Annotated in this window: 56 protein-coding genes, 1 other RNA gene and 1 pseudogene (1 of these 58 cut by a window edge); 40 read left to right on the forward strand and 18 right to left on the reverse strand. The window is 64.1% G+C overall.

Translation table 11 applies throughout. The features are described 5' to 3' along the window. From GB927_RS30355 to GB927_RS30370, 4 genes are all read left to right on the forward strand, one after another. Nucleotides 1-370: the 3' end of an inositol monophosphatase family protein gene (locus GB927_RS30355; RefSeq protein WP_256120962.1), read on the forward strand. It extends 431 nt beyond the left edge of the window; only the last 370 of its 801 coding nucleotides appear in the window; its start codon lies beyond the left edge, outside the window; its stop codon occupies nt 368-370. Between the two features lie 110 nt (nt 371-480). Next, nucleotides 481-1,560 (forward strand): MotA/TolQ/ExbB proton channel family protein, encoded by a 1,080-nt coding sequence (locus GB927_RS30360; RefSeq protein ID WP_256120963.1) that lies wholly within the window; start codon nt 481-483, stop codon nt 1,558-1,560. Next, the gene (locus tag GB927_RS30365; RefSeq protein ID WP_256120964.1) at nt 1,561-2,592 is read left to right on the forward strand and encodes a peptidoglycan -binding protein; all 1,032 of its coding nucleotides are present in this window, start codon (nt 1,561-1,563) and stop codon (nt 2,590-2,592) included. A 209-nt stretch (nt 2,593-2,801) separates the two neighbouring features. Next, entirely contained in the window at nt 2,802-4,445 is a 1,644-nt protein-coding gene (locus GB927_RS30370; RefSeq protein WP_256120965.1) for an FAD-binding dehydrogenase, read from the forward strand. 19 nt (nt 4,446-4,464) lie between these two features. On the opposite strand, the gene GB927_RS30375 is transcribed toward GB927_RS30370, so the two are convergent. Continuing rightward, the gene (locus GB927_RS30375; RefSeq protein ID WP_305112926.1) at nt 4,465-5,424 is read right to left on the reverse strand and encodes a Bug family tripartite tricarboxylate transporter substrate binding protein; all 960 of its coding nucleotides are present in this window, start codon (nt 5,422-5,424) and stop codon (nt 4,465-4,467) included. Between the two features lie 128 nt (nt 5,425-5,552). Continuing rightward, nucleotides 5,553-7,376, reverse strand: a complete 1,824-nt coding sequence (locus GB927_RS30380; RefSeq protein ID WP_256120967.1) for an ABC transporter transmembrane domain-containing protein — start codon at nt 7,374-7,376, stop codon at nt 5,553-5,555. 190 nt (nt 7,377-7,566) lie between these two features. Between GB927_RS30380 and rpmE the strand changes: the two genes are divergently transcribed. Next, a complete protein-coding gene (rpmE, locus tag GB927_RS30385) occupies nt 7,567-7,788 on the forward strand; it encodes a 50S ribosomal protein L31 (RefSeq protein ID WP_256120968.1) in 222 nt (73 codons plus the stop codon). An 88-nt stretch (nt 7,789-7,876) separates the two neighbouring features. On the opposite strand, the pseudogene GB927_RS34525 reads toward rpmE, so the two are convergent. The 4 genes and pseudogenes from GB927_RS34525 to GB927_RS30400 all read right to left on the reverse strand — a co-directional run. Further along, a pseudogene (locus GB927_RS34525) lies at nt 7,877-8,003 on the reverse strand (endonuclease domain-containing protein); the annotation flags it as partial. 58 nt (nt 8,004-8,061) lie between these two features. Next, entirely contained in the window at nt 8,062-8,580 is a 519-nt protein-coding gene (gene rcdA / locus GB927_RS30390) for a protease adaptor protein RcdA (protein ID WP_256120969.1), read from the reverse strand. Nucleotides 8,581-8,963: 383 nt separating this feature from the next. After that, nucleotides 8,964-9,152 carry a DUF1192 domain-containing protein gene (locus GB927_RS30395; RefSeq protein ID WP_256120970.1) on the reverse strand — a complete coding sequence of 63 codons (189 nt, stop codon included), beginning with the start codon at nt 9,150-9,152 and terminating at the stop codon, nt 8,964-8,966. Next, nucleotides 9,149-10,426 carry an MFS transporter gene (locus GB927_RS30400; protein ID WP_256120971.1) on the reverse strand — a complete coding sequence of 426 codons (1,278 nt, stop codon included), beginning with the start codon at nt 10,424-10,426 and terminating at the stop codon, nt 9,149-9,151. The genes GB927_RS30395 and GB927_RS30400 overlap by 4 nt, the downstream gene beginning before the upstream one ends. Before the next feature lie 152 nt (nt 10,427-10,578). Between GB927_RS30400 and GB927_RS30405 the strand changes: the two genes are divergently transcribed. Beyond that, the gene (locus GB927_RS30405; RefSeq protein ID WP_256120972.1) at nt 10,579-10,734 is read left to right on the forward strand and encodes a hypothetical protein; all 156 of its coding nucleotides are present in this window, start codon (nt 10,579-10,581) and stop codon (nt 10,732-10,734) included. A gap of 236 nt (nt 10,735-10,970) precedes the next feature. Here GB927_RS30405 and GB927_RS30410 read toward each other — a convergent pair whose 3' ends face one another. The 4 genes from GB927_RS30410 to tkt all read right to left on the reverse strand — a co-directional run bounded on the left by GB927_RS30410 (nt 10,971) and on the right by tkt (nt 15,833). Continuing rightward, complete coding sequence (locus GB927_RS30410) at nt 10,971-12,170, reverse strand: phosphoglycerate kinase (protein ID WP_256120973.1); 1,200 nt, start codon at nt 12,168-12,170, stop codon at nt 10,971-10,973. 16 nt (nt 12,171-12,186) lie between these two features. Further along, a complete protein-coding gene (locus tag GB927_RS30415; protein ID WP_256120974.1) occupies nt 12,187-12,753 on the reverse strand; it encodes a putative glycolipid-binding domain-containing protein in 567 nt (188 codons plus the stop codon). Between the two features lie 11 nt (nt 12,754-12,764). Beyond that, nucleotides 12,765-13,766 carry a type I glyceraldehyde-3-phosphate dehydrogenase gene (gap, locus tag GB927_RS30420; RefSeq protein ID WP_256120975.1) on the reverse strand — a complete coding sequence of 334 codons (1,002 nt, stop codon included), beginning with the start codon at nt 13,764-13,766 and terminating at the stop codon, nt 12,765-12,767. An 84-nt stretch (nt 13,767-13,850) separates the two neighbouring features. Continuing rightward, complete coding sequence (gene tkt / locus GB927_RS30425) at nt 13,851-15,833, reverse strand: transketolase (RefSeq protein WP_256120976.1); 1,983 nt, start codon at nt 15,831-15,833, stop codon at nt 13,851-13,853. 329 nt (nt 15,834-16,162) lie between these two features. Here tkt and GB927_RS30430 point away from each other — a divergent pair, with 329 nt between their 5' ends. The 4 genes from GB927_RS30430 (at nt 16,163) to GB927_RS30445 (ending at nt 17,528) form a co-directional block, all read left to right on the forward strand. Further along, a complete protein-coding gene (locus tag GB927_RS30430) occupies nt 16,163-16,435 on the forward strand; it encodes a DUF4164 domain-containing protein (protein ID WP_256120977.1) in 273 nt (90 codons plus the stop codon). A gap of 35 nt (nt 16,436-16,470) precedes the next feature. After that, complete coding sequence (locus GB927_RS30435) at nt 16,471-16,842, forward strand: cell division protein ZapA (protein WP_256120978.1); 372 nt, start codon at nt 16,471-16,473, stop codon at nt 16,840-16,842. Between the two features lie 50 nt (nt 16,843-16,892). Next, a non-coding RNA gene (ssrS, locus tag GB927_RS30440) (6S RNA) lies at nt 16,893-17,051 on the forward strand. Between the two features lie 246 nt (nt 17,052-17,297). Continuing rightward, a complete protein-coding gene (locus tag GB927_RS30445) occupies nt 17,298-17,528 on the forward strand; it encodes a hypothetical protein (RefSeq protein WP_256120979.1) in 231 nt (76 codons plus the stop codon). 123 nt (nt 17,529-17,651) lie between these two features. Here the strand turns inward: GB927_RS30445 and tal are convergent, their stop codons facing one another. Further along, nucleotides 17,652-18,614, reverse strand: coding sequence for a transaldolase (tal, locus tag GB927_RS30450; RefSeq protein ID WP_256120980.1), 963 nt, complete (start codon nt 18,612-18,614; stop codon nt 17,652-17,654). A gap of 290 nt (nt 18,615-18,904) precedes the next feature. Here tal and GB927_RS30455 point away from each other — a divergent pair, with 290 nt between their 5' ends. Next, nucleotides 18,905-19,891, forward strand: a complete 987-nt coding sequence (locus GB927_RS30455; RefSeq protein ID WP_256120981.1) for a sugar-binding transcriptional regulator — start codon at nt 18,905-18,907, stop codon at nt 19,889-19,891. On the opposite strand, the gene GB927_RS30460 is transcribed toward GB927_RS30455, so the two are convergent. After that, on the reverse strand, nt 19,888-20,112 hold the full coding sequence (locus GB927_RS30460) for a helix-turn-helix transcriptional regulator (protein ID WP_256120982.1): 225 nt from the start codon (nt 20,110-20,112) through the stop codon (nt 19,888-19,890). The genes GB927_RS30455 and GB927_RS30460 overlap by 4 nt on opposite strands. A 207-nt stretch (nt 20,113-20,319) precedes the next feature. On the opposite strand from GB927_RS30460, the gene GB927_RS30465 reads away from it, so the two are divergent. Both GB927_RS30465 and GB927_RS30470 read left to right on the forward strand, forming a co-directional pair. After that, nucleotides 20,320-20,904, forward strand: a complete 585-nt coding sequence (locus GB927_RS30465; protein ID WP_256121021.1) for a 5-formyltetrahydrofolate cyclo-ligase — start codon at nt 20,320-20,322, stop codon at nt 20,902-20,904. Between the two features lie 10 nt (nt 20,905-20,914). Continuing rightward, nucleotides 20,915-21,739 (forward strand): TIGR00282 family metallophosphoesterase, encoded by an 825-nt coding sequence (locus GB927_RS30470; RefSeq protein ID WP_256120983.1) that lies wholly within the window; start codon nt 20,915-20,917, stop codon nt 21,737-21,739. A gap of 60 nt (nt 21,740-21,799) precedes the next feature. Here GB927_RS30470 and GB927_RS30475 read toward each other — a convergent pair whose 3' ends face one another. Further along, a complete protein-coding gene (locus GB927_RS30475; protein WP_256120984.1) occupies nt 21,800-22,336 on the reverse strand; it encodes a pyridoxamine 5'-phosphate oxidase family protein in 537 nt (178 codons plus the stop codon). Between the two features lie 176 nt (nt 22,337-22,512). Here GB927_RS30475 and GB927_RS30480 point away from each other — a divergent pair, with 176 nt between their 5' ends. The 3 genes from GB927_RS30480 (at nt 22,513) to GB927_RS30490 (ending at nt 24,774) form a co-directional block, all read left to right on the forward strand. Continuing rightward, the gene (locus GB927_RS30480) at nt 22,513-23,352 is read left to right on the forward strand and encodes an MBL fold metallo-hydrolase (RefSeq protein ID WP_256121022.1); all 840 of its coding nucleotides are present in this window, start codon (nt 22,513-22,515) and stop codon (nt 23,350-23,352) included. Between the two features lie 14 nt (nt 23,353-23,366). Then, the gene (locus GB927_RS30485) at nt 23,367-23,861 is read left to right on the forward strand and encodes a hypothetical protein (protein WP_256120985.1); all 495 of its coding nucleotides are present in this window, start codon (nt 23,367-23,369) and stop codon (nt 23,859-23,861) included. 166 nt (nt 23,862-24,027) lie between these two features. Further along, nucleotides 24,028-24,774 carry a YebC/PmpR family DNA-binding transcriptional regulator gene (locus GB927_RS30490; protein WP_256120986.1) on the forward strand — a complete coding sequence of 249 codons (747 nt, stop codon included), beginning with the start codon at nt 24,028-24,030 and terminating at the stop codon, nt 24,772-24,774. 58 nt (nt 24,775-24,832) lie between these two features. Here GB927_RS30490 and GB927_RS30495 read toward each other — a convergent pair whose 3' ends face one another. Beyond that, nucleotides 24,833-25,834, reverse strand: a complete 1,002-nt coding sequence (locus GB927_RS30495; RefSeq protein ID WP_256120987.1) for an LLM class flavin-dependent oxidoreductase — start codon at nt 25,832-25,834, stop codon at nt 24,833-24,835. Nucleotides 25,835-26,005: 171 nt separating this feature from the next. Here GB927_RS30495 and ruvC point away from each other — a divergent pair, with 171 nt between their 5' ends. From ruvC to serA, 20 genes are all read left to right on the forward strand, one after another. Beyond that, entirely contained in the window at nt 26,006-26,518 is a 513-nt protein-coding gene (gene ruvC / locus GB927_RS30500) for a crossover junction endodeoxyribonuclease RuvC (RefSeq protein WP_256120988.1), read from the forward strand. Between the two features lie 55 nt (nt 26,519-26,573). Then, complete coding sequence (locus tag GB927_RS30505) at nt 26,574-26,837, forward strand: AbrB/MazE/SpoVT family DNA-binding domain-containing protein (protein ID WP_256120989.1); 264 nt, start codon at nt 26,574-26,576, stop codon at nt 26,835-26,837. Further along, nucleotides 26,818-27,234, forward strand: a complete 417-nt coding sequence (locus tag GB927_RS30510) for a type II toxin-antitoxin system VapC family toxin (RefSeq protein WP_256120990.1) — start codon at nt 26,818-26,820, stop codon at nt 27,232-27,234. The genes GB927_RS30505 and GB927_RS30510 overlap by 20 nt, the downstream gene beginning before the upstream one ends. 12 nt (nt 27,235-27,246) lie before the next feature. Further along, nucleotides 27,247-27,864 (forward strand): Holliday junction branch migration protein RuvA, encoded by a 618-nt coding sequence (ruvA, locus tag GB927_RS30515; protein ID WP_256120991.1) that lies wholly within the window; start codon nt 27,247-27,249, stop codon nt 27,862-27,864. Nucleotides 27,865-27,904: 40 nt separating this feature from the next. Continuing rightward, nucleotides 27,905-28,945, forward strand: coding sequence for a Holliday junction branch migration DNA helicase RuvB (gene ruvB / locus GB927_RS30520; protein ID WP_256120992.1), 1,041 nt, complete (start codon nt 27,905-27,907; stop codon nt 28,943-28,945). A gap of 1 nt (nt 28,946) precedes the next feature. Next, nucleotides 28,947-29,849, forward strand: coding sequence for a metallophosphoesterase (locus GB927_RS30525; RefSeq protein WP_256120993.1), 903 nt, complete (start codon nt 28,947-28,949; stop codon nt 29,847-29,849). 46 nt (nt 29,850-29,895) lie between these two features. Beyond that, nucleotides 29,896-30,366, forward strand: coding sequence for a tol-pal system-associated acyl-CoA thioesterase (ybgC, locus tag GB927_RS30530; RefSeq protein ID WP_256120994.1), 471 nt, complete (start codon nt 29,896-29,898; stop codon nt 30,364-30,366). A gap of 316 nt (nt 30,367-30,682) precedes the next feature. After that, a complete protein-coding gene (gene tolQ / locus GB927_RS30535) occupies nt 30,683-31,399 on the forward strand; it encodes a protein TolQ (protein ID WP_256120995.1) in 717 nt (238 codons plus the stop codon). A 26-nt stretch (nt 31,400-31,425) separates the two neighbouring features. After that, entirely contained in the window at nt 31,426-31,878 is a 453-nt protein-coding gene (gene tolR, locus GB927_RS30540; RefSeq protein WP_256120996.1) for a protein TolR, read from the forward strand. 9 nt (nt 31,879-31,887) lie between these two features. Then, nucleotides 31,888-33,000: a cell envelope integrity protein TolA gene (tolA, locus tag GB927_RS30545; RefSeq protein ID WP_256121023.1), complete on the forward strand. Its 1,113-nt coding sequence runs from the start codon at nt 31,888-31,890 to the stop codon at nt 32,998-33,000. A gap of 22 nt (nt 33,001-33,022) precedes the next feature. Continuing rightward, nucleotides 33,023-34,327 carry a Tol-Pal system beta propeller repeat protein TolB gene (tolB, locus tag GB927_RS30550; RefSeq protein ID WP_256120997.1) on the forward strand — a complete coding sequence of 435 codons (1,305 nt, stop codon included), beginning with the start codon at nt 33,023-33,025 and terminating at the stop codon, nt 34,325-34,327. A 239-nt stretch (nt 34,328-34,566) separates the two neighbouring features. Then, nucleotides 34,567-35,103 carry a peptidoglycan-associated lipoprotein Pal gene (pal, locus tag GB927_RS30555; RefSeq protein ID WP_256120998.1) on the forward strand — a complete coding sequence of 179 codons (537 nt, stop codon included), beginning with the start codon at nt 34,567-34,569 and terminating at the stop codon, nt 35,101-35,103. A 153-nt stretch (nt 35,104-35,256) separates the two neighbouring features. Next, complete coding sequence (ybgF, locus tag GB927_RS30560) at nt 35,257-36,255, forward strand: tol-pal system protein YbgF (RefSeq protein ID WP_256120999.1); 999 nt, start codon at nt 35,257-35,259, stop codon at nt 36,253-36,255. Between the two features lie 20 nt (nt 36,256-36,275). Then, a complete protein-coding gene (tilS, locus tag GB927_RS30565) occupies nt 36,276-37,550 on the forward strand; it encodes a tRNA lysidine(34) synthetase TilS (RefSeq protein ID WP_256121000.1) in 1,275 nt (424 codons plus the stop codon). A 190-nt stretch (nt 37,551-37,740) separates the two neighbouring features. Continuing rightward, nucleotides 37,741-39,663: an ATP-dependent zinc metalloprotease FtsH gene (ftsH, locus tag GB927_RS30570; RefSeq protein ID WP_256121001.1), complete on the forward strand. Its 1,923-nt coding sequence runs from the start codon at nt 37,741-37,743 to the stop codon at nt 39,661-39,663. Nucleotides 39,664-39,948: 285 nt separating this feature from the next. Next, nucleotides 39,949-41,301 carry a phosphoglucosamine mutase gene (gene glmM / locus GB927_RS30575; RefSeq protein WP_256121002.1) on the forward strand — a complete coding sequence of 451 codons (1,353 nt, stop codon included), beginning with the start codon at nt 39,949-39,951 and terminating at the stop codon, nt 41,299-41,301. 255 nt (nt 41,302-41,556) lie between these two features. Next, nucleotides 41,557-42,390 (forward strand): outer membrane protein, encoded by an 834-nt coding sequence (locus GB927_RS30580; protein WP_256121003.1) that lies wholly within the window; start codon nt 41,557-41,559, stop codon nt 42,388-42,390. Between the two features lie 200 nt (nt 42,391-42,590). Beyond that, the gene (locus GB927_RS30585; RefSeq protein ID WP_256121004.1) at nt 42,591-43,424 is read left to right on the forward strand and encodes an outer membrane protein; all 834 of its coding nucleotides are present in this window, start codon (nt 42,591-42,593) and stop codon (nt 43,422-43,424) included. Between the two features lie 178 nt (nt 43,425-43,602). Further along, the gene (locus GB927_RS30590; protein WP_256121005.1) at nt 43,603-44,784 is read left to right on the forward strand and encodes a phosphoserine transaminase; all 1,182 of its coding nucleotides are present in this window, start codon (nt 43,603-43,605) and stop codon (nt 44,782-44,784) included. 80 nt (nt 44,785-44,864) lie between these two features. Beyond that, nucleotides 44,865-46,460, forward strand: coding sequence for a phosphoglycerate dehydrogenase (serA, locus tag GB927_RS30595; RefSeq protein WP_256121006.1), 1,596 nt, complete (start codon nt 44,865-44,867; stop codon nt 46,458-46,460). A gap of 36 nt (nt 46,461-46,496) precedes the next feature. Here the strand turns inward: serA and GB927_RS30600 are convergent, their stop codons facing one another. Next, the gene (locus GB927_RS30600; protein WP_256121007.1) at nt 46,497-47,399 is read right to left on the reverse strand and encodes a DMT family transporter; all 903 of its coding nucleotides are present in this window, start codon (nt 47,397-47,399) and stop codon (nt 46,497-46,499) included. Nucleotides 47,400-47,601: 202 nt separating this feature from the next. On the opposite strand from GB927_RS30600, the gene GB927_RS30605 reads away from it, so the two are divergent. Then, on the forward strand, nt 47,602-48,897 hold the full coding sequence (locus GB927_RS30605; protein ID WP_256121008.1) for an adenylosuccinate synthase: 1,296 nt from the start codon (nt 47,602-47,604) through the stop codon (nt 48,895-48,897). Nucleotides 48,898-48,966: 69 nt separating this feature from the next. Beyond that, complete coding sequence (locus GB927_RS30610; protein WP_256121009.1) at nt 48,967-51,129, forward strand: hypothetical protein; 2,163 nt, start codon at nt 48,967-48,969, stop codon at nt 51,127-51,129. A gap of 73 nt (nt 51,130-51,202) precedes the next feature. Here GB927_RS30610 and rpoH read toward each other — a convergent pair whose 3' ends face one another. Both rpoH and GB927_RS30620 read right to left on the reverse strand, forming a co-directional pair. Continuing rightward, nucleotides 51,203-52,108 carry an RNA polymerase sigma factor RpoH gene (rpoH, locus tag GB927_RS30615; RefSeq protein WP_256121010.1) on the reverse strand — a complete coding sequence of 302 codons (906 nt, stop codon included), beginning with the start codon at nt 52,106-52,108 and terminating at the stop codon, nt 51,203-51,205. 241 nt (nt 52,109-52,349) lie between these two features. After that, nucleotides 52,350-53,393: an RluA family pseudouridine synthase gene (locus tag GB927_RS30620; RefSeq protein WP_256121011.1), complete on the reverse strand. Its 1,044-nt coding sequence runs from the start codon at nt 53,391-53,393 to the stop codon at nt 52,350-52,352. A 37-nt stretch (nt 53,394-53,430) separates the two neighbouring features. Here GB927_RS30620 and GB927_RS30625 point away from each other — a divergent pair, with 37 nt between their 5' ends. Both GB927_RS30625 and GB927_RS30630 read left to right on the forward strand, forming a co-directional pair. Next, complete coding sequence (locus GB927_RS30625) at nt 53,431-53,817, forward strand: hypothetical protein (protein ID WP_256121012.1); 387 nt, start codon at nt 53,431-53,433, stop codon at nt 53,815-53,817. Between the two features lie 6 nt (nt 53,818-53,823). Then, complete coding sequence (locus tag GB927_RS30630) at nt 53,824-54,648, forward strand: TrmH family RNA methyltransferase (RefSeq protein ID WP_256121013.1); 825 nt, start codon at nt 53,824-53,826, stop codon at nt 54,646-54,648. Here the strand turns inward: GB927_RS30630 and GB927_RS30635 are convergent. Further along, a complete protein-coding gene (locus GB927_RS30635; protein WP_256121014.1) occupies nt 54,645-54,812 on the reverse strand; it encodes a hypothetical protein in 168 nt (55 codons plus the stop codon). The two genes, GB927_RS30630 and GB927_RS30635, sit on opposite strands and share 4 nt — an antisense overlap. Between the last annotated feature and the right edge of the window lie 112 nt (nt 54,813-54,924).

Consider the following 54,924-nt stretch of genomic DNA (forward strand, 5'->3'; position numbering starts at 1 on the left):
CGCGGCCCGCAAGAACCTGTCGGATGCCGTCATCGGTTGCGGCGTGCCGCATCTCGGCCGCGGCAACCACGGCAAGTTCCTCGTCGAGCTGCGCCACGTCATGGGCGAAGTCGCCGGCATGCGCCGCCTCGGCTCCGCCTCGCTCGACCTCGCCTATGTCGCCGCCGGCCGTTTCGACGGTTTCTGGGAGCGCGACCTCATGCCGTGGGATCTCGCAGCCGGCCTTCTCCTGATTCGCGAGGCCGGCGGTTATGCAACCGATCTCGACGGCGGCAATGCCATGTTCGATACCGGCACAGTGGTCGCCGGCAACGAATATATCCACAAGGCGCTGCGCGACGTGGTGCATCGCCCGGTGCCGACGCGCTAACAGCGTGTGATAGCGGCGCTTTCCTGCGCCGCTGTGGCCGGCAAGCCCTTCAATTCGGCATAATCTTCCTCTAGTCTCCCGCCCGACCGAGGAAGTGGAGATGCGACTACATGGCTAAGCTGGCGCTGTCGGGTTGGGGAGGGTCGGCCGAGTCCGGGGACGATTATCCCCACAAACTCTCGAGCCCCATGGCGTTCTTCTGGACGATGGTGATCTTCCTCATCATCGTCGGGTTCGTCGCTGCCATTCTCTTCCGCCAGGCGCAATCGGCCTTCCTCAGCAATCCGGGTCTCAACGGCCTCATCATCGGCGTGCTGCTGATCGGCATCCTGCTGGTGTTCAACCATGTGCTGGCGCTTCGGCCGGAAGTGCGCTGGTTCAATTCCTTCCGCGCGGCAGGCAGCGCGGAAAAAGTCGGGCGCGACCCGGTGCTGCTCGCGCCGATGCGTTCGCTGATCGGCCGGCGCCATTCGATGGCGCTGTCGACAGCGGCGCTGCGCTCCATCCTCGATTCCATCGCCACCCGCCTCGACGAATCGCGCGATACGTCGCGCTACCTCATCGGCCTCCTCGTCTTCCTCGGCCTGCTCGGCACCTTCTGGGGCCTGCTCGGCACGATCGGCTCGATCAGCGCGGTCATCCAGTCGCTCGATGCCGGCGGCGGCACGGCGAACGACATTCTCACCGCCCTCAAGGAAGGTCTCTCCGCGCCGCTCGAAGGCATGGGCACGGCCTTCTCCACCTCGCTCTTCGGTCTTGCGAGCTCGCTGATCCTCGGCTTCCTTGATCTCCAGGCCGGCCGCGCGCAGAACCGCTTCTATACGGAGCTGGAAAACTGGCTCTCCTCCGTCACCGATGTCGGCTCGGAGCTCCAGCCGGCGGCCGACCTCGCGGCGTCGTCCGCCACCGACGTGCAGGCGCTGGCCCAGCAGATCCTGAAACTCGCGCAGGAAGGCGGCGCCGGCCGCTCGACCGCGGCGATGGCGAGCCTTGCGGAAGGCATTCAGGGTCTCGTCAAGAACATGCGCAGCGAGCAGCAGATGCTGCGCGACTGGATCGAGGCGCAGCAGGAGGAATCGAAGGCGCTGCGCCGCACGCTGGACAGGATCGCCGCGCGCAGCGGTGAAAAGGCCGTGGAAAAACTGCCGGAGCGCGTCACGGAAAAAGCCCACAAGGCCGGGGGCGAATAAATGGCGCTCGCCCGCAACCGGCGCAGCCAGCGGACGGTCGATTACTGGCCGGGTTTCGTCGATGCGCTGTCGACGCTGCTGCTCTCCATCATGTTCCTGCTCACCGTCTTCGTGCTGGCGCAGTTCTTCCTCAGCCGCGAAATCTCCGGCAAGGACGACGTGCTCAACCGGCTGACCAGCCAGATCAACGAGTTGACGCAGCTGCTGGCGCTGGAAAAGAGCGGCAAGCAGGATCTCGAAGATTCGCTCGCCAATCTCCAGGCCTCGCTCGCCCAGTCGGAAAGCGACCGCACTCGCCTGCAGCAATTGCTCGATAGCGGCGCCGGTGCTTCCGATGTCGCAACGGCCCGCGCGACCACGCTGGAAGGCGAGCTAGATGCGGAAAAGCAGGTGACAGCGCGCGCCATGAGCCAGATCGAGCTCCTCAACCAGCAGATTGCGGCGCTGCGCAGCCAGATCGCCGCCGTGGAGGAGGCGCTCCAGGCCTCCGAGGCGAAGGACCAGTCCTCGCAGGCGAAGATCGCCGATCTCGGCCGCCGCCTCAACGTCGCGCTGGCGCAGCGCGTGCAGGAACTCAACCGCTACCGGTCCGACTTCTTCGGCCGCCTGCGCGAAATCCTCTCCGACCGCGAAAACATCCGCATCGTCGGCGACCGCTTCGTCTTCCAGTCGGAAGTGCTGTTCCCCTCGGGCGGCAACGAGCTGAACGCGGAAGGGCAGGCGGAGATGGGCAAGCTCGCCACCGCGTTGCTCGACCTTTCGCGTGAAATCCCCGCCGAGATCAACTGGGTGCTGCGCGTCGACGGCCATACCGACAATGTGCCGCTCTCCGGCACCGGCCGCTACCGCGACAACTGGGAGCTCTCCTCCGCCCGCGCGACCTCCGTCGTGAAGTTCCTCATCGCCAACGGCGTGCCGGCCAACCGGCTCGTCGCGGCGGGCTTTGGCGAGTTCCAGCCGATCGCCGAAGGGCAGGACGACGCGGCGCGCGCCACCAATCGGCGTATCGAGTTGAAACTCACCGAACGCTAAGACCGATCAACACTCAGCCCAGGCCGGCCTGCAAACGGCGATTTTCCGTGCTTCCGGTGCTCACGTACTGAAAGTACGCTGCGCTCCGGGTCACGGAAACTCACCATTTTCGGCACAGCCTGAACTGAATGTCGATCGGTCCTAGCCGCCTTCGTTGATCTTACGCAGACGTGCGCGTAAGTTTTCCCGATAGGGGCGGGAGGCTTGCGGTGGATTGCGATCTGTTGGTAATCGGGGCGGGGCTTGCGGGCCTCGTGGCGGCGACGGAGGCGGCCGGCCGCGGCTTTAAGGTCATCGTCATCGACCAGGAGGGCGAGCAGAGCCTTGGCGGGCAGGCCTTCTGGTCGCTCGGTGGACTGTTCTTCATCGACAGTCCGGAACAGCGGCGCCTGCGCATTCGCGACACTCTCGCGCTCGCCCGGCAGGACTGGTTCGGCTCGGCGGGCTTCGACCGGCCGGAGGATCACTGGCCGCGCCTGTGGGCGGATGCCTATCTCGACTTTGCCAGCGGCGAGAAACGCGCCTGGCTGCATGCCATGGGCATGCGCTGGTTCCCCGTCGTCGGCTGGGCAGAGCGTGGCGGCGGGCTTGCCACCGGGCACGGTAATTCGGTGCCGCGCTTTCACGTCACCTGGGGCACCGGCCCGGGTGTGTTGGCGCCTTTCCTCAAGCGGGCCGAGGCGTTGCGTGCGTCCAAGGCGCTCTTCTTCCGCTTCCGCCATCGGGTGGACGGCCTCATCGTCGAGAACGGCGCGATCGTCGGCGCGCATGGCGCCGTGCTGAAGCCGGACAATGCCGGGCGGGGCCGGTCGAGCTCACGCGAGGTCGTGGGCGATTTCAGCCTGCGCGCCGGCGCCGTGCTTGTCGCCTCCGGCGGCATCGGCGGCAATCCAGATCTCGTGCGGCAGAACTGGCCGCGCGACCGCCTCGGCGAACCGCCGGATTTCATGGTGAGCGGCGTTCCGGCCCATGTCGACGGGCGCATGCTGGCGATTGCGCAGACGGCCGGCGGCTCCGTCATCAATGGCGACCGCATGTGGCATTACACCGAGGGCCTCCGGAACTGGGATCCGATCTGGCCGGGCCATGGCATCCGCATCCTGCCGGGGCCATCCTCGCTCTGGCTCGATGCGACGGGCCGGCGTTTTGCGGCCCCCGCCATGCCGGGTTTCGACACGCTGGCGACACTGAAGGCGATCCGCGCGACCGGCCATGACCATAGCTGGTTCATCCTGACGCGGGCGATCATCAAGAAGGAATTCGCGCTCTCCGGGTCCGAGCAGAACCCCGATCTCACCGGCAAGGACATCCCGCTGCTGCTGAAACGCCTCGGCCGGAACCCGCCCGGCCCGGTGCAGGCCTTCATGGACAAGGGTGCGGATTTCGTGGTGCGCAACGATCTCGCCGACCTCGTCTCCGCCATGAACGGTCTCACCGGCGAGCCGCTTCTGGACGTGGCGCGGGTGCGGGCCGAAGTGGAGGCGCGCGACCGGGAGATCGACAACCCCTTCTCCAAGGATGCGCAGGTCACAGCGATCCGCGGCGCGCGCGCCTATCTCGGCGACAGGCTGATGCGCACGGCGCGGCCGCACCGGCTGCTCGATCCGAAGGCCGGACCACTGATTGCCGTGCGGCTCAACATCCTGACGCGCAAGACGCTGGGCGGCTTGCAGACCAATCTGTCCGGGCAAGTGCTGGAGCTTTCCGGCAAGCCGGTGCCGGGCCTCTATGCGGCGGGCGAGGCGGCCGGTTTCGGCGGCGGCGGCTTGCATGGCTACAATGCGCTGGAGGGCACGTTCCTCGGCGGCTGCCTGTTTTCCGGCCGCGTGGCGGGAAGGGCGGTCGGCGCCTGAAAGCGCCGACCGGAGATGATCAATCCATCTGGATCTTGGCGCCTTCGACGACCGGCTTCCACTTGGCAAGCTCGGCGGTCACATGTTTGCCGAGTTCCTCCGGCGTCGAGCCGACGATCGTCGCGCTGAACTCCTTCATGCGCTCGATGACGGCGGGGTCCTTCAGCGTGTTGTTGGCCGCCTCATTCAGCTTGGCGACGACCTCCGTCGGCGTGCCGGCCGGCGCAAAGAGCGCGTTCCACGTATAGGTCTCGTAGCCGGGAATGCCGGATTCGGCGATGGTCGGCACATCCGGGAAGGAGGCAGCGCGTTCCTTCGTCGTGACGGCGAGCGCGCGCAGCGTGCCGGCCTTGATGTGGGCGGAGGAGGAGGGCAGGTTGTCGAACATGATCGGGATCTGGTTGCCGATCACGTCATTCAGCGCCGGACCGGAGCCCTTGTAGGGCACATGCTGCATGCTGACGCCGGCCATGCTCTTGAAGAGTTCGCCGGAAAGGTGCAGCGGCGTGCCGTTGCCCGAAGAGGCATAGCTGTAGCCCTGCGGATCGGCCTTCAGGAGCGCCAGCAGCTCCTCGACATTCTTCGCCGGCAGTTCGGGATTCACCACCAGCACGTTCGGCACGACGACGAGCAGCGAGACGGGCGCAAAGTCCTTTTCCGCATCATAGGGTTTCGTCTTGAGGATGAGCGGGTTCAGCGCATGGGTGGCGACGGTTCCCATCAGGATCGTGTAGCCGTCCGGGTCCGCGCGCGCCACGCGGTCCGCACCGAGGCTGCCGCCGGCACCGCCGACGTTCTCCACGATGACCTGCTGGCCAAGCCCCTCCGACATCTTCTGCGCGATGATGCGCGCGACCACGTCCGTCGAGCCGCCGGCGGCGAAGGGCACGACGAGCGTGATGGTCCGGTCGGGAAATTGCTGGGCGCTGGCGGGCAGGCCGAGTGCCAGAGATGCCAGCACGGTGGTGCCGAGGGCCATGAGGGTACGGCGGGTGATCGTCGAAAATGCCACGGGGTTCTCCTCCCAATAGTGACGCCGGCCAAGAATGACGCAGGTCGCCCCTTCACAATAGGGCGGCAGGCCGGGGAGGCAAGGGCAGGTAACGGTTAACTCGCCGCGCGGTCTTCTCCCAGGAAAGCCTGGCCGCCATGATCGAACTGCAACCGGGCAAGGCGGGCATAGAGGCCATCCTGGCGGATCAGCGACTGGTGCGTGCCCTCCTCGACGACGCGGCCGGCCTCCATGACGAGGATGCGGTCGGCCTTGAGCACGGTCGCAAGGCGATGCGCAATGACGATCGTCGTGCGCTTGCCCATCTGGCCGTCGAGCGCCTTCTGCACCAGCGTCTCGCTTTCGGCATCGAGCGCGGAGGTCGCCTCGTCGAGCAGCAGCAGGGGCGCATCCTTCAGGATGGCGCGGGCAATCGCGATGCGCTGGCGCTGGCCGCCGGACAGGGTCACGCCGCGCTCGCCGACCATCGTGTCGCACCCCTTGTCGAGGCGCGCGATGAACTCTTCCGCCTGTGCGGCGCGGGCGGCGGCCTGCACCGCCTCGTCGCTGACATTGGTCAGTCCGAAGGCGATGTTGTCGCGGATCGTCGCGGCGAAGATGGTGACGTCCTGTGGCACCAGCGCGATGCGGCGGCGCAGCTCTTCCGGGTCGGCGGCGCGCAGGTCCACGCCGTCGAGCGAGATTCTGCCGGCATCGGGATCGTAGAAACGCAGGATGAGTGACAGGATCGTGCTCTTGCCGGCGCCGGAGGGGCCGACGATGGCGACGGTCTCGCCGGGTTTCACCGCGAAGCTCAGGCCGTTGACGCTGCGATAGCCGGGACGGGCAGGGTAGGAGAAGTGCACGTCCTCGAAGGCGAGTTCGCCGCGGGCGGGCTGCGGCAGTGCGACGGGATGGGCAGGCGCCTTGATCGCCGGGTTTTCGGCGAGCAGTTCCGTCAGGCGTTCGGCGGCACCGGCGGCCTGCGAAAGCTCGCCCCAGACTTCCGACAGCGCGCCGAGGCTGCCGGCGGCGAAGACGGCGTAGAGCAGGAACTGGCCGAGCGTGCCGGGCGAAAGATTGCCGGCGAGCACGTCGCGGGCGCCGAACCACAGGACGGCGACGACGGAACCGAAGATCATGGCGATCGCAAAACCCGTCAGCAGCGAGCGGGCGCGGATGGCGGCGCGGGCGGCTTCATAGGCGCTTTCGACATTGCCGAAGAAGCGGGCGCGGGCGGCTTCTTCCGCATTGAAGGCCTGGAGCGTGCGGGTCGCGCCGATCGCCTCGCCGGCATAGGCGGAGGCTGCGGCGAGTGTATCCTGCGCCTCGCGCGAGCGGCGACGCACGGAGCGGCCGAAGGCGACAAGCGGGAAGACGATGACCGGAATGGCCGCGATGACGAGGCTGGACAGTTTCGGGCTGGTATAGACCATCATCGCGATGGCACCCAGACAGAGGATGAGATTGCGCAGTGCCACCGAGGCCGTCGCGCCGACGGCGGACTTGATCTGCGTCGTATCGGCGGTGAGCCGCGAGACGATCTCGCCGGATTGGTTCACATCGAAGAAGGCGGGCGACAGTTTCGTCACATGGGCGAACACGTCACGGCGGAGATCCGCGACGATACGCTCGCCGAGCGTGATGACGAAATAGTAGCGCATACCGCTCGCGACCGCGAGCAGGCCGGCCAGCACGAAGAGCATCATGAAATAGGTGTTGATGAAGCCTGCATCGGCACCGGAGAAGCCATGGTCGATCATGCGGCGCACGGCGAGCGGCAGGATGAGCGTCGTGATGGCGGCCATGACCAGCGCCACGAGCGCACCGGCGACGAGGCCGCGGTAACGGCCGATATAGGGAAGGAGCCTGCCCAGCGGACGGACGGTCCGGCGCTCGGTTTTCGCCGGCGCGGTTGCTTCTCTGTCTGCGGACACCATACCCCCGTTTCCAGTGCCTGGCGGCACGAATTGTCTTTCGGCTCTTGTTATCCAGACGGCCTTCATGTATAGGCTCGCCATCGAATTGGGAAGCCGTAGGTCTAGCCGACCGCGGCTTCATTTACGTCTTTGGCCCCGCTGTCGCAATGCGTTGCGACAAATGGCCCCCGGAACAAGCAGGAAGATTGTCATGAAGGCTGATATCCATCCCGACTACCACGTCATCAAGGTCGTCATGACCGACGGCACCGAGTACGAAACCCGCTCGACCTGGGGTTCGGAAGGCGCAACGATGAACCTCGAAATCGACCCGACCTCGCACCCGGCCTGGACCGGCGGCAACCAGCAGATGCTGGACCGCGGCGGCCGCGTTTCCAAGTTCAAGAAGCGTTTCTCGGGCCTCGGCCTCTAATCTGCTTCTACTAGACGATTTCAAGAACCCGGCTTCGGCCGGGTTTTTTGTTGCCTGCAGTTTGCGGCTTGGCTCGTGCACGCTAAACCCCCTCATCCGGCTGCCGCCACCTTCTCCCCGCTGGGGAGAAGGGGAAGATCGCTGACGTTCCCACTCTCCTTCTCCCCAGCGGGGAGAAGGTGGCCCGAAGGGTCGGATGAGGGGGTGTTCACCAACGGGCAACAAAAAAACCCGGCCGAAGCCGGGTCCTGTCATGTCGTCTGCAACGGTCGCTCAGTTGTTGCCGAAGGCGGTCTGCAGCAGGTTGAGCTGGGCCTGGACGCTGTTCTGGTTGTCCGGCGAGAAGGTCTGGACGTCCTGCGGGCGGTAGATTTCGCGGTCGAGCAGGGCGATGCGGTTCTGCAGGCGCAGCGAGCGTTCGATCAGGTCGCGGAAGGCTTCCGGCAGGTCGTTCCAGCCGGGCGCGGTCTTGTCGACGTTGAAGCTGTCGAGGCGCACCTTGTTCTTTTCCGAGAGAACCTGGTCGCGGCTCATCTCGCCATTATTGACCGCGCGCTGGAGCAGCAACCAGGAGGCCATCTGCATCAGGCGGGTGGTCAGCCGCATCGATTCCGCTGCATAGAGCACCGAGGCCATGCGGGGCAGGACCTTGGAGGCTTGGCGACCGATGCCATCCAGATAGCTTGCCGTTTCCTCGACGAGACCCATGCCTTCGGCGTACAGGGACTTGAATTGCGCCGACGACGCAACATGGCCAGCGAAGCTGACGGTATTCAATCCACGATCGGACATGGTGTCATCCCTGTTGAACGCATCACAATGCAGGTAACGGAAGGTGAGGGCTCTGTGTTCCGAGCCGCCCTTTTATGTCTCAAGGATGATCCCATAACCTAATTCGCGCAAGGGCATTCTTAATAAAGGGTTAATCTCCACAATTGTTTCGGCACAGGTGCCTCGGGCGCCCCCGCGCAAACAAAAAAAGAGCCGCGGAAAGCGGCTCTCAAGGTAAAACAGGGAGAAAAATCAGACCGAAACCCCGAAGGGAGAAAATGTCTGAACCCGGAAGACCGGATGCCCCAAGTAATAACGTATAAGGCTTAATGGCCGGTTAACTCTATTGTCGGATTGCCCTTTCCTGTGCCTTTTCGGCAAGGGTGCGGCAATCTGGCGCGTGGTTAACGAAACAGATTTTCGGCCGCCGAGCGGCTCGCACCCTTCTTCGTCTTCTCCGATTCGAGGCGCTCAATTTCTGCGCGCAGAAGCGCGATTCGCGCTGCAAGCTCGTCCACCGAGAGGAGCGAAAGGTCGCTGCCGATCTCGTGGGCGATCTTCTTTTGCGGGCGGTCGTCGTCGAAGAGGCTCATGCCGTTTTCTCCTCCGATAGGTCGTCGCTCGCCTGCTGTTGCGGCAGGGCGCGCGGCGAAAGCTGCAGGCTTTCCGGCGTGGTCATCGTGCCGGGATTGATGGTGGTGTAGGAATCGCGCATCTCGGCGGGCTTTGCGGCGCGGCGGCGGCTGCGGAAGATCGCGTAGGCGGTGATCAGGATATGCGCCCAGCAGGTGACCATGAAGAGCGCATAGGGGCCGACGGCCGACATGATGGGACCGCCGATCGTCGGGCCGATGATCGTGCCGATGCCGTAGAGCAGCAGCAGGCCGCCCGACACCTTCACGAAGTCCTCGGGGCTGGCGAAATCGTTGGCGTGTGAGACGGCGATCGGGTAGAGCGCGTTCGCCGTCGCGCCGTAAAGCGCCGTCAGCACCAGCAGCACCGTGACCGAGGCCGGCTGGAAGACGAAGAGCGCGAGGCCGGCTCCCGCGGCGACGGCCGACAGGATGGCGAGAACGATGCGCCGGTCGATCCGGTCGGACATGCGGCCGGCCGGAAGCTGCATGACGGCGCCGGCGAAGATCGCGACGCTCATCATGATGGCGATCGAGCTGGAGGTGAGGCCGGCATTGGCGCCGAAGACGGCGCCCAGCGTGCCGAAGGCACCATTGGCAATGCCGATCAGCACGATGCCGACGCAGGCGACGGGCGAGGTGCGGAAGAGGGCGGGAATATCGAGCCGCACCTGCTTCAGCGGCTGCGGAGAGGCGGCGGTGGACAGCGTCGTCGGCAGCATGGCGAAGCAGTAGAGAATGCCGGCGAACATGAAGAGCATCGGTGTCGTCACGTCGCCGAGCGCCACCGTCATCTGGCCGCCGACGGTGCCGACGAGTGTGATGGCGATATAGAGCGAGAAGATCAGGCCGCGGCTTTCATTCGTGGCGCGCTCGTTCAGCCAGCTTTCGATGATCATCGAGGTGCCGGCAATGGAGAAGCCGGTGACGGCGCGCAGCACGATCCACCAGAACGGATCGACCAGCATGCCGGTCAGGAGCGCGATGATGGCGATCAGCGAGGCGAAGCCGGAAAAGGCGCGCACATGGCCGATGCGCTTGACGATGGTCGGCGCCATGAGGCAGCCGAGCACGAAGCCGGAGGCCCAGGACGTGCCGAGCAGGCCGAGCATCGTCGTCTCATAGCCCTCGAAGGCGCCGCGCATGGGCAGCAGCAGGCCGTGCAGGCCGTTTCCAAGGAAAAGGAACAGCGTGCCCATGAGAAGCGCGAAGACGGAGATGAGGTTGTTACGCATGATATTTTCGTGAGTTTCGCCAATGGGTAAGGAATAGCGCACTCGCTGCCGATTGCCAGATACAAAGGCGACACGCGAACGATTTTCAGACCCTGCGCTGATCGCTTGGAAAAGTGTCTCGGGTGTGACAGGAAGGGCGGAGAAAGGCCACCATGTCGAAAATCCTTCCCGCTTTGCTGCTCGCCGTCATGCTGCTGCATCTCATCCGGCCCATCGGCCTGCCGGGGCTGAAGCGGCGCGCGGATTTCTGGAAGATCGCGGTCGTCGCCATCGTGCTGATGATGCTGACGGTGCTCATCAGGCCCTGAAACGCAAAAGGGCCACCCGAAGGTGGCCCCCATGAGGTTTGGTCCGGTGCGGACCCGGGTCTTGCGACCCGAAGGAAGGCGCGATCAGAACGAGGGCTGCCTCGTTTCGTTCACCACAATTCCCATGCCCGAAGCCAAGACCGAAATCTCATTAGACATTGGATCACCTTCCTTTCTGTTCGTTGATACTGACTAGAAATGTAGGCGATCCACGGCTGAGCGCAAGCCCCCCGGGATTATTTCTGCTGGTGCAGGATTTCGACGCCCGGAAGCGGCTTGCCTTCCATCCATTCCAGGAAGGCGCCGCCGGCCGTCGAGACGTAGGTGAAATCGTCCGCAACACCGGCATGGTTGAGGGCCGCGACGGTGTCGCCGCCACCGGCGACGGAGACCAGCTTTCCCTCCTTGGTGCGGGCGGCAGCGTGTTTTGCGGCGGAAACCGTCGCCGTGTCGAACGGTGCAATTTCGAAGGCGCCGAGCGGGCCGTTCCAGACGAGCGTCGCGGCGCGCGAGATCCAGGCATTGACCGCCTCGACTGTCTTCGGGCCGACGTCGAGCATCATGGCGTCGGCGGGAATGGCGTTGACGTCGACCACTTCGTTTTCGGCATTGGCCTTGAACTCGCGGGCGACGACGCCATCTTCCGGCAGCACGATGGCGCAGGTGGCGGTCGCCGCCTCGATCATGATCTGCTTGGCGGTCTCCGCCAGGTCATGCTCGCAGAGCGACTTGCCGACATTGGTGCCGCGGGCGGCGAGGAAGGTGTTCGCCATGCCGCCGCCGATGACCAGCGCATCGACCCGCTTCACGAGGTTCATCAGCAGGTCGATCTTGGTGGAAACCTTGGCGCCGCCGACGATGGCGACGACCGGGCGGGACGGATTGCCAAGGCCCTTTTCCAGTGCTTCGAGCTCGGCCTGCATGGTGCGGCCGGCATAGGCGGGCAGCAGATGGGCGAGGCCTTCGGTCGAGGCATGGGCGCGGTGTGCGGCGGAGAAGGCGTCGTTGACGTAGAGGTCGCCGTTGGCGGCGAGGGCTGCGGTGAAGTCCGGGTTGTTCTTCTCTTCGCCCTTGTGGAAGCGGGTGTTTTCGAGAAGCAGGATATCGCCGTTCTGCAGCGCTGCGATGGCGGCGGCTGCGGCCTCGCCGATGCAATCGGCGGCGAAGTGCACCTTCGTGCCGAGCACGTCGTTCACGGCGGGAAGGATCTGCTCCAGCGACATGTCGGCGACGACGGCGCCCTGCGGGCGGCCGAAATGGGCGAGCAGGATGACCTTGGCGCCTTTCTTCGACAGTTCCAGGATGGTCGGCGCGACGCGCTCGATGCGGGTTGCATCGGTGACCTTGCCGTCCTTGACCGGTACGTTGAGATCGACGCGGACGAGCACGCGCTTGCCGGCGATGTCGGTGAGGTTGTCGAGGGTCTTGAAGGTCATGGGGGGAGGGCTCCCGTCAGAGTCTTGCGAATAGGGTGGGGTAGTCGGTCACGAAGCCATCGGCATCGACCGGAAGTTCCGCGGTGAACGTGCCGTCCTCTTCCTCGAAGAGGTAGCGCGCATCCGCCGCGAGGCAGGTGTAGAATTGACCGTCCGGAAAGGGTTCGAACGTGTCGAAGGGCACGTAGACCATGGTCAGCAGCGGGCTCTTTTCGCCCTTTGCGAGGTTTAGGCGGCGGATCGGCAGCGTGTTGGTGAAGGGCGAACCGGCAAGATCGATGTCGATGCAGCCGTCGAAGGCGGGAAGCGGCGTTCCGTCTTCAGATCGCCAGTGACCCTGTCCATCCGACGTCATCGCGATGCGCTGGCCCGTGGTGACCTCCACCAGGAAGGACCGGACATGCCAGGCCGCGTCGAGATCGACCCGGTAGTGAACGCCATAGGGGATGCTGGGCTCGCGCTCGCCGATGACGGCGCTTTCCACACGAATGCCGCCGTCGATGGCGCGCACGGTCAGGTGTTCCAGCCCCTCGCCCTCCAACGGGCGCCAGCGGACCGTCTTGAGGGTGAGGGGCGGGAACATGATCGGCGTCCTTAGATCAGCTTGCCGAGGGCAACGGCCGTGTCGGACATGCGGTTCGAGAAGCCCCACTCGTTGTCGTACCAGGACAGGATGCGAACGAGGTTGCCGTCCAGCACCTTGGTCTGGTCGGCAGCGAAGTTCGAGGAATGGCTGTCGTGGTTGAAGTCGATGGAGACGAGCGGGCCGGTAACGTAGTCGAGGATGCCCTTCAGCTCGCCTTCGGCGGCGGCCTTGATAGCGGCGTTGACTTCGTCGGCCGTGACGTTGCGCGACGGCACGAACTTCAGGTCGACGACCGAGACGTTCGGGGTCGGCACGCGGATCGCCGAACCGTCGAGCTTGCCGGCAAGCTGCGGCAGCACGAGGCCGACGGCCTTGGCGGCACCCGTCGAGGTCGGGATCATGGACAGGGCTGCAGCGCGGGCGCGGTACAGGTCCTTGTGCATGGTGTCGAGCGTCGGCTGGTCACCCGTGTAGGAGTGGATCGTCGTCATGTAGCCCTTCTCGATGCCGAAGGCCTTGTCGAGAATGTAGGCGACGGGCGCCAGGCAGTTCGTCGTGCAGGACGCGTTCGAGATGACGAGGTCGTCCTTGGTCAGCGTGTTGTGGTTGACGCCGTAGACGATCGTCTTGTCGGCATTGTCGCACGGTGCGGAGACGATGACGCGCTTGGAGCCGTTGGCGAGATGCGCGCCGGCCTTTTCCTTCGTCGTGAACAGGCCGGTGCATTCCAGCGCGATGTCGACGTCGCTCCAGGGCAGTTCCTTCGGGTCACGGATGGCGGTGACGCGGATCGGGCCGCGGCCGACGTCGATCGTGTCGCCGGAAACGGTGACGGTGCCCGGGAACTTGCCGTGGACGGAATCGTAGCGAACGAGATGCGCGTTGGTCTCGACCGGGCCGAGATCGTTGACGGCGACGACTTCGATGTCGGTGCGGCCGGATTCGACGATGGCGCGGAGCACGTTGCGGCCGATGCGGCCGAATCCGTTGATGGCAACTTTCACAGTCATTTGGGGTCTCTCCCTATCAAAAATCTAATGGCAGTCTGAGCGGGCGCGGCGGGTGGCCGCGCCCCCAGGACACTCAGGCGACACTCAGGCGAGCTTGGCTTCCGCAGCGGCGACGACAGCCTCCGGCGTGATGCCGAAGTGCTTGTAGAGTTCCTTGTAGGGACCCGAGGCGCCGAAGGAGGACATGCCGATGAAGATGCCGTCCGAGCCGATGAAGTGATCCCAGCCCTGGCGGATGCCGGCTTCGACGGCGATCTTGACCGGCGAATTGCCGATGACCGCCTGCTGGTAGGCTTCCGGCTGCTCGGCGAAGAGCTCGACGCAGGGCACGGAGACGACGCGGGTCGAGATGCCCTTGGCCGACAGCGTCTGCTGGGCCTTCACCGCGATCTCGATTTCCGAACCGGAGGCGAAGATCGTGACCTGTGCATCGCTTGCCGACACGAGATCGTAGGCGCCGCGGGCGGAGAGGTTTTCCTCTTCGTATTCCAGGCGCACCGGCATCAGGTTCTGGCGGGTCAGCGCGATGGCCGACGGGCGGTTGTGGCTTTCGAGCGCCAGCTGCCAGACTTCTGCCGTTTCCGTGGCATCAGCCGGGCGGAAGACGAGCAGGTTCGGGATGGCGCGCAGTGCGGCCATGTGCTCGACCGGCTGGTGCGTCGGGCCGTCTTCGCCGAGACCGATGGAATCATGGGTCAGCACGTGGATGACGCGGATGCCCATCAGCGCGGCAAGGCGGATCGACGGACGGCAATAGTCCGAGAAGATCAGGAAGCCGCCCGAGTACGGGATCAGGCCGCCGTGCAGCGCGATACCGTTCATGGCGGCAGCCATGCCGTGCTCGCGCACGCCGTAGTGGAGGTAGCGGCCGGAGAAGTCGGTCGGCGTGATCGACTTGGTCTGGCTGGTCTTGGTGTTGTTCGAGCCGGTCAGGTCGGCCGAGCCGCCGATCGTTTCGGCAAGCACGCCGTTGATGACCTCCAGCGCGTCCTCGGAGGCCTTGCGGGTCGCCGGGTTCGGCTTGGTTTCGGCAAGCTTCTTCTTGTAGGCGGCAATCGCCGAATCGAGACCGCTTTCGAGTTCACCGGCGAAGCGGCGCACGAACTGGGCCTTCTTCTCGCCTTCGGTCTTTTCGAGGCGGGTGTCCCATTCCTTGTGGGTCTTGGCAGAGCGAAGACCGGCGAGGCGCCAGGCGTCGAGCACGTCGGAGGGAACGACGAAGGCTTCCGATTCCCAGTTCAGCGCCTTGCGGGTGGCGGCGATTTCTTCCGCACCGAGCGGCGAACCATGCACCTTGTGGGTGCCGGCCTTGTTCGGCGCGCCAAAACCGATCGTCGTCTTGCAGGCGATCAGGGTCGGCTTGTCGGACTTTTGCGCTTCTTCGATGGCGGCTGCGATCGCATCCGGATCATGGCCGTCGACGGCAATCGTGTGCCAGTGCGAGGCGCGGAAGCGAGCGTGCTGGTCGGTCGAGTCGGCAATCGAGATCGGGCCGTCGATCGAGATGTTGTTGTCGTCCCAGAACACGATCAGCTTGTTGAGCTTCAGGTGGCCGGCGAGCGAGAGTGCTTCCTGGCTGATACCCTCCATGAGGCAGCCGTCACCCACGATGGCGTAGGTGTAGTGTTCGATGAGGTCGGCGCCGAACTCGTCGCGCAGCTTACGCTCGGCGATCGCCATGCCGACGGCATTGGCAATGCCCTGGCCGAGCGGACCGGTGGTCGTCTCGATGCCGGCGGCGTGGCCGTATTCCGGGTGGCCGGCGGTGCGCGCGCCGAGCTGGCGGAAATTCTTGATCTCGTCGATCGTGATGTCCTCGTAGCCGGTCAAATAGAGCAGCGAATAGAGGAGCATCGAGCCGTGGCCGGCCGACAGCACGAACCGGTCGCGGTTCGGCCAGGATGGCGTCTTCGGATCGAAGGAGAGGAAGCGGGTGAAAAGAACCGTTGCGATGTCTGCTGCGCCCATGGGCAGGCCGGGATGACCCGAGTTCGCCTTTTCCACGGCATCCATGGAAAGGAAGCGAATTGCGTTCGCCATCCGGTCGTGTTTTTCGCGAGAGATCATGACTGTTCCGTATTCTTCGGGGTGTCAGGGCCGATGCCGTTTCGGGCATCGGTTAGGAAGCGGGAGACACATAGCAGGTGCGCCGTCGGAGTCAACGAATTCGGCTGCTTTTGCGGGTTTCCACGACCAATTCCGCCGCATTTCTTAGCGTTTTTTAAATCGATTGAGTAGGGGCCGAGGCCGCGGTCCCGCTATCTGATCCACAGGGTGTTTGCGCCGCGGATTGCCGCGCTGTTGACGCTGCCGCCCGCTGTTGAATACTGTCAGGCCGAGAGAACCGGCGCTGGCGGCGGCGATTCGCGTTTTTTGAGAGTGCCGGTGAAGGCTTTATGACGAACGGGGAAACAGTCAGGGCAGCGATCGAGGAGTTGCGCAGGGCGATTTCCTCCCTCGACAATGCGCTCGACATGCGCTTCGACCGCGAACGGGATCACGGCGAGGTCGAGGGCGAGGTGCGGCGTGTGAACACCGACCGCTCGCGGCTCGCCCAGGAATTGGACCAGTCCGAATTCCGCGCCAACCGCCTGGAGGAGGTCAACCGCGAGGTCTCCCGGCGGCTCGTCACCGCCATGGAAACGATCCGGGCCGTGCTCGACCGCTAGCCGCCCGCCTTCCCAGCAATCAGGACAAATTCCGCATGGCACAGGTAACCGTACAGATCGATGGCAAGGCCTATCGCATGGCCTGCGAAGAGGGCCAGGAGGGGCATCTCGAAGAGCTTGCCGCCGGCTTCGATCGGTATGTCGGGCACCTCAAGGAACAGTTCGGCGAAATCGGCGACCTGCGGCTCACCGTCATGGCCGGCATCATGGTGATGGACGAGCTGAACGAGGTCACCCGCCGCCTCGCCAAGCTCGAAAAGGAGGCCGAGGAGCTGCGCAAGGGCCGCGAAGGCGTGATGAGCGAGGTCTCCAAGAGCGAGGACGCAATCGCCCAGGCGCTCGGCGACCTGACCAGCCAGATCCAGGGCATGGCGGCAAAACTCTCGGGCAAGCCGCCGGTCAACTAACGCTTACGATTGCCACTGGCGAAGAGGCCGCTTTGCGCCTATATATCGGATGCGGTCTGCGCTTCCCGACAGGAACCACAATCCCTGGGGCCATACTCGATCCAAAGGGAGCTGTCCCTGACCCGGCCCGTGGGCTTGGTCACATGGCGCCCACCTACGTTTGTAGGCACCCAGGATCGTAAACATCCATCGGTCGCCGTGGATCGCACTTCACCCTTTCATTGCTGTGTTCCCTGACTGGCTGCCGCCTCGGCACAGTAGCGCGGCGTGCAAGGCGTTTCCTGTCGAGCTTTGCCGTGGATTCCCGACGGTGAATGTGGGTTTGGCTATGTCAAACTTAATAGACAACTTTGCCGTTCGGCTTAGAATTTCTGCATATGCGATAGGCAAAGCGCCCCATAAAATCACGTCAAACAAAGCGATTTGCTGATTTATCCGCAGGTCAGGAGGCCTTAGTGGACCACCTCTTCGTTAAATCGTCGTATCAGCCAGAAGAGCTCGCCGAGCTGAAATCGATCTTCGACGATATCACGGGCCAGCCATGGTTCGATCCAGACGCGAAAGTATCATTCGCAAAATATCTGATCGAGACGTTTCCGGCTGAAGCATTCGATGCGCAGCGATATCGGTCCGTTGTCGCCGCTTCCGCGCGGATGTTTTACTGCCGGGAATCCTCGGCTGCGTAAAATTCCAGTTATCCGGGGGTGAGGGGACCTGGTTCGTAAAGGAGCCGGGTCCTTTCTCTTTTGCCGCAGGCCACCACGCAAAAAAGCCACCCTTTTGGGTGGCTTTTTGTCGAGGTCCCGGGTTTAAGCGGCGGCCTTCAGTTCCTTGTCGATCATCGCGCGAAGGCTGCCGAGGTCCTTGGCGAAGGCGCGGATGCCTTCGGAGAGCTTTTCGGTGGCCATGGCGTCTTCGTTCAGCATCCAGCGGAAGGTCTTTTCGTCGATCTTGATCGGCGAAACCTTGGCGGCCTTTTCCGGCGAGAGCTTGCGTTCCAGCGTGCCTTCGGCAGCGTCGAGTTCTTCGAGAAGAGCCGGGCTGATCGTCAGGCGGTCGCAGCCGGCAAGGGCTTCGATTTCGCCGGTGTTGCGGAAGGAGGCGCCCATGACGATCGTGTTGATGCCGTTGGACTTGTAGTAGTCGTAGATCGCGCGAACCGAGACGACGCCCGGATCTTCTTCGGCCGAAAACGTCTTGCCCGAAGCCTTGACGTGCCAGTCGAGGATACGGCCGACGAAGGGCGAGATGAGGAAGGCGCCGGCATCGGCGCAGGCGATGGCCTGGGCCTTGTTGAAGAGCAGCGTCAGATTGCAGTCGATGCCGTCCTTCTGGAGGACTTCCGCGGCGCGGATGCCTTCCCAGGTGGAGGCGAGCTTGATGAGGATGCGGTCGCGGGTGATGCCGCGCGCCTCATAGGCCTTGATGATTTCGCGGCCCTTGGCGATGGAGGCTTCCGTGTCGAAGGAGAGGTCGGCATCGACTTCCGTCGAGACGCGGCCGGGCACGAGTTCGGACAGCGCTGCGCCGACGGAGATGGCGAGGCGATCGGCGACTGCCGAGACGACGCCTTCGCGGTTGCCGCCCTGGGACTGGCCCCAGCGGATAGCCTCGCTGACGGTGTCGGCAAACATCGGCGTGCCGAGGGCCTTGAGCACGATCGTCGGGTTGGTGGTGCAATCGACCGGCTTCAGGCGGCGCACGGCTTCGATGTCGCCGGTGTCTGCCACGACGGTCGTCATCGCGCGGAGTTGTTCAAGCTTGGACGTCATATCGATATCCCGAAATGGTTGTTGCTGGGCCGCTTTCCTTGCTCGGAAACGCCAGGCCCTCCTCCAGTTGCTCGTGATGGCGCGCTCGACGACTGTGCTTCCTGTTTCAGTCGCCGCGCGAGCCGGCACAACCAATCCGCCGACGCAATGCGCCAGCCGATATGAGGCGGACTATCGTCGTTTCTGGCGGCAAAAGTCAAGCACTTTTGATCAATCTTCTGAACATATGTCGCATTTTTCGTTTCCTGTGTTAAGGTGTTCCGGAACGATTGCAAAGAGATGGAGGCACCGTGGCAAGGCTCCGGCGCGACACACACACGGCCTATTCGGAATCGGCGGCGCTGAGGCTGCGGGCCGCCTGGCTCTATTACAACCAGGGCCTCACCCAGAAGGACGTGGCGGAGAAGATCGGCGTCAGCCGCACCACCGTCATCCGCATGCTCGACGAGGCGCTGAAGCGCTCCGAGGTGCAGATCTGGATCAACGAGGGCGTGGCCGATTGCGTCGAGCTCGCCGTGCGGCTGGAGAAGGCCTATGGGCTGGACGAGGCCGTGGTGGTGCCGGCGGCCGAAAGTGCGGAGGCCAATGCCAGGGGCGTCGGCCTGGCGCTCGGCCAGTTCCTGACCGAGGCGATTCCGGATGATTGCACGATCGGCGTCGGCTGGGGCCGCACGCTGACCGCCTCGCTCGCCAGCTTCCGTCCGGCGCGGCGCGAGCGGGTGAAGGTCGTCTCGCTGCTCGGCGGCGTGGTGGAGGCGCACCACATCAACCCGATCGAATATACCTGGCGGCTGGCGAGCCAGCTTGGCGCGGAATGTTATCTTTTCCTCGCGCCGCTGTTGGTCGATTCGCGGGAGACCAAGCGCAGCCTGATCGAAAAGTGCGGGCTAAAGACGCTGTTCGAGCTAGCGGAAAACATGGATATCGCGGTGGTGAGCTGCGGCGATATCGGGCCGCGCTCCTCCTCACTGTCGCGCGATTTCATCGCCCGCCACGAGCTGGACGAGCTGATCGCCGCCGGCTGCGTCTGCGATACGATGTGCAATTTCCTCGATGCCGAGGGCCACACGATCGACCATCCGATCCGCCACCGAGTCATGTCGATCGACCTCGATACGGTGAAGAAGGCGCGCCATATCGTGCTCGTCTCAGGCGGTGAACACCGGGCACCGGCGATCCGCGCCACCATCCGCCGCGTTGGCTGCAACACGCTGATCACCGACGAGGGCGCGGCGCTCGCCATGCTGCGGCTCGCCGAGACGTCTGCGGCTGCCTAAATCAGGTTGAGACGGGCGGCGCGGATGATTGCGGCGGTGATGTTGCGCGTGCCGAGCTTGTCTATCGCGCTGCGCATGGCCTCGGTCACGCGCGGCATCGCAATGTCGGTCTCGAGCACGATATCGGCCGGCGTCCTGCCGTTTGCGGCAAGTTCAAGACACCGTTTTTCGATTTCGGTCAGCTCGGGAAGGCGGGAAAGGTCATTTTCCGAGGACGTCATGCGGCTCCGCTTAATGGCTGGGTGGCGCCGCGCAAAGCAGAAGCTGTTCTAATGCTTAACGGGAGCGCGCCGTTTTGGGCTTTTTCGTCCCGTTGCGGGACGCATTTCTGCGACTTCGCCCCGTCGCAAAAACACGGGGATTTGCCTTTCGGCGCTGCTAGCTGGTAAGCCACGCGCAAAAGGCTGGAGAGATCCGTGACATCCCCCGTGACATCCAAGGAACTGAAGGCGGCGATCAGGAACGAGCGGCTGGCATTGCGCGATGCGATGACACCGGAAGCGCGCATCGAGGGCAGCCTCGCCATGGTGGAGCATGCGGGCGACCGCATCGACTTTGAGCCGGGCATGGTGATTTCCGGCTTCTGGCCGATCCGCTCGGAGGCCGATATCCGGCCGCTGCTCGCCCATCTTCGCACGCGCGGCGCGCGGCTCTGCCTGCCTGTCGTGCTCGACCGCGAGACGATCATCTTCCGCGAACTCGTCGTCGGCGCGCCGGTGGTGAAGACCGGCTTCGGCACGACCGGGCCGGGGCCGGAGGCGGCGGTGCTCGATCCGGATATCCTGCTGGTGCCGCTTTCCGCCTTCGACAAGGCGGGCCACCGCATCGGCTACGGCGCCGGCCATTACGACCGCGCGATCGACCGTTTGAAGGCGAAGGGCCATGCGCCAAAACTGATCGGCATTGCGTTCGACTGCCAGGAAGTGGCATCAGTACCCGCGGAACCGCATGACGTCGCGCTGGACGCGATCCTCACCGAAAGCGGCTTCCGTTTGTTCCAACAGGTTTCGTAAGGCAGTTTCGATGCGTTTTCTCTTTCTGGGCGATATGGTGGGCAAGACCGGGCGGACGGCCGTCTGGCAGCGCCTGCCGGGGCTGATCAGCGATTTCAAGCTGGATTTCGTCGTCGTCAACGGGGAGAACGCGGCCGGCGGCTTCGGCATCACCGAAGAGATCTTTCTCGAAACCATAAATGCCGGCGCCGACGTCGTGACGACAGGCAACCACGTCTGGGACCAGAAGGAGGCCGTAACCTTCGCCGGCCGGCACGACCAGTTCCTGCGCCCCGCAAACTATCCCGCCGGCACGCCCGGCCGTGGTGCCAATCTGTTTGTTGCCAAGAATGGCGCGCGGGTGCTTGTCGCCAACATCATGGGCCGCGTCTTCATGCATCCCGAACTGGACGACCCCTTCAAGTCGGGCGAGGCCATTCTTGCCTCCTGCCCGTTGGGCGAGCAGGCGGATGCCGTGATCTTCGATTTCCACGCCGAGGCGACCAGCGAGAAGCAGTGCTTCGGCCATTTCGTCGATGGACGCGCCAGCGTCGTCGTCGGCACGCACACCCATGTGCCGACGGCCGATTGCCAGATCTTGAACGGCGGCACGGCCTATATGTCGGATGCCGGCATGTGCGGCGATTACGATTCTTCTCTCGGCATGGAGAAGGAAGAGCCGCTCAACCGCTTCATCTCGAAAATGCCGAAAAGCCGATTCGAGGCGGCGTCCGGACCGGCGACGATCTGCGGCCTTGCGGTCGAAATCTCCGACCGCACGGGGCTTGCCGAAAAGGTCGCACCGCTCCGGCTCGGCCCGCGGTTGGCCGAAGCGGTGCCGGAGTTCTGGCGCTAGAGCATTTCCAGTCGAAGCGACATCGCTTCGACGTCGGATAATGCGGGAAAAACAAAAGTCTCAGATCATGTGGCGCAGGTGATCGGCCGAGCCGCCGTTGAAGGTCAGGTGCGCCTTTACGCCGACATCGGGCTCCTCGTCCGGATTGAAGTTCGCCTTGGCGATTTCCCAGCCGAATTTCAGCTTGCTGCCGGTCGAGGCCCAGACTTCGGCGTCCTCGATTTCCAGCGCCAGCATGGTGAGCCTGGGGTCGTCCTTGCCATGGTCGAACCAGGCTTCGACGATCGAGCTCCAGTATTCGTCGATCTTGGCCGGGTCCTTGCGCACGGACAGGCGGCCGGCAAGGCAGGCATGGTAGTCATGGTCCTTGCCGACGACGCAGAAATGCGCGCGCGAGCCGGGCGAGATGGCATCGACGATTTCCGCATCCGTCCTGGTGAAGAACCAGATCGTTGCCGTCTGGCGGTCGAGCTGCGGCGCCATCGGCTGCATATGCATGTGGCTGCCCTCGACGCCGAGCATGCCGGCATGGATCTTGTCGATTTCGTCGAAGAGCTGTTCCTTCGGGTTTTCGCGGGCACGGGTGAGATTGGACATGGATATTCCTCTCGTCTGTTGGCGTTGATGGCAAGGGAACGTGAGGGGGCGTCCAAGGTTCCGCTCGATGGCCAGTCAACGGCCGGTCAACGGATTGTGATCGCCGCGCCGGCCGGCAAATCTCGACCGGCGATGCTTGCGGGCGCATAGTCCCGCCGACCCAATGAACGGAGCCGCTGATGCCGCATCTCCTGCTCATTCCGTTGATCGTTGCAGCCTTCGCCGTGTTTGCGGAATCCCGGCCAGCATCGGCACAGGCGGAAACGCCCGTCAGCCAGTGCCAGATGATCGCGCGCTCGCTTCCCTCCGTCACCTTCGCCAGCTTTTCCGCCGAACCCGCCCTCAAGGTGCAGGCCAAGGCGAACGAGGAGGTGAAGATCACCTATATCGGCCACTCGACCTTCTTCCTCGAAACGCCGGCCGGCGTGAAAATCGCCACCGACTATAACGGCTGGTACAAGCCGCCGGCGCTGCCGACCGTGGTGACGATGAACAAGGCGCATTCCAGCCACTACACGACGAACCCGGAACCCGGCATCGAATATGTGCTGCACGGCTGGCAGGATGGCTCGCCGAAGGGCGCGGACCACGATGTCGTGGTGGGCGACACCTATATCCGCAACGTACCGACCGATATCCGCAACTGGGGCGGATCGATGGAGGCGAACGGCAATTCCATCTTCATCTTCGAGGTCGCGGGCCTCTGCATCGGCCATCTCGGCCACCTGCATCATGAACTGACCGAAAAACAATATGCCGAGATCGGCCGGCTCGACGTGCTGATGGTGCCGGTCGACGGCGGTCTGACGATGGGGGCGGAGAGCATGAGCCGCGTCGTGCAGCGCCTGCGCTCCTCGCTGATCCTGCCCATGCACCGCCGCGGGCCGCCGATCAGCCAGTTCCTGTCGATGTTCGGCACGGGCTTCGACGCGGTGACCGACGATGATGCGACGATGACCGTTTCCATCCGCAGCTTGCCCAAGCGGCCGACGATCCATATTCTCTCCGGCGTCTGATGCCGGAGTTTTTGATGCGCTTTCTCATTGCCGTGCCCGCCTTTCTGCTTTCCTGCACGCTTGCCCTCGCGAGCGGTGCGCCGACGCCCGAAGGCCCCGGTGGCGAATCCGGCCAGCCGCGCGGGCTTGCGACCCAGCCGGTGGAAAAGCTCCCGACGCGCACCCTCGGCGTGGCGGAGGATTTTATCCTGCCGTCCGGTAATATCGGCTGCATCTACATTCCCGAGGGCGGCACGGCGGTCTACCAGCCGGCCGATGGCGGACCGGAACTCTCCTGCGACCGCGTCGAGCCGAAATACCTGCGCGCGACGCTCGGGCGCAGCGGCAAGGCCTCCGTGAAAAGCAATGTCGGCGATCAGGGCTGCTGCGGCAGCGCGAACACCTTGGACTATGGCGAGACCTGGTCTGCCGGTCCCTTCACCTGCTATTCGGAGCGCACGGGCCTGACCTGCGAGCGCAATGACGGCCATTCCTTCCTGCTCAGCCGCGCCCGCGTGCGGGCCGATTGAGGCGGTCGCCGCTTTGTTTGCGGGACTGCTGGACGTTCGGCGGCAATGAAATTATAAGGCGGCATTTCGAAAATCGGGGCAGCAGGCTGGCGCGTCACCGCGGCAGGGGCTCCGGCACAGTGATCGGCGACCGGAAACGGGCGCCAAAAAACGAGACAGGGGTGCCATGGCTGGCCATTCACAGTTCAAGAATATCATGCACCGCAAGGGCAAGCAGGATTCCGTGCGGTCGAAAATGTTCTCCAAGCTTGCCCGTGAAATCACGGTGGCGGCGAAGACCGGTCTGCCCGACCCGTCGATGAACGCCCGCTTGCGCCTGGCGATCCAGAACGCCAAGGCGCAGTCCATGCCGAAGGACAATATCGAGCGTGCCGTCAAGAAGGCCTCCGGCGTCGACGGCGAGAACTACGAGGAAGTCCGCTACGAGGGTTATGGGCCGGGCGGCGTCGCCGTCATCGTGGAAGCGCTGACCGACAACCGCAACCGCACCGCCTCCTCCGTCCGCTCGACCTTCTCGAAGGCCGGCGGCGCGCTCGGCGAAACCGGATCGGTCTCCTTCTCCTTCGATCGCGTCGGCGAAATCACCTACAAGCTTGCCGTCGGCAGTGCTGACGCCGTCATGGAAGCCGCCATCGATGCCGGTGCAGAAGACGTGACGACCGACGAGGACGGCCACACGATCATCTGCGGCTTCGAGGATATCGGTGACGTTTCCAAGGCGCTGGAAGACAAGCTCGGCGAAGCCGAGACCGTCAAGGCGATCTGGAAGGCGCAGAACACCGTGCCGGTCGACGAGGAAAAGGCGCAGTCGCTGATGAAGCTCATCGACACGCTGGAAGACGACGACGACGTGCAGAACGTCTACTCGAACTTCGAAGTCTCCGACGAAGTCATGGCCAAGCTCTCGGCCTGATCCGCTAGGTCGCAGTCAAAGAAAAGGCCGGGTGCCGCAAGGCCCCGGCCTTTTTTGTTCAGGCGGCGAGGGCAAGTCCCTGTTGCGCCTCGGCGAAGAGCCGGACCGATTTCAGCCGGGCGTCCATGTCGTAGATCGGCATGGAGACGATGAACTCGTCGGCCTTGGTGATCGACAGGAAATCCGCGATGCGGCGGCGGATCTTCTCCGGCCCGCCGACCACCGCATATTGCAGCGTGTGCTCGACATTGATGCGCTCCCCATCGCTCCAGTGCGGATCCATGTCATCCACCGGTGCCGGGAAGGCGCCGGGCGTGCCGCGGCGCAGGCGCACGAAGGATTGCTGCATCGAGGTGAAGAGGTAATCGGCCTCCGCATCCGTATCGGCCGCCGCCCCCATCACGCCGACCATGGCATGCGGCTTGTCGAGATATTGCGAGGGCTCGAAGCGCTCGCGGTAGATTTCCAGCGCCGTCAGCAGCATGTCCGGCGCGAAATGCGAGGCGAAGGCGAAGGGCAGGCCGAGCATGCCGGCGAGATGCGCCGAATAATGGCTGGAGCCGAGCAGCCAGACGGGCACATTGGTGCCTGCACCGGGAATGGCGATGACCTGCTGCTGCGGGCTCGTCGGCCCCATCAGCTGCATAAGCTCGACGACATCCTGCGGGAAATTGTTGGCGGCGCTGTCGAGGTTTCGGCGCAGTGCCTGGGCCGTGCGCATGTCGGTGCCGGGCGCGCGGCCGAGGCCGAGGTCGATGCGGTCCGGGAAGAGCGCAGCGAGCGTGCCGAACTGTTCGGCGATGACCAGCGGCGAATGGTTCGGCAGCATGATGCCGCCCGAGCCGACGCGGATTTTCTGCGTGCCCGCCGCGACATGCTGGATGACCAGCGAGGTGGCGGCGCTGGCGATACCGCGCATACCGTGATGTTCGGCGAGCCAGAAGCGCTTGTAGCCGTAGGCTTCCGCCTCCTGCGCGAGACGGCGCGAATTTTCGAGCGACTGGGCGACTGTGCCGCCTTCGATGACCGGGGAAAGGTCGAGGATGGAGAAGGGCACCATGGGAGCGGCCTCGCTATGAGTAGATTTGATTGTGCTCCCATGTAGGTTCAGTTTTGTGAAATCCAAGCGATCCGCCCCAGCTTTTCGCGAGCGCTTCTGCAAACGGCCATTTGTTTTTGTTTTGTTCACATTTCGCTGGCAGGGTCCGGTGGACAGGATTAGGGTTTTCGCATGCAGGACATGATTCGCATCATCGGTATCGATCCGGGGCTTCGCCGCACCGGCTGGGGCATCATCGAGACGCTGGGCAATTCGCTGCGCTTCGTCGCGTCCGGCACCGTGACCTCCGATGGCGACGCCGATCTCGCCTCGCGTCTCTGCCAGCTGCATGACGGCCTTGCCGACATCATCCACAGCCACCAGCCGCATGAGGCCGCCGTCGAGCAGACCTTCGTCAACAAGGATGCGGTGGCGACGCTGAAGCTCGGCCAGGCGCGCGGTATCGCCATGCTGGTGCCGGCGCGCGCCGGCCTGCGGGTGGCGGAATATGCGCCGAATGCGGTGAAGAAAGCCGTCATCGGCGTCGGGCATGGCGAAAAGCAGCAGATCCATATGATGCTGAAGGTTCTGATGCCGAAGGCGACCTTCACCGGCAACGACGCCGCCGATGCATTGGCCATCGCCATCTGCCACGCCCACAACCGCCAGGGCCTCTCCGGCCGCCTCGCCAAGCTCGTCGGCTGATTTGTTCTTGACTTGTTCCGGGGTGGGCGATAAGTAATACCGCAGAGGTATTACCATGCGTGTGACGGAAAAAGGCCAGGTGACGATTCCGAAGGATATCCGCGACCGTTTGAATATCGGTCCGGGATCGGAGGTGGATTTTGTCGCCGACGACAGGGGGGCGCGGCTGATTGTCGTCTCGGGCGGCAAGGCGCAGGAGCCTGAAGATTTCGAGAGCTGGCTCAAAAGCGTGAGCGGCACGTTCGATACCGGCGGCATGACGACGGACGAATATATGGAATGGCTGAGGGGGCCGCGCGATGACCTCGGTCCTGGTTGACACGAACATCTTCATCGACGTGTTTGGACCGGAGACGCCGTTCAAGATCTGGTCTTCCCAAATCATCCTGGCGCTCAAGCCGCAGGCGCAGTTCATCATGACGCCGGTCGTCTGGTCTGAGCTGGCCGGGCTGCTGCCGAGCGAGGACGAGCTGGCGCTTGCGCTGTCGAGACTCAACCTGCAGCGTGAGGCTCTGCCCTTTTCTGCGGCCTATCGCGCCGGGCTTGTGCACCAGCACTATCGGAGGGCGGGCGGGCAGCGGGAGCGCACCTTGCCGGATTTTCTCATCGGCGCGCATGCGGAAGCCCGGGGACATCGCCTGCTCACGCGCGACACTGCACGCTATCGCACCTACTTTCCCGCGCTCGACATCATCTCTCCCGAAACCCATCCCTGACGGACCCCTTTCATGATCGGCAAACTCAAAGGCACAATCGATGAGATCGGCGACGACCATGTGGTCATCGACGTGCACGGGGTCGGCTATGTCGCCCATTGCTCGGCGCGCACGCTTGGGAAGCTGGGGTCAGCCGGCGAGGCGGCGGTGCTGTTCATCGAGACCTATGTGCGGGAGGACCAGTTCCGGCTTTTCGGGTTCCTGACGGCGCTGGAGCGGGAATGGTTCCGGCTGTTGCAGAGCGTGCAGGGTGTCGGCTCGAAGGTGGCGCTCGGGGTGCTTTCCACGTTGACGCCCGGCGAGCTGGCGAATGCCATCGCGTTGCAGGACAAGACGGCGGTGTCGCGGGCGCCCGGCGTCGGGCCGAAGGTGGCGGTGCGCATCGTCACCGAACTGCGCAACAAGGCGCCGGCCTTTGCGGGGGAGGCATCGGCCTCGATCGGGCTCAAGCAGGAGCTTGGGGAAGGGGTGGCTTCGGCGCCGGTTTCCGATGCGGTCTCGGCGCTCACCAATCTCGGTTATTCGCGCGACCAGGCGGCGAATGCCGTCGCCGCCGCGCTGAAAAATGGCGGGGAGGGGGGCGACAGTGCAAAGCTCATCCGCCTCGGCCTCAAGGAATTGTCGCGGTGATGCGGTTGCCTTCCGCCGTGGACAATGGGATTAGGCGCTCATGAGCGACGAGGACAGACTGCTGGCGCCGGAAAAGCGCGGCGAGGACATCGATACGGCCTTGCGGCCGCAGACGCTGGACGATTTCACCGGCCAGGCGGAGGCGCGCGCCAATCTCAAGATCTTCATCGAGGCGGCGAAGAATCGCGGTGAGGCGCTCGACCATGTGCTCTTCGTCGGCCCGCCCGGCCTCGGCAAGACGACGCTGGCCCAGATCATGGCGAAGGAACTCGGCGTCAATTTCCGCTCGACCTCCGGCCCGGTCATCGCGAAAGCCGGCGACCTTGCGGCGCTGCTGACCAATCTCGAGGAGCGCGACGTGCTCTTCATCGACGAAATCCACCGCCTCAACCCGGCCGTCGAGGAAATCCTCTACCCGGCCATGGAGGATTTCCAGCTCGACCTGATCATCGGCGAAGGGCCGGCGGCGCGCTCGGTGAAGATCGACCTGTCGAAATTCACCCTCGTTGCCGCCACCACGCGCCTCGGCCTGCTGACGACGCCGTTGCGCGACCGTTTCGGCATTCCGGTGCGCCTGAATTTCTACACCGTCGAGGAGCTGGAATCGATCGTGCGCCGCGGCGCGCGGCTGATGGGGCTCGGCATCACCGAGGACGGTGCCCACGAGATCGCGCGTCGGGCGCGGGGCACGCCGCGCATCGCCGGGCGCCTGCTGCGCCGGGTGCGCGATTTTGCCGAAGTGGCGCGGGCCGAGGCGGTAACCCGCGTCATCGCCGACGACGCGCTGACGCGGCTTCTCGTCGACAATATGGGGCTCGACCAGCTCGACCGGCGTTATCTGTCGATGATCGCGCACAATTTCAGCGGCGGGCCGGTGGGGATTGAGACGATCGCCGCGGGTCTTTCCGAGCCGCGCGATGCGATCGAGGACATCATCGAACCCTACATGATCCAGCAGGGTTTCATCCAGCGCACGCCGCGCGGCCGTGTTTTGACCGTAAATGCCTGGAAACATATGGGCCTGACGCCGCCCAAGGATCTTGAGGCGACGCAGTTCAGGCTGTTTTCCGAGGACGATTGATGTGCTGACGCGGCGCGGGGTGCTGAAGGCCTTCGGTGGACTGGTTGCCGCGGGCCTTTCGTCCTCCGCCTATGCCGTGGGCGTCGAACCGCTGCTCCGGCTGCGCACGACGACCTACCGGATTTCGCCGCCCGGATGGCCGGAAGGGCAGAAGCTGCGGATCGTCGCGCTCGCCGATATCCATGCCTGCGAACCCTGGATGAGCGCTCGCCGCATCGGCGACATCTGCCGCCATGCCAATGATCTCCGCGGCGATATCGTCGTGCTGCTGGGCGACTATCTCTCCAGCATGCGCGCCGTTTGGGGCAAGGTGCCGCCGGCGGCATGGGCGGCCGCGCTTTCGACGCTTCAAGCACCGCTTGGCGTTCATGCGGTGCTTGGAAACCATGACTGGTGGGACGATCACGATGCGCAGGCGATCGGCGGCGGGGAAACCTTCAGCCACCGGGCACTGCGCGATGCCGGCATTGCCGTTTACTCGAACAGCGCCGCGCGGATCGAGACGACGACTGGTGCCTTCTGGCTCGCTGGGTTGGAAGACCAGATCGCGTTGCGCCCCGGCCGGCAATGGAACCGCTACGGTTATGTCGGGCTCGATGACCTGCCGGGCACGCTGGCGCGGGTGACGGACGAGGCGCCGGTCATCCTCCTGGCGCATGAGCCGGATATCTTTCCGCAGGTGCCGGCGCGGGTCTCGCTCACCTTGTCCGGCCACACCCATGGCGGTCAGGTGCGGTTGTTCGGCTATTCGCCCATGGTGCCCTCCGCCTTCGGCAACCGTTTCGCCTATGGCCACGTCGTCGAGGACGGCCGGCATCTCTGCGTTTCCGGCGGGCTCGGCTGCTCGATCGCGCCCGTGCGCTTCGGCTCACCACCGGAAATCATGGTCGTCGAACTCGGTTGAGCGCCGCAACCTTGCATTTCCGGGCGCTTTGGGGGAGAGAAGCGCCATGAGCGACTTGAACCATCACCTCTCAGGCGAACTGACCGAAGCGGGCCACCGGCTCGCGCAGCGGGTCTATTACGAGGACACGGATTTTTCCGGCGTGGTCTATCACGCCCGCTACCTGCATTTCCTGGAGCGCGGGCGGACGGATTACCTGCGGCTGCTCGGCGTTGAGCAGGGCAGCCTCGTTCTGGAAGAGGACCGCGAGGGGCTCGTCTTCGTCGTGCATCGCATGGAGATCGACTTCAAATCGCCGGCGCGCATGGACGATATCCTGACCATCGTCACCTCGACGGAAAAGGCCGGCGGCGCCAAGATGATCCTGAACCAGGAGATCCGTCGCGGCGAGCAATTGCTGATCGCCGCGCGCGTCATCATCGCGGTCATCAATGCTGCGGGTCGGCCACGCCGTCTGCCGGAAGGTCTGGCGGCGCGTTTTCTTGCCAAGGCGCAGGAAGCGTCCGGCGCGCATTAGCAGTAACACTCCCTTAACCATAATGATGTCTTACTCAGGTGGTGAGGATTTTGTGCACTGCACGTCATCCTTTAACCAAATTTGCCGTCAAGAAGGCAGGTTGTAAGCGTTTGACCGGCATGGCGGCCGGCGGCATCAACCGGACATTCTTGACGGACATGCGAAGCGGGTGCGGGTGAAAATCCTTGGCTGCGACGTCGTGTTTGTGAATGCCGATTGCGGGTTCCACCTCCCAGGAGACCGCGAAGGCGTGAATGTTACCCGGTCGTGGCCGCAAAGGCCCGTGCCGGGTGTTTGGATTCGGGGACATAGGTCTATGGAACAAGTGGGTTTGGAAGCGGCAGGCAGCGTGACCCTTTGGGCGCTCTTCATGCAAGCCGGGTTCGTCGTCAAGCTGGTCATGCTCGGCCTTATCGCCGCGTCCGTGTGGACGTGGGCGATCGTCGTCGACAAGACGGTGAGCTACGGCAAGGCCCGTCGCCAGCTCGATAGTTTCGAGCAGGTCTTCTGGTCCGGGCAGTCGCTGGAGGAGCTTTATCGCACGCTCTCCGACCGCCAGACCTCCGGCATGAGCGCCATCTTCGTGGCGGCGATGCGGGAATGGAAGAAGAGTTTCGAGCGCGGCGCGCGATCGCCGATCGGGCTGCAGATGCGTATCGACCGGGCGATGGACGTGACGCTGTCGCGCGAATCCGAAACGCTGGAAGCGCGGCTCGGGTCGCTGGCGACCATCGGCTCCTCGGCGCCCTTCGTCGGCCTGTTCGGCACGGTCGTCGGCATCATGACCTCGTTCCAGGCGATCGCCGGTTCCAAGCAGACGAGCCTTGCGGTCGTGGCACCCGGTATCGCCGAAGCGCTTCTTGCGACCGCCATCGGCCTTCTTGCCGCAATTCCGGCGGTTATTGCCTACAACAAGTTCTCCGCAGATGCCGGCAAGCTGACGGCGCGCATGGAAGGGTTTGCGGACGAATTCTCCGCCATCCTCTCGCGCCAGATCGACGAGAAGCTGCAGCCGCGCGCCGCGGCGCAGTAATCCTGTCCTGAGACGGAGACGACGCCATGGGCATGTCAGTCGGTACAAAAAATTCGGGCGGTGGCCGCCGTCGTCGCGGCGGGGGCAAGAAGGCTCCCATGAGCGAGATCAACGTAACGCCGTTCGTCGACGTCATGCTGGTGTTGCTGATCATCTTCATGGTGGCCGCACCCCTGATGACGGTTGGCGTGCCGATCGACCTGCCGAAGACGAAGGCGAGCGCGCTGAATGCCGATACGCAGCCCATCACCGTTTCGGTCAAGGCCGACGGCCAGGTCTTCCTGCAGGAAACGCCGATCCCGATCGACGAAGTTGCCGCCAAGCTCCAGGCCGTGGCGACGACGGGTTATACCGAGCGCGTCTTCGTGCGCGGCGACGGCAATGCGCCCTATGGCATCGTCGCCGACGTGATGTCGCGCATCCAGGCGGGCGGGTTCACCAATATCGGCCTCGTCACCGATCAGAAACCGGACAATTGATTGCGCGCCATGAAGGGCAGTCTCGCCACATCCGCCGTGCTCCACACCCTGGTTCTGACCTGGGCGCTGGTTTCGCTCGGCAGTCCTGAAAGCTTCGACGTCGCCAACGTCGAGGCCATGCCGGTCGATATCGTGTCGATCGAGGAGCTGACGCAGATCCAGCAGGGCGACAAGAAAGCCGAAATGAAGGAAAAGGCGGCGCCGGTTCCGACCAAGAAAGAAACCCCGGTCGAGAATGCGGAAAATGCCGGCGAAAACGACGTCGACCTGAAGAACCTGCCGACGCCGGAGGAAAAGCCGCGCGATATCGAGACCGCGGCCGCACCGGAAAAGGCCGAAAAGGTCGTCCAGACGCCGGACACCAAGCCCGTCGAGGACGTCAAGCAGGAAGAAACCGCCAGCGAGCCCTCGACCGAGGTCGCGGCACTGCCCGAGACCAAGCAGGAGGTCAAGCCGGACCCGAAGCCCGAGGCGACTCCCTCGGAGGAAAAGCCGGCAGAGGCCGAGGAGGCCGAAGCGCTTCCCGACAAGATCCCGCTTCCCGAGATGAAGCCGAAGATCGAGCCGAAGAAGACCGAGACCGCGGAAAAGCCCGAGGAAAAGAAGGTGGAAACGGCAAAGGCCGAGACCGCCAAGACGCCGGACCGCAAGAAGGACCAGAAGAAGAAGCAGGAAAAGGCGAGTTCGCTGAACGACAGCGACTTCAACGCCGACGAGGTTGCAGCCCTTCTCAACAAGGAAAAAGCGGCTGGCGGCGGCGCCAAGCGCTCGCAGGAGCAAGCAGCCCTCGGCGGCAAGAAGACGACGAGCGGCACCAAGCTCTCCTTGAGCGAAATGGACGCGCTACGCGGCCAGATCCAGAACAACTGGTCGATCATCCCCGGCCTTGCCGATGCTGCCGACGTGCGCATCCAGGTCAAGATGCAGCTCGACCAGAACGGCGACATTATCGGCGAGCCGGAAGTTGTGGCGACGGGCGGTTCGGATTCCGCACGCCGCGCGCTTGCCGGCGGTGCCCGCCGAGCCATCATGAAATCGCGGCCCTTCAAGGGCCTGCCACCTGAAAAATATGACGCCTGGAGCGAAGTCATCGTGAACTTCGACCCCAGCCAGATGATGTAAGAACCTAGGAAGGCCTAGATAGATGTTCAGACGCAACCTCCTCCGATTCCTGGTCGTGCTGACCGGCCTCGTGGCTAGCCTGCCGCAGGCCTGGGCGCTCGTGGAAATCAACATCAACAAGGGTAACGTCGAACCGCTGCCGATCGCGGTGACGGATTTCGTCGCGGCCGGCGATCTCGGCCAGCGCATCACCGACGTGATCGCGGCCGACCTGAAGCGGTCCGGTCTCTTCGCACCGGTCAACAAGCAGGCCTTCATCGAGAAGATTTCCAACCCCGACCAGCCGCCGCGCTTCGACGACTGGAAGGTCATCAATGCGCAGGCGCTCGTCACGGGCCGCGTGACGCAGGAGGGCGACGGGCGCCTGCGCGCCGAATTCCGCCTGTGGGACACCTTTGCCGGCCAGCAGCTGACCGGCCAGCAGTTCTACACGCAGCCGGAAAATTGGCGCCGCGTCGCGCATATCATTGCGGATGCGATCTATGAGCGCCTGACCGGTGAGAAGGGCTACTTCGATACCCGCGTCGTCTATGTCGCCGAAAGTGGCCCGAAGACGGCTCGCAAGCGCCAGCTCGCCATCATGGACCAGGACGGTTTCAACGCTCGCGCGCTGACCAACGCCAACGAGCTGGTGCTGACGCCGCGCTTCTCGCCAAACCGCCAGGAAATCACCTACATGTCCTTCGAGGGCAACCAGCCGCGCGTCTACCTGCTCCAGCTTGAGACAGGGCAGCGCGAGGTGGTCGGCAACTTCCCGGGCATGACCTTCTCGCCGCGTTTCTCGCCGGATGGCCAGAAGGTCATCATGAGTTTGCAGCAGGAAGGCAATTCCAACATCTACACGATGGACCTGCGCTCGCGCACCACGACGCGACTCACCTCGACGGCGGCGATCGACACCTCGCCCTCCTACTCGCCGGATGGCACGCAGGTCGTCTTCGAAAGCGACCGCGGCGGAAAGCCGCAGCTCTACGTGATGGGCGCCGACGGCTCCAACCAGCGCCGCATCTCCTTCGGCGACGGCTCCTATTCCACGCCGGTCTGGTCTCCGCGCGGCGACCTCATCGCCTTTACCAAGCAGTCGGGTGGCAAGTTTTCGATCGGCGTGATGAAGACGGACGGTTCGGGCGAGCGCATCCTCACCTCCGGCTTCCACAATGAAGGCCCGACCTGGGCGCCGAACGGCCGCGTGCTGATGTTCTTCCGCCAGGCGGCCGGCGCTGGTGGTCCGCAGATCTATTCGATCGACCTTTCCGGCTATAACGAGCAGGCCGTGCAGACCAAGGGCTTCGCTTCCGACCCGGCCTGGTCGCCGCTTCTGGAGTAGCACCATATATGTGGCGGGCCTGCCGCGTTCTTGCCGCAAAGTCCTGTAAATCAGGGCGCAAGGCGAGACGGGCAGGCCCGTTTCCGTTTTAGGCAAGGGGCCGGGGACGGTCTTACAAGCAATCGTTAACCATAATCGTTGAATGCGGATTAACCGCTCGCGGTTACAGTCTGGCAACCCTGATTGAAACCGCTGCTTCAATGAACTTGACGCAAGAACTGACGCAAGGAGACCGGCTCATGAGCCGCATTCATTCCCCGGCCGCTGGCCGCATGCAGACCATCGCCCGCAACCCGGTGATGATCGCCCTGTTCATGACGCTCGCCCTTGCAGGCTGCGCCTCCAAGAAGAACATGCCGAACAATGCCGGCGACCTCGGCCTCAACGGCGGCGCCGGTGCCGCGACGCCGGGCTCGCAGCAGGACTTCACGGTCAATGTCGGCGACCGCATCTTCTTCGACACCGACTCCTCGTCGGTTCGCGCCGATGCCGCAGCGACGCTCGATCGCCAGGCCCAGTGGCTGCAGCGCTACCCGAACTACGCGATCACGGTCGAAGGCCATGCCGATGAACGCGGTACGCGTGAATACAACCTCGCGCTCGGCGCACGCCGCGCTGCCGCGACCCGCCAGTACCTCGCATCGCGCGGCATTCCGGCAAACCGCATGAAGACCATCTCCTACGGCAAGGAAAAGCCGGTCGCCGTCTGCGACGACATTTCCTGCTGGTCGCAGAACCGCCGCGCTGTCACCGTTCTCGGCGGCGCCGGCATGTAATTCCTTCTTCGGAAGGATGGTGCGAAAGGCGGCCGAGAGGCCGCCTTTCTTTTTTCAACACACTTTGGCCGAACTCCGTTGCTTTTTGAGAGCATATGGGAAAACTCTTCGGCGGCGCTTCGGCGCATCATGGGACCAACAGGACGAAGATAGATGAAGAAACTTGTCGCGGCAGGCGTTCTCAGTCTCGCAGCGGTAGCAGGCATGGTCGGGCCGATCAGCGCTTCGCCGCTGTCGGCGCTGGCGAACGGCTTCCTGCCGGCCCACAGCGAACGGTCGGGTGAGGGCAACGTGATCCTGGCGCAGGCCATGGATCCGCGCGTCGGCCAGCTCGAAGAGCAGATCCGCAGCCTCAACGGCCGCATCGAGGAAATGAGCTACCAGCTCCTCCAGATGCAGGAACAGCTCCGCAAGACGCAGGAAGACAACGAGTACCGCTTCCAGGAAATCGAAAAGAGCGGCGGCTCCGGCAAGAGCGGCGCGCTCGACAAGCCGGTGAATGGCGGCACGGCCGACCAGCAGATCGCTTCGAACAGGGTGCCGGCGGATGATACCGCCGGGACCGACACGCTGGATGCCGAAAACGGCAATGGCGCCGCCGGGCCGCAGGAGCTCGGCTCCATCAAGTTCGACGAGAACGGCAACCCGATCGGTGCTGCGACGAACCCGGACCTCGACAACCAGAGCGCCTCGATCGGCAACGACAATTCGCTGCCGGGCGTCGATGGCGGCCTGCCGGCGGCCTCGCAGTCGTCGACGGCTTCGCTCGACAATCCGGACGATCTCTACCAGGTCGCCTACGGCCATGTACTTTCCGGCGATTACCAGCTCGCCGAGCGTGAATTCCGCGACTATCTCGACATCTTCCCGAGCGGCGAGAAGGCGGCGGACGCCAATTTCTGGCTCGGCGAAGCACAATATTCGCAGGGCAATTTCAATGATGCCGCAAAGACCTTCCTGAACGCGCACCAGACGTTCAGCAAGTCGAAGAAGGCGCCGGAAATGCTGCTGAAGCTCGGCATGTCGCTTGCCGCCCTCGACAACCGCGAGACCGCCTGCGCGACGCTGCGCGAAGTGAACAAGCGGTATCCGAACGCCTCCAAGGCCGTGAAGAGCAAGGTCACGTCCGAACAGGGCCGCCTGTCCTGCTGATTGCCGACCGGGCAAACGCCGTGGCCCGCGCGGGAAATCCCGTCGCAGAGGCAGCCGGCCGTTTGCTGAACAGTTTCAAGCGCCCCGCGCGGCTGCTGATCGCTATTTCCGGCGGCAGCGATTCGACCGGGCTCCTCGTGGCGCTTGCCACGCTCTGCGCGACCGGGCGCTATCCGGACATCACCCTTTCCGCCTGCACCATCGACCACGATCTTCGCGCCGGCTCGGCCGAGGAGGCAAGGTGGGTCGAAGCGCTTTGCGCGCGGCATGGCATCGCGCATGTCACCCGCCGCTGGCACGGCGACAAACCCGCTGCCGGCCTGCAAGCCGCCGCCCGTGAAAAACGATACGACCTGCTCACCGAGGCCGCCATCGAAATGGGCGCGGACGCAATCCTCGCCGCCCATAACAGCGATGACCAGAACGAAACGGTTGCGATGCGCGCCGCGCGTGCGCCTGAGGGCATCGGCCTTTCCGGCATGGCGGATGCCGTTTTGCTGAACGGCTCTGTATGGCTGTTGCGGCCGTTCCTCTTGGTGGAACGGGCCGTTATCAGGGCGTTTCTCGTCGCTCATGGCGAGAGCTGGCTCGACGACCCGAGCAACGACAATCCCCGTTTCGAACGGGTGCGCCTGCGCCAAAGGGGCGAGGCGCCAGAACAGGCCAACGATGACAGGGCGTTGCATTCTGAGCGCGCGGCGGGCTTTCTCGCCGGAAATGTTCGAGCCGGCGAGGCCTTCGTCGCGATGGAATCGGCCGCGATCGATATCGTCCTGGCCGATCCGTCGGCATGGCGCGGCCTGCTGCTATTGGCGGCGACGGTGGGAGGTCGGGTGCATGCGCTGGAGGCAGCGTCGGCCGAGCGCTTGCGGGCCTTTCTCGCCAGCGGCACACTGTCGCGGCTGACCGCCGGCCGCGTGGTCTTCGACCGCCGCCGCGAGGATTTGTTCCTCTATCGCGAATATCGCGGAATCGAGCGCGCCGTGCTCCCGGCAGGGGAGGCTGCCATGTGGGACGGCAGGTTCCGCGTGACCAACCGGAGCGGCCAGACGATCGTGGTGTCGCCGGCCGGTGAAACCGATGGCACCGGCCTTCGCGGACCGGCTCTGCGCGCCAGCCGTGCCATGCTATGCCTGAATTTCGAGCAGGGCGGGGTGGTGCCTGCGGAGGAAGCGGTAATCGAGCGGCAGATCGCGCCCTATGCCCGTTTCCTGCCGCGTTTCGATCTGCCGCTTGCCAATGCGCTCGCGGCAATTTTCGGGCGCCCGGCGTTTTCGTCTCCGCCTAACGAATGAAGGCGCGGGCGAAAGCGTTGTGCTAAAGTATCGATGACTGTCGATGCCGAAGCTTCTCCGGCGTTGACGATATTATGAGAAAAGCCCCGGGGGCGCGCGCTTTGCCTTGGCAAGGCCGCACGGCGACCCTATGTTAGGCATCAAAGAAGCGGCTGGGAGACCCCGGCCGGGAAAGTGCCCGGAAAGTTCGATGAATCCCAATTTCCGAAACTTCGCCCTGTGGGCGATCATCGCCCTCCTGCTGATCGCGCTGTTCAGCATGTTCCAGACGAGCCCGGCGCAGACCGGCTCGCGGGAAATCCCCTATTCGCAGTTCCTCAAAGAGGTCGACTCGAGCCGGGTGAAGGAAGTCGTCATCACCGGCGAGAAGATTGTCGGCAGCTATGTCGAGACCGGCGCGACCTTCCAGACCTATGCGCCGACCGGCGACAACTCGCTCGTCCAGCGCCTGGAGGCGAAGAACGTCGTCGTCAGCGCACGGCCGGAGACGGACGGTTCGTCCGGGTTCCTGAGCTATATCGGCACATTGCTGCCGATGCTTCTGATCCTCGGCGTCTGGCTGTTCTTCATGCGCCAGATGCAGGGTGGCTCGCGTGGCGCCATGGGTTTCGGCAAGTCGAAGGCCAAGCTTTTGACCGAAGCGCATGGCCGCGTCACCTTTGCTGATGTCGCCGGCGTCGATGAAGCCAAGCAGGACCTCGAGGAAATCGTCGAATTCCTGCGCGACCCGCAGAAATTCCAGCGCCTCGGTGGCCGCATTCCGCGCGGCGTGCTGCTCGTCGGCCCGCCCGGTACCGGTAAGACGCTGCTCGCACGTTCCGTCGCGGGCGAGGCGAACGTGCCCTTCTTCACCATTTCCGGTTCGGACTTCGTCGAAATGTTCGTCGGTGTCGGTGCATCCCGTGTGCGCGACATGTTCGAGCAGGCGAAGAAGAACGCACCCTGCATCATCTTCATCGACGAAATCGATGCCGTCGGCCGTCATCGCGGCGCCGGTCTCGGCGGCGGCAATGACGAACGCGAGCAGACGCTGAACCAGCTCCTTGTCGAGATGGACGGCTTTGAAGCGAACGAAGGCATCATCCTGATCGCTGCGACCAACCGTCCGGACGTTCTCGACCCGGCGCTGCTGCGTCCGGGCCGTTTCGACCGCCAGGTCGTCGTGCCGAACCCGGATATCGTCGGCCGCGAGCGCATCCTCAAGGTGCATGTGCGCAACGTGCCGCTCGCGCCGAACGTCGACCTCAAGATCCTTGCCCGCGGTACGCCCGGCTTCTCCGGTGCCGACCTGATGAACCTCGTCAACGAATCTGCCCTGATGGCCGCGCGTCGCAACAAGCGCCTCGTCACCATGCAGGAGTTCGAGGACGCCAAGGACAAGATCATGATGGGCGCAGAGCGCCGCTCCTCCGCGATGACCGAGGCGGAGAAGAAGCTGACGGCCTATCACGAGGCCGGCCATGCCATCGTCGCGCTCAAGGTTCCGCTCGCCGATCCGTTGCACAAGGCGACGATCATTCCGCGCGGCCGTGCACTCGGCATGGTCATGCAGTTGCCGGAAGGCGACCGCTACTCGATGAGCTACAAGTGGATGGTCTCGCGCCTCGCCATCATGATGGGCGGTCGCGTTGCCGAGGAAATCACCTTCGGCAAGGACAACATTACCTCCGGCGCATCCTCGGACATTGAGCAGGCGACCAAGCTCGCCCGCGCGATGGTGACCCAGTGGGGCTTCTCCGACCAGCTCGGCCAGGTCGCCTATGGTGAAAACCAGCAGGAAGTCTTCCTCGGCCATTCGGTCGCGCAGCAGAAGAACGTTTCTGAAGCGACCGCGCAGAAGATCGACAACGAGATCCGCCGCCTGATCGACGAGGCCTATTCCGAGGCCAAGCGTATCATCACCGAACAGAACCATGAATTCGTGGCGCTGGCCGAAGGCCTGCTCGAATATGAGACGCTGACGGGTGAAGAGATCAAGGCGCTGATCCGTGGCGAAAAGCCCGCGCGCGACCTCGGCGACGACACGCCGCCGCACCGCGGTTCGGCCGTGCCGAAGGCCGGCCACAAGAAGGGTGGCGAGGCGGAAGGCGGTCTCGAACCGCAGCCGCAATAAGCGATCCCATCGACCGAATTGAAAACGGCCGGAAATCCTTTTCCGGCCGTTTTCTTTAGGTAACGGGCTGTAATGAATTCTGATAGGGCGGTGGATGCTCTTTGCCGGCTTTTGTGGCAAAGAAGTATGACAGCTCTACGCCGTTTTAAGGATTAGATTACAGGGCGGAATTATTGTATTTCGGCCTTCTGCCCTGAGATGGACGCGCGGGCGGCAGAATGGACGCTTGAGAGCCGGGCGCAGCGCTATAAGCGCAGCCCAGGCCGGCGATTTTCAGGAGAGAACATGAAACGTCGTTATTTCGGCACGGACGGTATCCGGGGACAATCCAACATCTTCCCGATGACGCCGGACCTTGCCATGCGGGTCGGCATTGCCGTGGGCACGCTCTTCCGCCGCGGCGCGCACCGCCACCGCGTGGTGATCGGCAAGGACACGCGCCTCTCCGGCTACATGCTGGAAAACGCCATGGTGGCGGGTTTCACCGCCGCCGGCATCGATGCCTTCATCCTCGGCCCGATCCCCACGCCCGCCGTCGCCATGCTGACGCGCTCGCTGCGCGCCGATATCGGCGTGATGATCTCCGCCTCGCACAACCCGTTCTATGACAACGGCATCAAGCTCTTCGGCCCGGATGGTTACAAGCTTTCCGACGAGATCGAGATGGAAATCGAGGATCTGCTCGACAAGGACATCACGGCGCAGCTCGCCAAGTCCGCCGAGATCGGCCGCGCCAAGCGCATCGACGGCGTGCATGATCGCTATATCGAACATGCCAAGCGCACCCTGCCGCGCGACGTGACGCTGAAGGGCCTGCGCGTCGCGATCGACTGCGCCAATGGCGCCGCCTACCGTGTGGCGCCGGCGGCACTCTGGGAACTGGGTGCCGACGTCGTGACGATCGGCAATGAGCCGGACGGCCTCAACATCAACCTCGAATGCGGCTCGACGCATCCGGATGCCCTGCAGCGCAAGGTGCACGAGGTGCGCGCCGATATCGGCATTGCGCTCGATGGCGACGCCGACCGCGTGCAGATCATCGACGAGAACGGCAAGATCATCGACGGCGACCAGCTGATGGCCGTTATCGCCGAAAGCTGGGCGGCCGATGGCATGCTGCGCGGCGGCGGCATCGTCGCCACCGTCATGTCGAACCTTGGGCTTGAACGGTTCCTCACCGCCAAGGGCCTCGGCCTTGAGCGCACCAAGGTCGGCGACCGCTATGTCGTCGAGCATATGCGCCAGCACGATTATAATGTCGGGGGCGAACAGTCCGGCCATATCGTGCTGTCGGATTTCGGCACGACCGGTGACGGCCTCGTTGCCGCCCTCCAGGTGCTCGCCTGCGTCAAGCGCAACGGCAAGACGGTGAGCGAGGTGTGCAACCGCTTCGAGCCGGTGCCGCAGGTGCTGAAGAACGTGCGCATCCAGGCGGGCCAGCCGCTGGAGGATGCGGCGGTGCGTCAGGCGATCGCCGATGCCGAAGGCGAGCTCGCCAAGAGCGGCCGCCTGCTCATCCGCCCCTCCGGCACCGAACCGCTGATCCGCGTCATGGCGGAGGGCGACGACCGGGCGAAGGTGGAGCGCATCGTCGACGACCTGGTCGCCGTAATAGGTTCCGTGCGCAACGCCGCCTGATCCTGTTCGATTCATCTATTCTTAAGGGCCGGTGCCAATGCGCCGGCCTTTTTCTTTTTTGCCGATGAAGTTCTTTTGAAGATTACTCAGATTTTAGATGTTGTTTACCGAATGCGTGAACGCTCGTTAACAAAGACGGTAAATGTTTGTAGTTAATCGGCCCTTAACCTTTCCTCGCCATTATCCACTCCTGATCGAGGGACTTGGAATCCGGTGTGCCGGGCATGCCAAGCAAAAGCCTATTGGAGCAAGGCCATGAGGAAAGTTTTGAGTGGCGTCGTTGCGGTCCTGCTGACGGGCACGACCGGCTACGCAGCCGATATCTACCAGCCGGAGGTCGTAGAGGCACCGGTGCAGGAAGCCATCATCGAGACGGGCGGGTGGTATCTGCGCGGCGACACGGGCTGGTCCTATAACAAGCTGCGCGGCGCGAAATACTTCCAGGGCTCCAACGACCGCGTTCGTGAATTCGACTCCACGGACCTGAAGAGCGGCTTCACGCTCGGCGGCGGTGTCGGTTACCAGATCAACGAGCACTTCCGCACGGACGTGACGCTCGACTACATGTTCAAGTCGAAGTTCAAGGGCTCGACCTCGGGCGGCTGCGGCGTTTCGCCGAACTGCACGTCGCGGGACGTCTCGTCGCTCACCGCGCTCAGCCTGCTCGCTAACGCCTATGTGGACATCGGCACCTACGGCTCGATCACGCCCTATGTCGGCGCCGGTATCGGTGGCACGTACGTGAACTGGAAGGGCCTCGACAACACGTCTTGCGACGACGGCGATCCGACGAACTGCGATCCGACCTTCCACCACCGCGGCAAGAAGAGCTGGCGCTTCACCTATGCGCTGATGGCCGGCGCCTCCGTCGACCTGACCTGCAACCTGAAGGCCGACCTCGGCTACCGCTTCCGCCACGTCACCAAGGGCAACATGTTCGGCTACAATGTCGGCGGCGGTCCGGGCCGCGACAAGGGCTTCTACAGCCACGAGGCGCGCGCCGGTCTGCGTTACTCCTTCAACGGCTGCGAACAGCAGGCCTATATCCCGCCGGTCGACATCCCGGTCGAGCAGCCGGTCTACAAGTAAGCGGCATCATGCCGAACCTCTTCTCAAGGCCGCCCTTCGGGGCGGCCTTTTGTTTTGCCGATCGCCTGGAAAACCGGCCACTTAACCGTTTCTTCATTCCTTAAGATTTATGGTTAACCAACGGTGTAAGGCGGCCCCCGATGCGTGGCCTCGCACCCTCCACGCAACCGCCGGCCGTGCCGGCCTCAAGGGATGAGACCATGTTTCGTCGTATCGCACCGCTTGGCATCGCCGTTTTTGCCGGCCTCATCGCGACGAGCGCGCTGGCGAGCGACCTCGACATCATCAACGCGCCGGAAATCGACGTGTCCGAGAGCGGGGTGGCGGAAGGCTGGTACATCCGCGGCGATCTCGGTTATGCCGGATGGGTCAACCATGACAAGCCGGACTACCGGATCGAGGCGTTCGGCTCGACCTTTGCCGAAGGCGACTTCGACGATGCGCGCTTCTCCAAGCCGGTCTCCTACGGCGTCGGCATGGGCTACCAGTTCAACAATTTCCTGCGCGCCGACCTGACGACGGATTTCTTCAGCGGTTCGCTGCGCGGCGGTTCCGACATCGATTCGCCCTGCATCACGGCGCCGGCCGGCACGACCTGCCGCCTCGGCCAGAAGGCGGACTACAACGCCGCCCACCTCCTTGCCAACGGCTATGTGGATCTCGGCACCTATGCCGGCATCACGCCCTATGTCGGCGCCGGCGCGGGCGTGACCTACATGAACTGGGACAGCTTCCGGGCCAAGGCAAACTGCGAAAACGGCACGGGTTCCTGCGGCGGGCAGACCTTCGAGGAACTCCGGGTGAAGGGCGGCGACAGCTGGCGCTTCACCTATGCGCTGATGGCCGGCGCCTCGGTCGATCTCACCAACCGTGTGAAGCTCGACCTCGGCTACCGCTTCACCGACATGGCCGGCGGCAAGATGTTTAGTGGCAGCACCGAAGTGCCGGGCGTCGGCACGGTGAGCGCCCGCGGGCGTGACGACGGTTTCCAGAAGCACGAGATCCGCGCCGGTATCCGCGTCACCACCTGGTAAGGTCCATCCCATCGGTTTCTGGAGCGGCGCGTCGGGCAACCGGCGCGCCGTTTCCATTGCGCCGGATTATTTTTCGTTCGCGACATAATCCGCTTGACTTCAAAAGGTCTCTTCCATATTCACGGCGGCGGGACACTCCTCCCCAACGAGGAGCTATCTATCTGGAAGGATAGCAATCATGACGAAGACCGTCGCCGCTCCGGACGTGCGTCCGAACAACACCCATTTTTCTTCTGGCCCTTGCTCGAAGCGCCCCAACTGGTCGCTCGAAGCGCTTTCCGATGCCGCGCTCGGTCGTTCGCACCGCGCCAAGGTCGGCAAGACCAAGCTCAAGCAGGCCATCGACCTCACCCGTGAAATCCTGGAAGTGCCGGCGGATTACCGCATCGGCATCGTGCCGGCCTCCGATACCGGCGCCGTCGAGATGGCGCTGTGGTCGCTGCTCGGCCCGCGCGGCGTCGACATGGTCGCCTGGGAAAGCTTCGGCTCGGGCTGGGTTTCCGACGTGGTGAAGGAGCTTAAGCTCCCCGACACCCGCAAGATCACGGCCGACTACGGCCTGCTGCCCGACCTTTCCACGATCGATTTCGACCGTGACGTGGTCTTCACCTGGAACGGCACGACCTCCGGCGTGCGCGTCGCCAACGCGGACTTCATTCCCGCAGACCGCAAGGGCCTCACCATTTGCGACGCAACTTCGGCCGCGTTTGCCCAGAACCTCGATTTCGCCAAGCTCGACGTCGTGACCTTCTCCTGGCAGAAGGTGCTGGGCGGCGAGGGCGCGCATGGCGTTATCATCCTGTCGCCGCGGGCCGTCGAGCGCTTGGAAAGCTACACGCCTTCCTGGCCGATGCCGAAGATCTTCCGCATGACCAAGGGCGGCAAGATCATCGAGGGCATCTTCCAGGGCGAGACGATCAACACGCCCTCCATGCTCTGCGTCGAAGACTATATCGATGCGTTGCTCTGGGCCAAGGAGATCGGCGGCCTCAAGGCGCTGATGGCGCGCGCTGATGCGAATGCCAAGGTGATCTTCGACTTCGTCGAGAATAACGACTGGATCGCCAACCTGGCCCAGGCGCCGGAAACGCGCTCCAACACTTCGGTCTGCCTGACCATCGCCGACAAGGACGTGGCAGCGCTCGACGCCGATGCACAGGCCGCCTTTGCCAAGGGTCTCGTCGCCCTGCTCGAAAAGCAGGGTGTCGCCTATGACATCGGCGCCTACCGCGACGCCCCGTCGGGCCTGCGCATCTGGGCCGGTGCGACCATCGACACCGCGGACCTCGAAGCGCTGATGCCGTGGCTGACCTGGGCTTTCGAGACCCAGAAGGCGACGCTTGCCAAGGCTGCGGCCTGATTTTTTCGCGACCGGCTTCGTCCTCTGGGCGAAGCCACCTTTGATCTCATCTCCCTAGACTCAATTGAAGGAGGCCTCCCATGGCACCTCGCGTACTCGTATCCGATGAACTGTCGGAAACCGCCGTCCAGATCTTTCGCGATCGCGGCGTCGATGTCGATTTCCAGCCGCAGCTCGGCAAGGACAAGGACAAGCTCGCCGAAATCATCGGCAACTATGACGGCCTCGCTATCCGCTCCGCCACCAAGGCGACGGAAAAGCTGATCGCGGCGGCGACCAACCTCAAGGTCATCGGCCGCGCCGGCATCGGCGTCGACAATGTCGATATCCCGGCCGCCTCGCGCCGCGGCATCATCGTCATGAACACGCCGTTCGGGAACTCGATCACCACGGCGGAACACGCCATCGCCCTGATGTTCGCCGTCGCCCGCCAGCTTCCCGCTGCCGACACCTCCACGCAGGCCGGCAAGTGGGAGAAGTCGAAGTTCATGGGCGTCGAGATCACCGGCAAGACGCTCGGCGTCATCGGCGCCGGCAATATCGGCTCGATCGTCTGCTCGCGCGCCATAGGCCTCAAGATGCACGTCATCGCCTATGACCCGTTCCTCTCCAAGGAGCGCGCCGAGGAAATGGGCGTGAAGAAGGTCGAGCTCGACGAACTGTTCGCCGAGGCCGATTTCATCACCATGCACGTGCCGCTGACGGACAAGACCCGCAACATCATCGATGCGGCGGCGATCGCCAAGATGAAGGACGGCGTGCGCATCGTGAACTGCGCCCGCGGCGGCCTCGTCGTCGAGGCGGATCTCGCCGAAGCGCTGAAGTCCGGCAAGGTCGCCGGCGCCGGCTTCGACGTCTTCGAAGTCGAACCCGCCAAGGAAAGCCCGCTCTTCGGCCTGCCGAACGTCGTCTGCACGCCGCATCTCGGCGCGTCGACCACGGAAGCGCAGGAGAATGTCGCCCTGCAAGTCGCCGAACAGATGTCGGATTACCTGGTGCGTGGTGCCGTTTCCAACGCCATCAACATGCCATCGATCACCGCCGAGGAAGCGCCGATCCTGAAGCCGTTCATCCGGCTTGCCGACGTGCTCGGCGCCTTCGTCGGCCAGGTCACGGAAAGCGCGATCAAGGAAATCGAGATCCTCTACGACGGCGCGACCGCGACGATGAACACCAAGGCGCTGACGAGTGCTGCACTTGCCGGTCTCATCCGCACCCAGGTTTCCGACGTCAACATGGTTTCGGCGCCGGTCATGATCAAGGAAAAGGGCGTCATCCTGTCCGAGGTCAAGCGCGACAAGTCGGGCGTCTTCGACGGCTACATCCGCCTGACCGTCAAGACGGAGAACCAGACGCGGTCGATCGCCGGCACCGTCTTCTCCGATGGCAAGCCGCGGTTCATCCAGATCAAGGGCATCAACCTCGACGCTGATGTGGGCAACCACATGGTCTACATCACCAACACGGACGTTCCCGGCATGATCGGCTTCATCGGCACGACGCTCGGTGCGGCCGGCGTCAACATTGCGAACTTCCAGCTTGGCCGCGACAAGCAGGGCGGCGATGCGATCGCGCTGCTCTATGTCGATGCCGCCCTCTCCGACGATGTGCTGAACAAGCTGCGCACCAACGACGCGATCCGCCAGGTCAAGTCGCTGGTCTTCAACGTCGACTAAACTTCGTCCTCCCAAGACGAAAAGAAACCCGCCGGCTCATCCGGCGGGTTTTTTGTTGTCCTTCGGCCGGCCCCACTCGGCAATGGCGATGCCGCCGAGCACGAGGAGGAGGGCGACGACGTGGAAGGAGTAGAGCGTCTCGCCGATCAGCAGCACGGAGAGAATGGTGCCGAAGACGGGGATGGCGTTGATGAAGAGGCCGGCCCGGTTGGCGCCGATCATCTCGACGCCGCGCACGTAAAGCACCTGCGAGAGCAGCGACGGGAAGATGCCGGCATAGAGCACGATCGCCCAGCCCGTCGTATCCGGGAAGATCGCAGCACCACGCGACAGTTCCCAGAAGAACAGCGGAATGGCGCTCAAGAGCGCGCCGAAGGCGGGGGCGGCAATGAAACTCTGCCAGTGCAACTCCGGCTTCCAGCGCAGCGACACGGTATAGGCGGCGTAGACGATGGCCGCGCAAAGCATCAGCGCATCGCCGAAGTTGAATTCCAGCTCCGCCAGTGCCGAGAATTCGCCATGAGCGGCTGTTACAAGCACGCCGATGAGCGTGACGCTGAAGCCGATGATCTGGGCGATGGAGGCCTGGATGCGGAACAGCACGAAGTTGAAGACGAAGATCAGCATGGGAATGCCGGCCTGCTCGATGACGGCATTGATGGCGCTGGTATAGCCGAGCGCGGTGTAGAGCAGGGCATTGAAGGCCGTGAAGCCGAAGATGCCGTAGAGCAGAAGCTGGAGCCAGTGCTTGCGGATCATCGGCCAGTCGCGCTTCACCTGCGGCATCATGAAGGCGAGGATGATGATGAGCGCGACGATCCAGCGATAGGTCGTCAGCACCATCGGGCTGACATGGCCGACCGCCAGTTTGCCCGCCACCGAGTTCGCGCCCCAGAAAAGGGCGGTGACGCTGAGATAGAAATAGGCTCTGCTGTTCAAGGCGGGGTGATCCGGACGGTGGAGGGAAGGGCGCGGGGTGCGTCGGCAGGCGGCCCACATAAGGCGAAAAAGCGCGGAATGTCATGTAAAAAGCGGATTGTGGCCGTCATAACAGGGTCGCATTCCCAAAGACAACACAGTATAGATGCGCGGGTTTGTGTCAGGCACGCGGCTATCCGCTTGCGAATACGGGAAAGATGAAATGACGAACGTCGTGGTGGTCGGATCGCAATGGGGTGACGAAGGCAAGGGCAAGATTGTCGACTGGCTTTCCGAACGCGCGGATGTCATCGTCCGCTATCAGGGCGGCCACAATGCGGGTCATACCCTGGTTATCGATGGTGTCAGCTACAAGCTGGCGCTGCTGCCGTCTGGCCTCGTGCGCGGCAAGCTCAGCGTCATTGGCAACGGCGTCGTCGTCGATCCCCATCACTTCGTCGCCGAAATCGAGAAGCTGCGCGCCCAAGGCGTGAACATCACGCCGGAAATCCTGCGCATTGCCGACAACGCACCGCTCATCCTGTCCCTGCACCGTGATCTGGACGGTTTCCGTGAAGATGCCGCCTCCAACAGCGGCACGAAGATCGGCACGACACGGCGCGGCATCGGCCCCGCCTATGAAGACAAGGTCGGCCGCCGCGCCATCCGCGCCATCGATCTGGCCGACAGGGACGCGCTGCCGGCGAAGATCGACCGGCTGCTGACCCATCACAACGCGCTGCGCCGCGGCCTCGGCCTGGCGGAAATCTCGGTGGAATCGATCGAGAAGGAACTGATGGAAGTCGCCGACCGGGTGCTGCCTTATGTCGACCAGGTCTGGCGCATCCTCGACGATCACCGCAAGGCCGGTTCCCGCATCCTCTTCGAAGGAGCGCAGGGCGCGCTGCTCGACAACGACCACGGCACCTATCCCTTCGTGACCTCGTCCAACACGGTCGCGGGTCAGGCCGCTGCCGGCTCCGGCCTCGGCCCGACGGCGATCGGTTATGTGCTCGGCATCACCAAGGCCTACACGACCCGCGTTGGCGAGGGGCCGTTCCCGTGCGAGCTCGACGACGAGATCGGCAAGCACCTTTCGACCGTCGGCCGCGAAGTCGGCGTCAATACCGGCCGTCCGCGCCGCTGCGGCTGGTTCGATTCGGTTCTCGTGCGCCAGACCGTGAAGACCTCCGGCATCACGGGCATCGCGCTCACGAAGCTCGACGTTTTGGATGGTCTCGACGAGTTGAAGATCTGCGTCGCCTACAAGCTCGACGGCAAGGAAATCGACTATCTTCCGGCAAGCCAGGGCCAGCAGGCCCGCGTCGAGCCGGTCTATATCACGCTCGAAGGCTGGAAGGAATCGACGGTCGGCGCGCGCAGCTGGGCGGACCTGCCGGCCCAGGCAATCAAATATGTACGACAGGTCGAAGAGCTGATCGGCGCGCCCGTCGCCCTGCTTTCGACCAGTCCGGAGCGGGAGGACACGATACTTGTGACCGACCCGTTTGAGGACTAATCTCAAGCTCAACACCAGTTCCGTGACGTATTCCAATGAGATAGCGAGCGGACACGACGGAAAGTTCTGATGGCGGATTTTGTAGCAGTCATTCGGAGGGCCGTGGACGGCCTCTCGGACAATAATGCCGAGATGCGGCAGAAGGTTTACGAGAAGGCGCGCGGTGCTGTGCGCCGGCAACTCGAATCCATGAACCCGCGCCCTTCCGATGACCTGGTGAAACGTCAGCTCGACAAGCTCGAAGCGGCGATCGACAGCGTCGAGATCGACCATGCCGAGGCGCTTCCCGCCGACGATGTTGCACCGGAACCCGTCGAGGATGTCGTCCAGCCGGAGCCGGTGGCGGAAGAACCCGTCCCCGTCGACGAGCCGGAAGAGGTGGTCGCGGAAGCCGAACCGGAGCAGCACAACGAACCGGTCGAGCATGTCCACGAGGCCGTGCCGGTCGAGCCGGTGATCGAAGACGAGCCGGTTGCCGAAACCCCCGTCGAGCCCGAGCCGGTTGTCGAGGAAGAGCGCGTCGCGGACGAGCCGCAGCCGGTTGCAGCCGAGGCGCATAGCGAGCCGTCCTGGCATGTCGAGGCCGCGCCCGCCGACGATTACGTGCCTTCCTGGCAGGAGCCGGAGCCGGATCGCCCCGTGGAAGCCGAAGCGGTGGAGACCGTCGCGGCCGTGGAGCCGGAGGCCCGGGTCTACCCGGTCCACGACGAGAAGCTGCCCGAAGCCGAGCCGGTCGCGGATGCCCGCATGCCCTCGGCGGAAGCCCAGTGGAACTGGAACGAGGCCGCCCCCGTCGCGGTCGAGGTGGAGCAACACGAGCCGACGCCGGCGGTTGCCAGCGATCCGCTCGCCTGGGACTGGCCGGACGACAAGGCTGCCCAGCCGGAAGCCGAGCGCGAAAAAACCGCCAAGAGCCCGGAATGGGGCGATCTCGACGACCTTCTCGGCCATACGCCGAAGGCTGGCGTCGCTGCCGCATCCACCGTGGCGGCGGCCACCACTGCCGAAGCCGCATCGTCCACGCCCGCTTTCGAGCCGGCCCGCGCGCCGCAGCGCTCCTTCCGCGCCGAGCCGCGCAAGTCGCGTATCAATCTTGGCGCGCTTGCCGCCGTGATCGCGCTCATCGCTATCGTCGGCGGTGTGGGTGCCGGCTACTGGTTCAACCGCGATACCGTCAACGGCTGGGTCAACGAGCGTATCGCCTCGTTCACCGCGCCTTCGACCGAGACGCCGGCCGAAACCCAGCAGCAGACCAACGACACCGCCGAAGGCGGCCGCAACCTGCCGGCCAACACCACGCCGGCCGACACGGCCGAGACGACGGACAATGCCGCCGGCACGACCACGCCGAACACCGAGGTGGCCTCCGCCACGCCGACGGGCAACGGCAAGTTCACCCAGCGCCTGCTGACGGATGGCACCGAAGTCGACGAAGGCCCGGCAGCAGCGCTGGACGGCGCAACGCCGGAAGAGGGCAAGTCCGTTGCCGCCCAGTCGACGGAAACCGCAGGTGTGGTGACCGAGGACGGCGCGGCCGCTGCCGGCACCACCGGCACCGGGACGACCACGACGGACGGCACGACGCAGACGCCGGCCGGCACCACCGGCACCGCGACCACGACGGACACGCAGACACCCGCGACCACCGGCGAGCAGCCGGCCGCCATCGGCGTTACGCAGAAAATGTTCCTCTATGAGGAGCGCCTCGGCCAGACGGCGCCGACGGCGATCGAAGGCACGGTCGCCTGGTCGAGCGCGGAAGAATCGCCGGGCGGCGAGGCCAAGGCCGAGCCGGTGGTGCGCGCGCAGATCAACGTGCCCTCCAAGGGCCTGACCGCGCTGATCACCTTCCGCCGCAACGGCGACCGGTCCCTGCCGGCAAGCCATCTCGTCGAGCTCGTCTTCTCGCTGCCGGAGAATTTCGAAGGCGGCGGCATCGAGAGCGTGCAGCGCGTGGCGATGAAGCGGACCGAGCAGGACCGCGGCGATGCGCTGATCGCGGTGCCGGCGAAGATCACCGACGACTTCCACATGATCGCGCTCAACGACTTCCCGGAGGCGATCGCCAAGAACACCGAACTGTTGCGCACGCGTAGCTGGATCGACATTCCTATCACCTACCGCAACGGCCGGCGCGCGCTGATGACGCTCGACAAGGGCACGGCGGGCACGGAAGCCTTCGACACTGTGATGAAGGCCTGGGCGACGCTCGGCGCCGCCGGCAGCCAGTAAGGCCGTTCGCTTCTCACAACAAAAAAGGCCCGGCAGCGATGCCGGGCCTTTTCGTTTGGACTATCGCTTCGCCTCAGGCGTCTTCGATGACGCGCACGGCGCGGGCCTGTTCGGCCGCGTATTTCTGCACGGCTTCCTGCACCTTCTCGAAGGCGCGGACCTCGATCTGGCGCACGCGCTCGCGGCTGATGTCGAACTCGGACGACAGTTCTTCCAGCGTCACCGGATCCTCCGCGAGGCGGCGGGCCTCGAAGATGCGGCGTTCGCGGTCGTTCAGCACGCCCATGGCGCGCGCCAGCATGGCGCGGCGGGTGCCCAGCTCGTCCTGCTCGATCAGCGTCTGTTCCTGGCTGTCATGGTCGTCGACGAGCCAATCCTGCCACTGGCCGGATTCGCCTTCGCCGGCCTTGATGGGCGCGTTGAGCGACGCATCGCCGGTGAGGCGCTGGTTCATCGAGACGACTTCGTCTTCCGAAACCTTCAGCTTGGTCGCGATTTCCTTGACCTGGTCGGGCTTCAGATCGCCGTCGTTGATCGCCTGGATCTTGCTTTTCATGCGGCGCAGGTTGAAGAACAGGCGCTTCTGGTTGGCAGTCGTGCCCATCTTCACCAGCGACCACGAACGCAGGATATATTCCTGGATCGAAGCCTTGATCCACCACATGGCATAGGTCGCCAGACGGAAGCCGCGTTCCGGGTCGAACTTCTTGACGGCCTGCATCAGGCCGACATTGCCCTCGGAAACGACTTCGCCGATCGGCAGGCCGTAGCCGCGATAGCCCATGGCGATCTTGGCCACGAGCCGGAGATGGCTGGTGACGAGCTCATGCGCCGCGGTGCGGTCGCCGTGCTCCTGGTAACGCTTGGCGAGCATGTATTCCTGCTGCGGCTCAAGCATTGGAAACTTGCGGATTTCATCGAGATAGCGGTTGAGACCACCTTCTCCGGCCGTGATCGACGGCAGCGTATTGCGGGCCATTCAGCACCCCTTTCTGAAGCGGCTTCCATTCGGCAAGCCTTGGTACGGAGCACGATCCTCTGAAACCGGATCCCCGTCAGCAACCATGCTCCCCAGTGGGTCATGGCGACCCCACTGAGTGTACAGATAGGTATGGCGAAACAATGGTTCAAGCGTCCGCGAGTTTCACGGATACGTGAAAGCGGGCCGGGCGAAGCGGATTTTTCGATACATTCCCAAGGTGGGGTTTTGTACCCGGAAATCAAGGCTTGGTGGTATTTTCCACTGCGCGCAGCGCCAAAATCAGTCGTTCGAGATCCTCCGGCGGCGGCGCTTCGAAATGCATGGTCTCGCCGGTGGCGGGATGCTCGAACTGCAGCATGAAGGCGTGCAGCGCCTGCCGGCGGAAACCGTTGACGACGTTGCGCGCCTCGTCCGGCAGGCGGTTCGCCTTGGTCTTGAAGGCGGCGCCATATTCCGGGTCGCCGACCAGCGGGTGGCCGATGTGCGCCATGTGCACGCGAATCTGGTGCGTGCGGCCGGTTTCCAGATGGCATTCCACGAGGGAGGCGAGGCTGGTGGCATCGGGGGTTTCGCCATAGCGTTCCACCACTTCGTAATGGGTGATGGCCTCGCGGGCGTCATCGGCGTCCTCGCGCTTCACGGCGCGCTTGGTGCGGTCGTTGCCGCGGCCGAGCGGTGCGTCGATCGTGCCCTTCAGCTGGCGGGGGCGGCCCCAGACGACCGCCTGGTAGGCGCGCTCCAGCGGGCCGGTGCGGCCGTGGTCGGCGAACTGGTCGGAGAGGTGTCGGTGCGCGGCGTCATTCTTGGCGACGACCATGACGCCGCTCGTCTCCTTGTCGAGCCGGTGCACGATGCCCGGACGGCGCACGCCGCCGATCCCGGAAAGGGTTTTGCCGCAATGGTGAATGAGCGCGTTGACCAGCGTGCCGGTCCAGTTTCCGGCGCCGGGATGCACGACGAGGCCAGCCGGTTTCACCAGCACGATCAGGTCGTCATCCTCGTAGAGCACGTCGATCGGGATGTCCTCGGCCTGCGGCTCGGGATCGCGCGGTTCCGGCAGGGCGATCTCGACGCGGTCGCCGGGATGGACTTTGCGCTTCGGCTCGCCGACCGCCGTTCCGTTGACCAGCACGGCCCCTTCCTCGATCAGCGCCTTGATGCGATTGCGCGAAAAATCGCCCGCAAGCGTGGCCGCAAGCCAGGCGTCGATGCGTCCTTCGGCGTCTTCCGGCACCGTCAGGACTTTTCTTGTCGCCTCGGCTTCTTTAAAGGGGTCGGTCATCGTTCAACTCAGCTCATTGCCGGAAGGTCGCCTTGCCATGTCCAACATCGAAAACGACGATCAGGAAGACAAGCCGCTCGACCCGGTGATGGAAAACGTCCGTCGCAAGATGATGCGCCTGCAACTGGTCTCGGGCGGCATCATGCTTTTGATGTTCATGGCGGTGCTTGCGGCCATTGTCTACAAGATCAACACGCGCGAAAGCAAGCCGGAAGCGGCCGTCGCCGGCGGCGTTGCCGTGCCGAGCGATGCGCCGGTCAAGGCGACCGCGACGCTGCCCGATGGTTTCGCCGTCTCTGCCGTGTCGCAGTCGGCCGGCCAGATCCTATTCTACGGCGTGATGGCGGACGGCGTGCGCAAGGCCTTCCTCTTCGACATCGCGGCAAGCCGCATCGTCGCCGAGATCGACGTCAAGGGCAACTGATCCGCCATGGCGGCCGAACCGCTCCGTATCGACGATGCTGGCGATCCGCGCATCGCTGGCTTCGTCTCGATCCGCGAGCGCGATCTCACGGGCCGCGACGGCCTGTTCATTGCCGAGGGCACGGTGGTGCTGCGCATGCTCGGCAGCGCGCCGGCGCGGCAAAACGGCTTTGCCGCGGAGGCAATCCTGCTTCTTGAAAGCCGTGTCGCGGGCGTCGCCGAGGTGCTCGCCTCCTTTCCGGAGACCGTGCCGGTCTATGTCGCCGCGGCGCCCGTCTTCGATGCGATTGCCGGGTTCAACATGCATCGCGGCGTGCTGGCGCTCGGCCGCAAGCCGGCGCAGGCGGCGGCGCTGCTGCCATCACTGCCGGAAACGAGCCTTGTGCTCGCCGGCTGCGGCCTCTCCAACCATGACAATGTCGGCTCGATCTTCCGCAATGCCGCCGCCTTCGGCGCGGATGCGGTGTTTCTAGACGAGACGAGCTGCGATCCGCTTTACCGCAAGGCGATCCGGGTTTCCGTCGGCTCCGTGCTGACAGTGCCGTTTTCCCGCGGGCTCGCTGCCGAGGCGATGCTGCGGGGCCTGGCCGAGGCGGGCTACGAGATCTGGGGTCTTTCGCCGCGCGGTGCGGTGCCGGTGGGGGAAATCCCGGCGGCGCGGCGCATCGCGCTGGTGCTCGGCACGGAAGGCGAGGGGTTGCCGGAAACCATCCTGTCCTCCTTCCGCACGGCGCGCATTCCGCAACGGCCGGGGCTGGACAGCCTCAATGTCGCGACGGCGAGTGGCATCGCGCTTTACCAGATTGCGCTCACCATGGGGCGTGTCGCCTAGCAGCGCACGCCGTCCCACAATTCGTTCGGTGAGCCGGTCTGATCCTGCCATTTTCCGGTAAAGCCGCTGTAATCCCGCCTGATGGTGATGAAGAGCTTGCCGGTTCCGTACATGTCGCGCCAGTCGAGCCGGCGGTCGAGGCCCTTGCCAGGGGGAGTGTTCATGTTGGACTCGCGAGGCGTTTTCTTGCGAGGAAGATGTCGAGTGTGATCTGGAGCATTTCGAGTGTCTTTGAGGCGCGCTTTGTTTTCCGGTTGAAGCGGGCCAGCATGTCGC

Origin of the sequence: Shinella lacus, assembly GCF_010994755.1 — a bacterium.
In the GTDB taxonomy this organism is placed as follows: Bacteria; Pseudomonadota; Alphaproteobacteria; order Rhizobiales; family Rhizobiaceae; genus Shinella; species Shinella lacus.

Bases quoted from the DNA above. Each gene is read 5' to 3' on its own strand.
- glmM (WP_256121002.1), top strand. From the start codon at position 39,949: ATGAAACGTCGTTATTTCGGCACGGACGGTATCCGGGGACAATCCAAC.
- tolA (WP_256121023.1), top strand. From the start codon at position 31,888: ATGAAGGGCAGTCTCGCCACATCCGCCGTGCTCCACACCCTGGTTCTG.
- GB927_RS30510 (WP_256120990.1), top strand. From the start codon at position 26,818: ATGACCTCGGTCCTGGTTGACACGAACATCTTCATCGACGTGTTTGGA.
- GB927_RS30395 (WP_256120970.1), bottom strand. From the start codon at position 9,152: ATGAGCCTCTTCGACGACGACCGCCCGCAAAAGAAGATCGCCCACGAG.
- GB927_RS30605 (WP_256121008.1), top strand. From the start codon at position 47,602: ATGACGAACGTCGTGGTGGTCGGATCGCAATGGGGTGACGAAGGCAAG.
- rpoH (WP_256121010.1), bottom strand. From the start codon at position 52,108: ATGGCCCGCAATACGCTGCCGTCGATCACGGCCGGAGAAGGTGGTCTC.
- GB927_RS30495 (WP_256120987.1), bottom strand. From the start codon at position 25,834: ATGGTGCCCTTCTCCATCCTCGACCTTTCCCCGGTCATCGAAGGCGGC.
- GB927_RS30410 (WP_256120973.1), bottom strand. From the start codon at position 12,170: ATGACCTTCAAGACCCTCGACAACCTCACCGACATCGCCGGCAAGCGC.
- rpmE (WP_256120968.1), top strand. From the start codon at position 7,567: ATGAAGGCTGATATCCATCCCGACTACCACGTCATCAAGGTCGTCATG.
- GB927_RS30460 (WP_256120982.1), bottom strand. From the start codon at position 20,112: ATGACGTCCTCGGAAAATGACCTTTCCCGCCTTCCCGAGCTGACCGAA.
- ruvA (WP_256120991.1), top strand. From the start codon at position 27,247: ATGATCGGCAAACTCAAAGGCACAATCGATGAGATCGGCGACGACCAT.
- GB927_RS30625 (WP_256121012.1), top strand. From the start codon at position 53,431: ATGTCCAACATCGAAAACGACGATCAGGAAGACAAGCCGCTCGACCCG.
- GB927_RS30505 (WP_256120989.1), top strand. From the start codon at position 26,574: ATGCGTGTGACGGAAAAAGGCCAGGTGACGATTCCGAAGGATATCCGC.
- GB927_RS30475 (WP_256120984.1), bottom strand. From the start codon at position 22,336: ATGTCCAATCTCACCCGTGCCCGCGAAAACCCGAAGGAACAGCTCTTC.
- GB927_RS30635 (WP_256121014.1), bottom strand. From the start codon at position 54,812: ATGAACACTCCCCCTGGCAAGGGCCTCGACCGCCGGCTCGACTGGCGC.
- GB927_RS30590 (WP_256121005.1), top strand. From the start codon at position 43,603: ATGACGAAGACCGTCGCCGCTCCGGACGTGCGTCCGAACAACACCCAT.
- GB927_RS30430 (WP_256120977.1), top strand. From the start codon at position 16,163: ATGACGAACGGGGAAACAGTCAGGGCAGCGATCGAGGAGTTGCGCAGG.
- GB927_RS30400 (WP_256120971.1), bottom strand. From the start codon at position 10,426: ATGCGTAACAACCTCATCTCCGTCTTCGCGCTTCTCATGGGCACGCTG.
- GB927_RS30485 (WP_256120985.1), top strand. From the start codon at position 23,367: ATGCGCTTTCTCATTGCCGTGCCCGCCTTTCTGCTTTCCTGCACGCTT.
- tolQ (WP_256120995.1), top strand. From the start codon at position 30,683: ATGGAACAAGTGGGTTTGGAAGCGGCAGGCAGCGTGACCCTTTGGGCG.
- ruvC (WP_256120988.1), top strand. From the start codon at position 26,006: ATGCAGGACATGATTCGCATCATCGGTATCGATCCGGGGCTTCGCCGC.
- GB927_RS30610 (WP_256121009.1), top strand. From the start codon at position 48,967: ATGGCGGATTTTGTAGCAGTCATTCGGAGGGCCGTGGACGGCCTCTCG.
- gap (WP_256120975.1), bottom strand. From the start codon at position 13,766: ATGACTGTGAAAGTTGCCATCAACGGATTCGGCCGCATCGGCCGCAAC.
- tolB (WP_256120997.1), top strand. From the start codon at position 33,023: ATGTTCAGACGCAACCTCCTCCGATTCCTGGTCGTGCTGACCGGCCTC.
- ruvB (WP_256120992.1), top strand. From the start codon at position 27,905: ATGAGCGACGAGGACAGACTGCTGGCGCCGGAAAAGCGCGGCGAGGAC.
- GB927_RS30415 (WP_256120974.1), bottom strand. From the start codon at position 12,753: ATGTTCCCGCCCCTCACCCTCAAGACGGTCCGCTGGCGCCCGTTGGAG.
- GB927_RS30405 (WP_256120972.1), top strand. From the start codon at position 10,579: ATGTCGAAAATCCTTCCCGCTTTGCTGCTCGCCGTCATGCTGCTGCAT.
- GB927_RS30630 (WP_256121013.1), top strand. From the start codon at position 53,824: ATGGCGGCCGAACCGCTCCGTATCGACGATGCTGGCGATCCGCGCATC.
- GB927_RS30375 (WP_305112926.1), bottom strand. From the start codon at position 5,424: ATGGCCCTCGGCACCACCGTGCTGGCATCTCTGGCACTCGGCCTGCCC.
- GB927_RS30585 (WP_256121004.1), top strand. From the start codon at position 42,591: ATGTTTCGTCGTATCGCACCGCTTGGCATCGCCGTTTTTGCCGGCCTC.
- GB927_RS30490 (WP_256120986.1), top strand. From the start codon at position 24,028: ATGGCTGGCCATTCACAGTTCAAGAATATCATGCACCGCAAGGGCAAG.
- GB927_RS30620 (WP_256121011.1), bottom strand. From the start codon at position 53,393: ATGACCGACCCCTTTAAAGAAGCCGAGGCGACAAGAAAAGTCCTGACG.
- tolR (WP_256120996.1), top strand. From the start codon at position 31,426: ATGGGCATGTCAGTCGGTACAAAAAATTCGGGCGGTGGCCGCCGTCGT.
- pal (WP_256120998.1), top strand. From the start codon at position 34,567: ATGAGCCGCATTCATTCCCCGGCCGCTGGCCGCATGCAGACCATCGCC.
- ftsH (WP_256121001.1), top strand. From the start codon at position 37,741: ATGAATCCCAATTTCCGAAACTTCGCCCTGTGGGCGATCATCGCCCTC.
- GB927_RS30360 (WP_256120963.1), top strand. From the start codon at position 481: ATGGCTAAGCTGGCGCTGTCGGGTTGGGGAGGGTCGGCCGAGTCCGGG.
- GB927_RS30380 (WP_256120967.1), bottom strand. From the start codon at position 7,376: ATGGTGTCCGCAGACAGAGAAGCAACCGCGCCGGCGAAAACCGAGCGC.
- ybgF (WP_256120999.1), top strand. From the start codon at position 35,257: ATGAAGAAACTTGTCGCGGCAGGCGTTCTCAGTCTCGCAGCGGTAGCA.
- GB927_RS30365 (WP_256120964.1), top strand. From the start codon at position 1,561: ATGGCGCTCGCCCGCAACCGGCGCAGCCAGCGGACGGTCGATTACTGG.
- GB927_RS30435 (WP_256120978.1), top strand. From the start codon at position 16,471: ATGGCACAGGTAACCGTACAGATCGATGGCAAGGCCTATCGCATGGCC.
- serA (WP_256121006.1), top strand. From the start codon at position 44,865: ATGGCACCTCGCGTACTCGTATCCGATGAACTGTCGGAAACCGCCGTC.
- tal (WP_256120980.1), bottom strand. From the start codon at position 18,614: ATGACGTCCAAGCTTGAACAACTCCGCGCGATGACGACCGTCGTGGCA.
- GB927_RS30580 (WP_256121003.1), top strand. From the start codon at position 41,557: ATGAGGAAAGTTTTGAGTGGCGTCGTTGCGGTCCTGCTGACGGGCACG.
- GB927_RS30470 (WP_256120983.1), top strand. From the start codon at position 20,915: ATGCGTTTTCTCTTTCTGGGCGATATGGTGGGCAAGACCGGGCGGACG.
- ybgC (WP_256120994.1), top strand. From the start codon at position 29,896: ATGAGCGACTTGAACCATCACCTCTCAGGCGAACTGACCGAAGCGGGC.
- tkt (WP_256120976.1), bottom strand. From the start codon at position 15,833: ATGATCTCTCGCGAAAAACACGACCGGATGGCGAACGCAATTCGCTTC.
- rcdA (WP_256120969.1), bottom strand. From the start codon at position 8,580: ATGTCCGATCGTGGATTGAATACCGTCAGCTTCGCTGGCCATGTTGCG.